Raw genomic sequence first — 57120 nt, forward strand, 5'->3', positions numbered from 1 at the left:
CCCCCCCCCCCCCCCCCCCCCCCCCCCCCCCCCCCCCCCCCCCCCCCCCCCCCCCCCCCCCGCTCCCACAAGTTTTACAGCGCGCTTTACTGCGGGGTGTTCCCTACAGTTTTTGCGGTGCGCCTTACAGCGGAGTATCCGGCTGGTTCGCCGGATGCGCCTTGATAAACGCCGGATGCTGTTCCGCCAAGGCGGCCACCCGACGAATACGTGGGTAAGCCTCCAGCGAGACCTTGAAACGCTGCGCCGCATACAGCTGTGGAATCAGGTAGACATCCGCCAGACCCGGCTCCTTGCCGAAGCAATAACCGACCTCGCCAATCAACTGCTCCACCGCCGCCAGCCCCTGGCTAACCCAGTGGGCGATCCACTCCTGCACCTGGGCGTCGTCATGCCCCCACTGGCGCAGCAGGTTGGTGGTGCCGGAGTTGTGCAGCGGATGAATATCGCAACCGATCAGCGCCGCCACCGCCCGCGCGCGGGCACGGGTCAGCAGGTCCGAGGCCAGCAGCGGCGGCTGTGGATAACGTTCTTCGAGAAACTCGATGATCGCCGGTGACTGCGTCAGCACATCGCCGGCGTCCGTACGCAAGGCCGGCACCCGGCCCTGCGGGTTCACCGTCAAGTACGCGGCCTGGCGCTGTTCACCGCCGCCCGGGGCAATAAGATTGATCGGCAGCGCGTGGTAATCCAGCCCCTTGAGGGCCAGGGCAATCCGCACGCGGTAGGACGAAGTCGAACGGTAGTAGGTGTAAAGCTCCATGGTCCTGTCCTCTCAACGCGCCGAGACAATCTTGCCCCGGCATTCGCCGAAGCCAATGGAAGCAAAACCTTCACGGCGGCAACGCGCCCGCAGGATGATTTCGTCGCCGTCCTCAAGAAACTTGCGCACTTCACCCGAGGCCAGTTCCAGCGCTTTCTTGCCACCTTCGGTGATCTCCAGCAGGCTGCCGAACTGCCCGGCTTCAGGACCGGACAAGGTGCCCGAACCGAACAGGTCGCCGGCCTGCAACTGGCAGCCGTTGACACTGTGGTGGGCAACCAGTTGCGCCACGGTCCAGTACATGTGCCGGGTGTTGCTCAGGGTCAAGCGCTGGGCCGGCAGGTTCTGCTCGCGCATGGCCTCGGTCAGCAGCAACACTTCCAGTTCGATATCAAAGGCACCGCCCTGCTGATCGCGCGCGTCGAACAGGTATGGCAACGGCTGCGGATCGCCTTGCGGACGCGCCGGCTGGGCCTGGCGGAACGGCTCCAGTGCCTCGGCCGTCACCACCCAGGGCGAGACGCTGGTGATAAAGCTCTTGGACAAAAACGGCCCCAACGGCTGGTACTCCCAGGCCTGGATATCCCGCGCCGACCAGTCGTTGAGCAGGCAGAAACCGGCGATATGCTCGGCGGCATCGCCGATGGCAATCGACTCGCCCATGGCATTGCCCGGGCCGATCCAGATGCCCAGTTCCAGTTCGTAGTCCAGGCGTGCACAGGGACCGAAGGTCGGCTCGCTCTGTCCGGCGGGCAAGGTCTGACCCTTGGGCCGCCGAACCTCGCTGCCGGACGGGCGTACGGTCGAGGCGCGGCCGTGATAACCGATGGGTACGTACTTGTAGTTGGGCAGCAACGGGTTGTCGGGACGGAACAATTTGCCGACATTCTGCGCATGCTCGATGCCGACATAAAAGTCGGTGTAGTCACCGATCCTGGCCGGCAGGTGCAACTGGCAATCGGCGGCCAGATGCAGCAGCTTGGCGCCCTGGGCTTCAATCTTGCCGCGCAGGCTGCTGCCTTCGCCAAGCAGTTCCAGCAGGCGAGCACGCAAGGCCACACGGGCTACGGCGCCGAGCGCAAAGAACGCATTCAACTGACCACCACGGGTCGCTTCGACAGCGACCTTGGCCTGGCCTTCAAACAAGCCAAGTTCCAGGGCCGCTTCCAGGTCGAAGATCTGCTCGCCAATCGCCACGCCACTGCGCGGGGTCGAGCCCTCGTAGCTGAACACCCCCAGCGGCAGGTTCTGCAACGGGAAATCGGCATGGCCGTTGGCGGACGCAACCCAGCTGCGAAGGATGGTTGGCTGAGTCATGGGTTATCTCCGATTCGGGTTGAAAGTGACGGGCACTGTGGCCCAGCAAGTATCGTAGTTGCTTTGCAGCTGCGGGCAATCCAGGGCGAAACGGCTCGGGCGCAGCACCTGGCTGGTCTCGAACATGAAGGCCATGGTGTTGTCGATCTTGCTCGGCGCCAGTTCGGCGGCAATCGCCCGGGTGCAGGTTTCACCGTCCGGACCATGGGCGCTCATGCAGCTGTGCAGCGACGCGCCGCCAGGCAGGAAACCTTCGGCCTTGGCATCGTAGGCGCCCTGGATCAGGCCCATGAACTCGTTCATCAGGTTGCGGTGGAACCACGGTGGACGGAAGGTGTTCTCGGCCACCATCCAACGCGGCGGGAAGATCACGAAGTCGAGGTTGGCCAGGCCAGGCACGCTGGTGGGTGAGGTCAACACGGTGAAGATCGACGGGTCCGGGTGATCGAAGCTGACCGTGCCAAGGGTGTTGAACCGGCGCAGGTCGTATTTGTATGGCACGTTGTTGCCATGCCAGGCGACCACGTTGAGCGGCGAATAATCAAGCTCGCAACCCCAGAGTTCACCGAGGAACTTCTGCACCAGGGTCGTCGCTTGCCGCAGGTCTTCATAGTGGGCGACCGGGGCCAGGAAGTCCCGCGGATTGGCCAGGCCATTGCTACCGATAGGGCCCAGGTCCGGCAGGCGCAGCGGCGCGCCATGGTTCTCGGCGAGGTAGCCACGGGCTTGCGGGTCAAGCAGTTCGACGCGGAATTTCAGGCCACGGGGCAAGACAGCGATTTCCAGTGGCTCGATCTCCAGCACCCCCAGCTCGGTGACGAGCCGTAGCCGGCCCTGCTCCGGAACCAGCAGCCATTCGCCGTCGGCATTGAAGAACACTCGTTCCATGGAACGATTAGCACGGTAGCCGTAAATACTGATGCCAGCCGGTGTCTGCGCCGCCGAATTGGCCGCCATGCTCACCAGGCCATCAAGCAAGTCGGTGGGCTCGCCCGGAATCTCCAGCGGGTTCCAGCGCAGGCGGTTGGGGGTGACCGCACCCAGCGGGCCACCGGCCAACTGCCGCTCCAGCTTGACGAACGCCGGGTGCCGGGCCGACGGCTGGATGCGATACATCCAGGTGCGCCGCGCTTCGCTGCGGGCCATGGTGAAAGCCGTGCCGGAGAACAGTTCGGCATACAGGCCGTAGGGTGCTTTTTGCGGGGAGTTCTGGCCGACCGGCAGCGCACCGGGCAGGGCTTCGCTGCTGAATTCGTTACCGAAGCCGGACTGATAGGCCAGCACCGTGGAATCGGGGTTCATGGAGCCTCCTGGAGGGAGTGGACCTGGGGCTGCCTCCAGATTCGGGAGGAGTGCAACACGGGTCGGTTTATTTTTATGGAGATGAAATTATGCATTACGTAACTTGATTATGCAGAACGTAATTTGATTGACAGTGCCCGTCAAGCTATAAAGACGCCCATTCGTCCCGGGATTACATTGCCTCCATGGAAAAGCCGCGCCCTACCAGCGACAGCAACGGTAAACAGAAAGTCCGCTCGGCTGAGGTCGGTACCGACATCCTCAAGGCCTTGGCCGAGCTATCGCCCAGTACTTCGCTGTCGCGCCTGGCCGAGCATGTGCAGATGCCGGCGAGCAAGGTCCACCGCTATCTACAGGCCTTGATCTCCAGTGGGTTCGCCGAGCAGAACCCAGCGACCAACCACTATGGCCTGGGTCGTGAAGCGCTGCGGGTCGGCCTCGCCGCGCTCAACAGCATGGACGTGCTGCACGTGGCGGCGATGCCGCTGGCGGAACTGCGCGACGACCTGAATGAAAGCTGTTTCCTCGCCGTGTGGGGCAACCACGGGGCGACCGTGGTGCATATCGAACCGGCCGTGCGCACGGTGACGGTGGTGACGCAGCTGGGTTCGGTGTTGCCATTGCTCAGTTCGTCCACCGGGCTGGTGTTCAACGCCTTCCTGCCGGATCGGGAAACCGTCGAGTTGCGTGAGGCGGAACTCAAGGCCGGACATCCGCATCCGCTGGCCGATGTCAGCGCGTATACCGCGACTTGTGAACAGATCCGCCAGCGCGGACTGCATTTCGTCCATGGCTTGCTGATGCCGGGGGTCGATGCCTTGTCGGCACCGGTGTTCAATGCCCTGGGCCAGGTGGCGGCAGTGCTGACGGTGGTGGGGCCGACGTCGCTGTTCCACGCCGATGAAAATGGCCCGGCGGCCAAGCGGTTGCTGGCGGCGAGCGAGGCGGTGAGTTGGCGGATGGGCTATCAGAAGACCTGAACCCTCTCGAACCTGGCGATATCCTGCAGCGAAACACCGTCCTTGTAGGAGCCGGCTTGCTGGCGATGGCGGCCGATCAGGCGATGCAAGACTCACTGGCCTCATCGCCAGCAAGCCGGCGCCTACAAGGACCGCATCAACCCGTCGTTAGCCCATCAAACCCAAAGCCTTGGCTTTGGCCACCGCCTGGGTCCGCCGCTCCACCCCGAGTTTGCTGTGAATCCGCCGCGCATGGGTTTTCACCGTGTGCAGTGAAATAAACAGCTGATCGGCGATCTGCAAATTGGAGCTGCCCAGGGCAATCAGCTTGAGCACTTCCAGTTCACGCTGGCTCAAGGGATTGTCACCGGTGGCGATCAGCACCTCCTCGAACCCCAGGCTCGCCAGCATCCCTGACTGGCGCAAACGCAACTCACGCAAGGCCTGTTGCAGGTTGCAGCGGCTGACCAGCGCCAAGCCCTCCTCCAAATGACTCTTGGCCAGCGCCGTTCGCCCTTGCAGAAACGCCACTTCCGCCAGTGCCAGGCGCAGCTCGGTTTCTATCCCCTGCATGCCGCGCCGCTGGGCCTGTTCAAGCAACAGCGCCAGCGCCTCCAGCGGCGCCTGAGCCTTGTGCAGATAGACCTGCGCCAGCACCAACAGGTATTCAAGACGTGGAATCAATTCCAGCGTCGCCGGGGGCGCCTGCACCCCATTCGCGCCGCTGTAGTGACGCAACACCCGGGTCAGCGCCTCTTCCGCCAGCTCGGGTCGCCCCTGCTGCAACCAGAAATGGCAACTGACCATCAGCAGCACCGCGCGATACACCACATCGGGGATATGCCGTTGCTGCATCAAACGTTCGGCGTCGCGCAGGCGGACAAACGCCTGGGCGTAATCGCCGTGGTTGGCATCCAGCAAGGCCAGCCCGAGAAAGCCGTACAAGGCCTGTTTATCCTGGCTGCGCAGGCACTCGTCCAGACCCGTCTGAAAATACTCGGCCGCCTGTTGATCGCGGCCCTGGCGCAGCGCGACCCGTCCCTGACGCAAGGCGATCCGCCCCAGCAGCGGCCCGGCCAGATGGCGTTTGGCCGATAACAGGGCCTGCATGTTGTCCAGCAGGCTCTCGCTGCGGTGCAGGGCACCACGCTGCTCCAGCAACTGCGCATGATCCAGCTCCAGCAGCGCCTCGAACAGCAACGAGCCTTGTGCCCGCGCCAGGCACAGGGCGTCGCGACTCAAGGCGTGAGCCTGCTCCAACTCGCCCGCGAGCAGCGCCTGCTGGGTCAGCCCCGACAAACAGAACAACCGCGCCGGCCAGGCGGCTGGCGGCAGATCCTGCAAGGACTCGAGAAAATGCCCACGCGCACATTGCGCCTGTCCCTGCAAATGCAGCAACCAGCCCTGCTGGGCCTGCCAACGCGCCACCAGTTGCCGTTGTGCCGCCGCCGATGGCTGCGGGATAAAACGGGCCATCTGCTCGATGCTGTGGGCCGCCTCGTCGAAGCGCCCGGCGAACAGCAACGCGGTGGTGATCAAGCCCACCAGATGCGGCGTGCCGAACATCAGCTCGTCTGGCTGATGCTCGTGCAGGCGCAACAGCAGCGCCACGTTCTGCTCCTGGAACAGGTAATCGAAGGTGAAGTTGTGCAACAGGCTGGCTGCCACTTCGAACTCTTCGGCGGCCAGGGCCTGCTCCACCGCCGCCTGCCAGTCACCGTGGGCGCTGAACCACTGGCAGGCGCGCCGATGCCAGGAGCGTCCAGCCGGCCAGGGTTCATCGCGCAGCAACAGGGCCAGTGGCGCGAACACCCGTAGCCATTCCGCGGAGTCTTCCCAGGGTTCGATAAAACACCCTAGCTCTTGCAGGGTGCGCATCCACTGGGCGCCCTCCCCCGCACCGAACAGGTGCTCGCAGAGGTCGGCATTGAAACGTGGCAGATGTACCAACACGCGCCAGGCTTCGGCCAGCTCCGGTGCCAGGGCATCGAACAGTTCGTGTTGCAGGTAGTCGAGCAAGGTCGCCGAACGTCGCGACCCGGCGTCGGGCGCGTTGGCGATCCAGGCCGGCGCCTCGAGCATGGCGACCCGCACCCCGGCGCACCATCCGGCGGTGTACTGGTCCATCCGGTCGAGGCACTGCGGGGTCAGGGTGATCGACGGATGACTGACCAACCGTTCGATTTCACCGCGCGCGAAGGCCAGGCTCGGGCCTTCGACTTCGTAGAGTTCACCTTCGAGCAACAGCCGCGGCCAGTTGCAGTGCGGCCGCCGCCGCACGCCCAGCCACCAGCTGAGGACCGGACTGCTGACCGCCAACAAGCGATCGAGCAGTTGATCCAGTGCCGGGTTGGGCAAACGACAGTAGTCGTCGAGAAAAATCCAGGTGGGGGTGGTCCAGCGCGCCAGCCGTGCCAACAGACTCGACTCGTCCTGGGGCTCGTCCAGCCCCAGCGCCTGGGCCAGGGCCGCGCAAAATGCGTCGGTCGTGAGGCTCGCCCCGGACAACGGCAGCCAGCACACGCCACAGCTGGGTGGGGCTTGCAGCAAGCATTCGGCGAGCAGGGCGCTCTTGCCGCTGCCGGCGGGCGCACAGAGCAAGCGGACCCGTGCCTGGGACTCGATCAACGGGGTACTCAGACGCGGACGTGGCAAATGACGGGAGGATAAACGAGGCAGGAACCCGGGACGGTCCAGACGCGGGGTCATGGCGGTCATTGCGGCGGCCTTTCTTGATTTTATCCAGTCACCCTAGCCCTGTTCGAGCCGGAGGATGAACAAATATTCAGGAAACTTATCGCTGACCATAAAAAACAGGCCCCAAGGGCCAATGAAAGGGATCTTGAAAACACCCCAAACCCTGTAGGAGCCGGCTTGCCGGCGATAGCGGCCGCAAGGGCGACGCAAGGCTCAAGGGCCTCATCGCCGGCAAGCCGGCTCCTACAGGGGGATGGCGAAGCGTTTAGCGCACCCCGCTTGCCCGCAGCGCCGCCGGCGTGTAATCCGCCGCCTTGCCGACAAAACCGAACTGGAAGCTGTGCTTCTCTTCGTTCTTCATGCCCAGGGCGATATAGCGCCCGGCAATCAGGTCATACAGCGCTTCAACGGTATAAGCCGGCACCTGGTGGTCGTAGTAGAACTGCGCATGACCTTCAGCCACCCGCCACAGTTGGCCGCGACCGTCGTAGTGATCCACCAGCGCGACCTGCCAGCTGTCCTCGTCGATGTACATATGACGCTTGGCATAGATATGCCGCTCGCTTGGCTTGACCGTGCCCTCGATTTCCCAGACCCGGTGCAGCTCGTAGCGGGTCAGGTCCTGGTTGATATGCCCGGCCTTGATCACGTCGGTGTACTTGAGGGTCGGCGAGTCCAGCTTGTAGCTGTTGTAAGGGATGTACATCTCCTTCTTGCCGATCAGTTTCCAGTCGTAGCGGTCCGGCGCGCCGGAGAACATGTCGAAGTTGTCCGAGGTACGCAGGCCGTCGGCGGCGGTGCCCGGACCGTCATAGGCGACTTGCGGGGCGCGACGCACACGGCGCTGGCCGGCGTTGTAGACCCAGGCCAGGCGCGGCTCCTTCACCTGGTCGAGGGTTTCGTGCACCAGCAATACGTTGCCCGCCAGACGCGCCGGCGCGGTGACTTCCTGCTTGAAGAAGGTCAGCACGTTGGCGCCCTTGTCCGGCGCCAGGTCGGGAATTTCCGATGGCACGGCGGCTTCTTCCTCGAAGGTGATCGGGGTGAAGGAGCCGTCGGTCTGCGGCGTGGCCTGGGTGATGGTGCGGCGCAGGTTGCCGCCGTGGTAGCGGGTGATGTGGTTCCACAGCACTTCCACGCCGTTCTTCGGAATCGGGAAGGCGTAGTAGCGGTTGCCGGTGAAGTTCGCCAGACCGTTACCGTCGTTGATTGCCGTGACATTCAGGGCGCTGCGCTTGGCCGCCTCCAGAACCGCATCCGGCAGCACCACGCTGCGGTGCGTCGGATAGACCGGGATCTTGTAGGTCTGCGGATAACGCTTGAACATCGCCAGTTGGCCTTCGGAGAGCTTGGCCTTGTACTGTTCGGCGGTGGCCGCAGTGATGATGAATAGCGGCTTTTCATTGGCGAACGGGTCGGCCAGGAAGCCTTTGCTGTCCACCGCGCCGGCGTTTTTCGGGATACCGCCGGTGTAGGCCGGGATCGAGCCGTCGGCGTTGCCGGCCTTTTCCGCGCCGATGGCAGTCAGGCTGGTACCGAGCTTGGCCGCTTCCTCCGGGGAAACCGCCGCCATTACGTTGGCTGCCAGCAGGCTCAAGGCCAGGGCGCCACATTGCAAAATCATCTTGCGCATAAAGTTGTCCTTCTCAAGCCTGGATCAGAAGTTCGCGCCGACGCTGAGCGCCACGAAGTCACGGTCAATCAGGGTGTTGTAGTTGCCACCGAAAAAGTCGGTGTAGCTGAGGCTCGCGGTGTAGGTGTTGCGGTAGTCGGCGTCCACACCGATGCTGACCGCCTTGGCGCCCTGGTTGAACAGGCCGTTGGGGCCGTATCCCTTGACGTCATGGGACCAGGACACGTTGGGCTTGAGGTTGATCCCGGCGAACACGTTGCTGTAGTCGAGGATCGCCCGGGCACGGTAGCCCCAGGAGGTCGCGGTGACGAAACCGCTGGTATCGCCCTGGTAACCATAGGCACCGTAGACCGAGTCACGCCCGTAACGCAGCTTGTCCTTGGTCTCCAGGCCGCCGACATAGGTCATCCCCGCCTCGCCCACCAACGTCAGGCGCTCGGCACCGAGGACCTGGTCGAAGAACTGCGTGAAGGTGGTTTGTACCTGGGTGATTTCCTTGCGACGGTAGCCGGAGTTGTCCGAACCAGGACTGGTCTGGATCGGCGAGGCGGCGCCACCGGCAATCGGGTTGACCAGCGCCAGGGTCAGGTCGGTGGTGTTGAGCTGCACCGGAGCGTTGGGACGATAGCTGATCTCGCCACTCCAGGCGGTGCCGGTCGGCAGGGTGGTGGAGAAGCTGGCGCCGTAGAGTCGGATGTCTTCCGGATACTCAAGGTAGTACTGACCGCGTCCCAGCATGATGCTTTGCGCCAGACCGCTACGGAAGGCGGCTGGCGCCAGCGGCAGGATACTGCCCAGCGCCGTGATGGTGCTGGCACTGGCGGTGGTGGTGCCGACGGTCGGGGTACGGCTGTGGTAGTTCATGAAATACAGGCCGTACTCGGTGTCGCTGCCCAGCCAGCGCAAGGCCATGCCCCATTGGCCGCCGTCACGGGCATCGCGGTCATCGCCACGCTGCACCACGACACCTTCCGGAGTGACCTGAAAGCCCTGGCCGAACGCCGCGGCCAGCGGTTGCAGCGGCGCAATCGCCGGACTGCCGACGGTGTAGTTGTTGTTGCAACCGTGCTGCACCACATCGTTGCCGAAGAAGGTGCCGCAGTTGTCGACGACGGTGTTTTCCCAGTTCAACTGGTAGAACCCTTCGACCGTCAGTTGGTCGGTCAGGCTCTGGGAGGCGAAGAACATGTTGACCGGGATCAGGCCTTCCTTGATCTCGGCACCTGGCCGGCGGAAGGCCGATACGTCGATGGGGTTGATGCTGTTGATCGAGTTGCCGATAAAGGTACTCTCACCCCAACTGACCACCTGCTTGCCCAGGCGCACGGTGCCCGGCAGGTCGGCGATGGAGTAGTTGTGGTAGACGAAGGCGTCGAGCAGTTGAGCGCCGGAAGAACGTGCCGCTTCATCGCGATGGTGATCGCTGATGTCCTTGAAGTCCTGGCCGCCGTCGGCTGTCGCAAAGTCGTACCAGTACTTGCCGCGGACGAAGACGCCGGTGTCACCGTATTTCAATTCCAGGTCGTGAATACCCTTGATGATCTTCGAGAAGGCTTCGCCCTTCTTGTAGTTCAGGCGTCCGTCATCACCGGTGGCGGCCTGGCCGGTACCGCCATTGGGCACCCCCACCAGGCTCTTGTCGGCATCGCGCAGGCCCCAGCTCACGCCGGCCGACAGGGATGAGTCGAATTTGCCTTCGATTTCTCCGATGTTGAACGAAACAGCCTGCGCCTGCGCACTGACGCTCATGGCAACCGCGATGGCCAGAGCCTGCGGCGTGAAGATGGCGCGCATTGTTGTTTTTGTCATGCGTCTTCCCCGGTGTGTGACAGAAGGCTTCACCCTACTCACCACCAACGGGAGCGATAAGCGCACCAAGGAGGTATTCGTGCTGTACCTCGAAAGGATGAATGCAGGCTTGCGACGCGGTTTGCAGCGGACCATCGAACCGGTGGATAGCGTGTCATAGCGCACATGGATAGAGGATTGTCCGGGATGACTCCGGTTGCCGCAAATGGAAAAGCGACTGTTACCCCAGCGGTAACGGTGATTGTCGCAAAGCGGGCTTTTTCAGCCGGGGGCAGGTCCTTATTATGCTCATCATTCATTGTTTACTGACGTTGATTTACTCCTTGATCGAACGTCTTCCCTTGGCCACTGCGTTTGCAGTGGCCTTTTTTATGCCTGCGTCATTCGCCCCCGTACAACGTCTCATCAGCGCTGACACGAGCAAAATCAAACACCGAGACCCTTCGTACACGGTTGAAAGACCCAAGCCTCTTCCCACTGATTGAGACCGGGATTCACTCTGTAGCACTCAACTACATCACGTCATGGGGAAAGGAATCGCTGATGAAACCGATCAACTACAACGCCTACCGCAGCACGCGGAGTTTCAACGACCGGGTTCGCTTGCTGGTCATGCATTACACCGCCGGCGACTTCGCCAGCGCCCTCGGGTTTCTGACCGGTCCTAATGTCAGCAGTCATTACCTGGTGCCCGATGTCACCGACCCGAGCTATCTCCAGGCTGGCTTCAAGGAACAGGAAGTGTTCAATCTGGTCGACGAACAAAAACGCGCCTGGCATGCGGGCATCAGTGCCTGGGACGGCAGGACGCAGCTCAATGACACCGCGATCGGCATCGAGATCGTCAACCTGGCGTCCGAGAGCGCGGGACAGTTTCATTTTCCGCCTTATGAGCCGCGGCAGATCGAAGTGCTCAAGCAATTATCGCTGAATATCCTCGCCCGCTATCCCGATATCGGCCCCACCCAGGTGGTCGGGCACTCGGATATCGCCTGGAATCGCAAGAGTGATCCGGGAGCCGCCTTTCCCTGGCACGACCTGTATCTGTCGGGCATCGGTGCCTGGTTCGACGAAGCAACCCGCGACCAGTACCTGCGCAAATACACGTGCGACGGCCTGCCACCTCGGGCAACGGCATTGGAGCAGTTCAAAAAGTATGGGTATGACGTGACGGGAGCGGACACGGAGAAGGGATTCAAACAACTGGTCAGGGCGTTCCAGTTGCATTTCCGGCCAAAGGATTATGCCGGCGCGCTCGATGCCGAGACCGCCGCCATCCTCGCGGCGTTGGTGGAGAAATACTTCCCAAGGGCATAAAACCGACACAGGGCCAGCCCTTATCCCGGTCATTGAAAACACCGCGTACTGTACAAGCCGGCTTGCTGGCGATGAGGCCCTTGAGCCCTGCATCGCCGGCTCGGCAGCGCCTACAGGTGCTGCCTTGTGTCAGGTAGAGCCGTTATTCAGGCTATGTACTTCTGCAGGTTCACCATCATTTCCCGTAGCGCTTCGGGTGTGTCCTTCGGATGCACGGCACCCTCGAAATCGCAGATCTGCTTCCAGCTGGCCGCCACGTCTTCCACGGAAAAACCGTTGTGCGGGTCGAAGCCGGCGCCCAGGCTGCGCTCCCAGCGGGTCTTGCCGATCCAGCCGCCACCGACTTCGAACAGACCGGAAGTTTCATCGCACTGCTCACTGCCGAGGAACACCACCAGCGGGCTGATCAGCTCCGGCTTGAGCAGCTCGAAGACCTGCGGCGGGATCAGGCCTTCGGTCATGCGCGTGCCGCCAGTCGGGGCGATGGCGTTGACCAGGATATTGTTCTTGCGGCCCTCGATGGCCAGGGTCCGGGTCAAGCCATACAGGCCGAGCTTGGCCATGCCATAGTTGGACTGACCAAAATTGCCGTAGATGCCGGACGTCGACGCGGTAAAGATCACCCGCCCGTAGTTCTGCTGGCGCAGATGTGGCCAGGCGGCGTGGGTGACTTTGTAGGCACCTTCGACATGCACCCGGTAAACCAGGTCCCAGTCGGCGTCCTCCATCTTCAGGAAGGTCTTGTCCCGCAGGATCCCGGCGTTGTTCACCACCACATCGATACGGCCAAAGGCATCCAGGGCGTTCTGCACGATCTTGTCGCCATCGGTGACCGAGTCGTGGTTGGCCACGGCGGTACCGCCGGCCTCGCGAATCTCGGCCACCACCTTGTCCGCCGCCGAGGCGTTGGCGCCCTCACCGTGGGCCGAGCCGCCGAGGTCGTTGACCACCACTTTCGCCCCATGGCGGGCGAACAGCAGTGCATGGGCACGCCCCAGGCCGCCACCGGCGCCGGTAACGATCACCACTTTATCTTCGAAGCGCACAGACTCACTCATACAGGACTCCAGCCAGGGCCGATGGAAATAGAAGCCGAGTGTCGGACACCCGGCCTTTGCTCACAATAAAGTCGGCCAGGGCTGAATAGTGTGCGATAAGGCAGCGGGATAGTCCGGCCCTGGCCGCGACTGCCCGCATTGACGCCCACTCCCCGGGCAATCCCGGACGCTGGCCTCAGAGTCTGAATCCGGGGTCCTGCTGGTCCAACTTGCGCAGCAGCGCCGGCCAGGCCAGCGCACCGCCCATGCCCTGGGCGCTACGGGTCACCGCGGCGACCATGGCCTTGGCCCCGGCGAGAATCTGCGGCTCGATGACGATCAGTGGCGCCGCGCCATTTTGCGCCAGCACCTGGATATCGCAGGCCCGTTGGAAGGTGAACATCATCAGGAAGGTATCAGCGATGGTCGAGCCGCAGGTCAGCAGGCCGTGGTTGTGCAGCATGAGAAAGTTGTTTTCGCCGAGATCGGCCTGCAACCGCGCTTTCTCCTCATGGTTGAGGGCCACCCCTTCGTAGGCGTGATAGGCCAGGCTCGACAGCACGAACAGCGATTGCTGGCTGATGGGCAGCACGCCCTGCTGCTGCGCCGAGACCGCGACACCGGCGGCGGTGTGGGTGTGCAGCACACAGGTCACGTCGTGCCGCACCTCATGAATGGCGCTGTGGATAGTGTAGCCGGTCGGGTTGATCTCATAGGGGCTGTCCAGCAACTTGTTGCCGGCCTGATCGACCTTGACCAGGCTCGACGCGCTGATCTCGTGGAACATCAGCCCGTAGGGGTTGATCAGGAAATCCTCGGTACCCGGGACCTTGGCCGAGATATGGGTGAAGATCAGGTCGTCCCAACCGTGCATCGCCACCAGGCGATAACAGGCTGCCAGGTCCACGCGGGTCTGCCATTCGGCGGCGCTGACTTGGCTCTTCACATCGGGTGCGGCGGTAACAGGGGCTGCGTTCACGGCACTGACCTCGGCGGTTTTCGGTTTTTATTCTAGTACCCGCCAGTCTAGAGCAGCCCGTTGCCGCAACGGAGTTGCCTTGCCAGCCAGCTTGATGACCCAGCGAGTCAGCCAGGGCGGCCGAAGATGAAATCAGATCATTGCCGCCAACAAGGGCGCGGCAAACAGGTTCAGCAGACCGGTCAGGACCATCACCAGGCCCGCCACCGAGCCCTCTTCACCGCCCACTTCACGGGCGCGGCTGACCCCGGCACCGTGAGCCCCGACGCCGAACAACGCACCGCGCGCCAGACTGCTGCGCAGCGGCAACCACTTGAGCAGCAGCCCGCCGAGAAACGCCCCGAAAACCCCGGTGACCATCACGAACACCGCGGTCAGCTCGGGCACGCCACCCAGGTTCTGCGCCAGCGGCATGGCAAAGGGCGTGGTGATCGAGCGCGGCACCAGCGACAAGGTCAAACTGTTATCCAGCGACAGCGCCCTGGCCAGCCAGTAAGAGCTGCCGATAGACGCCGCGCTGCCGGCCAGCATCCCCAACAGCAACGCCGGGCCATGGCGCAGCAGCATCTGCCGCTGCTGCCAGATCGGCACCGCGAAGGCCACGGTGACCGGCCCCAGGATCAACATCAACCAGTGGGTATCGCGCGAGTATTCGGCGTACGCCGTGTGCAGCGGTAGCGCCACCGCGAGCAGCACGAAGGGCACCAGGATCAGCGGCGACAGCAGGTAACGCCCCGTGCGGCCATACACCCAGCGGCTGAACACATAGGCCAGCAGGGTCAGCCCCAGCCAGAACAAGGACATCCACTCAAGCTTCACGACGGGTGCTCCAGCGACAAACGAACTCGACGGTAAAAGCGGTCGCCAGCATCACCGCCAGGGTACTGACGCCGATCACCAGCAGGATCCGCCAGCCGTCCTGGCGCACCATGGCGCCATAGTCCAGCAGGCTCATCAACGCCGGGATGAAGAACAGCAACATCTCCGCCATCAACAACCCGGCCCCCAGTTGCAGGGTGGCGGGCTTGACCCAGCCAGTGGCAAAGGCCAGCAACAGCAGCGCCAGGCCGATCACCCCGCCGGGAATCGGCCAGTGGCTCCAGGCGGCGAACAGCATGCCCAGCTGATAGAGCCCCAGTAATACGGCCAGTTCGGCCAGCAGGCGACAGGATTTTTTCAGCAATAGACGGTTCATCGGATTCAGTCCTCTCTGGAAACCAATTTTAAAGTTGTCGCTACCATCCCAAAAGCGAATTGTTAGACTAGAAGTCATTCCAATTTGGAATCAGGTCATGGAATTCAAGCAACTGCGCAGCTTTATCGAGGTGGTCCGTCAGGGCGGCTTCACCCAGGCGGCGAAAACCCTGCACATCAGCCAGTCGGCGGTCAGCAAGCAGGTTGCCCAGCTCGAACACGACCTCGCCACGCCATTGTTCGATCGCCAGGGTTCACGGGTCCTGCTGACGGCGGCCGGCGGCGTGGTGCTGCAACGGGCTGAAGAAATGCTGCGCCTACGCGACGGGTTGCTCAGCGAACTGGATGACCTGAGCCACCTGGCCCGCGGCGAACTGCGCCTGGGTCTGCCGCAACTGGGCGGTGAAACGCTGTTCGCCAGCCTCTTCGCCGAGTACCGGCGGCGCTACCCGAATATCAGCATTCACCTGCTCGAAGGCGGCAGCCTGAATATCGAGCCGGCGGTGCTGAGCGGCGAACTGGAGCTGGGCGGCAGCCTCAAGCCGAGCGACCCGGCGTTCGACTACCAGCTGTTTTGCGACGAGCCACTGGATGTGTTGCTGGCGAACGATCATCCGCTGGCCGAGGAAGGCTCGATCCGCCTGGAACAATTGGCCGATACGCCGTTTCTGTTGTACCAGCGCAGTTTCGTGCTCAATCACCGCCTGATGGAAGCTTGTCGGCAAGCCGGCTTCACCCCCAAGGAGAGTGGACGCAGCGGCCAGGCCGACTTTCTCGCCGCGCTGGTGGCCGCCGGGCAAGGCGTGGCGCTGCTGCCCAGCGTGGTTGCACGCTCGCTGATACGACCCGGCGTGGTCCGCCTGACTTTGAGCTCACCTAGCGACCTGCGCTGGGATATCGCCTTTATCTGGCGCCGCGGCGCTTACCTGTCGAAAGCCGCCCAAGCCTGGCTGGCATTGTTGCGCGAGCAGCCAGTCAGCCACCGGTACAATACCCCCGTGTAGGAGCCAGCTGGCTGGCGATTGCGATCCGATAGCCAACATCGTTGTCGCCTGAACAATAGCTATCGCCAGCAAGCTGGCTCCTACAGTGTGGTATTTCAAGACAAGATCGGCGACGCCCGCTCGCAGGCCTTAGCGCAAGACGCTGATGAACTCGGCCAGCCACGGCTCGGCATCGGTTTCCGGGGTGACGCTTTCGCTGGCATCCAGACGCAGCATTTCCTTCACCTCCCGCACGCCCAGCTCGGCAAACAACTCACGCATCTGTTCGCCGCCGCCACAGAAAGTATCGCCGTAGCTGGAATCACCCAGGCCGATCACCCCGCCCGGCAGGCCACGCCACGCCGCCGGCAACTGGTCGCGGATGGCGTTATACAGCGGTTGGAGATTGTCCGGCAGCTCACCCATGCCAGTGGTGGCGGTCACGGCCAGGAAGGCCTCCGGGGCGAAGGCCTGAACATCGGCCAGGGTCGCCCGCGGGTTGTGCCAGGCTTCAAAACCGGCCTCGCGAAGGATTTTTTCAGCGTGGCGGGCAACTTCTTCGGCGGTACCGTAGACCGAGCCGGAAAGGATGGCAACTTTCATCAATCTGATCCTGATGCTGGATAAAAACCCCAGGATACCAGCAGATGAGAGACTTTCTCACAAAACCCGCCCCTCGCCGCAAGCAAATGGAATGGATTATTCAAGACGATGTCTTAAACTTCGACAGATTCGTCAATGGACTGCGGGTGCGCTGAAGAATGATAAATCCCAAACTGTTGCAACTGGTGATTGATGCGTCGAACGACGGTATCGTCGTGGCCGAACAGGAAGGCGAAGACCATATCCTGATCTACGCCAACCCGGCGTTCGAACGCCTGACCGGCTACACCAACGAAGAGACTCTCTACCAGGATTGTCGTTTCCTGCAGTCGGGCGACCGCGACCAGCCGGCACTGGAACTGATCCGCGAAGCCCTGCACACACGCAAGCCGTGCCGTCAGATCCTGCGCAACTACCGCAAGGATGGCAGCCATTTCTGGAACGAGCTGTCGCTGTCCCCCGTGCTCAACGAAAGCGACCAACTGACCTATTTCGTCGGTGTACAGAAAGACGTGACGGCGCAGGTCAAGGCGCAACAGCGGGTAGCCCAACTGGAAGCAAAACTGGCCGAGGTTCAGGCTGAGCTGGATGCGCTCAAGGCCGCCACCGGCCAGCCGCGATAACCCAGGCAGCAATCCCCCGTCGGCCAAGGCAGACGCCTGATCGTCGATCAGGTATCGAGCCGACCGGCCAGCAATTGCTGCAAGCGCCGGCGCATCAGCCGGCCGTCATTGCCCAGGCAGCCGATGCTCGAGCCTTCCAGGCGTTCCTGCAGCAACTCCGCAACATCCCCGGCCAGCATCACCGCGCAGTCCACCGACAGCGCCAGGCGATTGAGCCGGCGTGGCAGGTCGGCCATCGGCGAACGGTTGGAATACAGCACCAGCGCCTCGGGCCGGACCCTTTCACAGACCAGGGTCAGTTCATCGAAGGGCTGGCCAACTGCCAGAACGCTGACGGAGCGGTCGCCGTCGCCCAGCAACAGGCCGGCCACCAGCAATTCGAGTTCACGACATTGATCCGGTAAAGCGGCGAGCACGATACGCTGGGAAGGCAGCCCGCGAACCAGGTGCAGGCGCTGCAGGACCCGCGCGCGCAGGAACGCATCGAGAAACAGCCACTCGCTGACCTGGCCGAACTCGTTCGTCTGTAGCAGCAGGCGCTGCCACAACGGCAGGAGGATATTCTGGAACACCACGGTCAGCGGATAACAGGAAAACACCTGCCCGTAGAGACGTTCGAGGGCTGGTTCGTCGAAAGCGCTGACCGCGGCGCGCAATTGCGTCTGCCACTCGTCCCATTCCGTCTGGGCAATCGATTGCGTGGAAATGCCGGTGGGTGTGTGGATGGACACGGCCTGGACGGCGGTTTTCGCCAGAATCTTGCCCACCTTGCTCACCGCCACACCGCGCTCGATCCAGCCCATGATGGTGCGGACTGTCTCGATATCGCTCATGGCATAGAGCCGATGCCCACTTTCGGTGCGCGTCGGTTGAATCAGACCGTAGCGTCGCTCCCACGCCCGCAGGGTGACCGGGTTGACGCCGGTCAGGCGCGAGACTTCACGAATGGGAAACAACTCCTCCTGTTTCAACGCCCGCAACAGCGGCGTGGCAGGTTCAAGTTCGGTCATGACGGGCATCTGTCACACATTTATGAATAGGATTTGACCGATATTCTAGCCCACGGGATCCAACTCTCTGCAAATCGTACGCAATACGAGTCACTTGCTTGGTGCATTTCGCGAGAATAGGGAATAATTCTTGCCTGTCCACACACGCAGCCCACCACCCCGGCGCTGCGTTGCGCATCTGCCTTACCCGGGCGGCATGCTTGTCTTACGGAGATACATGATGTCTACCTCACCCGTCACCATGATGGTTGCCCGGCGTGTCGCCGAGGGCCGCTACCAGGAGATGCTCGCCTGGTTGCATGAAGGCGAATTGCTCGCCACCGACTTCCCCGGTTACCTGGGCTCCGGCGTGCTCGCCCCGCCGTCCGGCGATAACGAATTCCAGATGATTTTCCGCTTCAACGATGCCGCGACCCTCAACGCCTGGGAGCATTCCGCCTCGCGCAAGGCCTGGTTGGCGCGTGGCGGCGACCTGTTCGCCGGGCCGCAGGAACGGCGGGTCAGCGGCATCGACGGCTGGTTCGGCGCCGTGGGCCAACGACCGCCACGTTGGAAACAGGCGGTGGCGATCTGGCTGGCGTTCTTTCCGGTGTCGCTGCTGTTCAACTTTGGCCTGGGGCCGTTGCTGGCCGAGTTAAGCCTGGGGCCGCGGGTCCTGGTCAGTACCCTGGCGCTGACACCGTTGATGGTCTACTTCTTCATTCCGCTGTCGACCCATTTGCTGGCGGGTTGGTTGCACAGTACGAAGGCCTTGGCGCTGCCGAGCGACACGGCCACCGCCAGGCGTTGAAACAACAGGGTCCTGTAGGAGCCGCCGGTCGACGCTCGATTGCCAGCGATAGCGATGCAGCATTCACCGCCGTCATCGCTGGCAAGCCAGCTACAGGTTTCGCGGTGCCAATAAGACCCCGTTCTCATTGACAGATCGGTACCGTGGCAGCGCTCGCCACGTACAACGGTTGTACAAGCCCAGTGGCTGGTATAGTTTTGACTTCAACGTCAACCGACGCCTCTCCACCGCTTGCCACGAGCCATCGATGCCACCGTCTAGTGCCCCAATCCTGATTACTGGCGCCGGCCAGCGTGTCGGCCTGCACTGCGCAGAGCGACTGCTGGCCGACGGCTACCCGGTGATCGTCAGCTATCGCAGCGAGCGTCCCGGGGTCCAGGCCCTGCGCGACCGCGGTGCCACCGCGCTGTTCGCCGATTTCTCCAGCGAAGCCGGGATCCTGGCCTTTATCGAGGTGCTGAAGCAGCACACCGACTGTCTGCGGGCGATCGTTCACAATGCCTCGGCCTGGATTAAAGAAGGCCCTGACAATGAAACCGCGGCCTTTACCCAGATGTTCAGCCTGCACATGCTGGCGCCCTATCTGATCAACCTGCATTGCGCCGAGTTGCTGGAGCGCTCGCCAATGGCCGATATCGTGCACATCAGCGACGATGTCACCCGCAAGGGCAGCAGCCAGCATATCGCCTACTGCGCCAGCAAGGCCGGCCTGGACAGCCTGACCCTGTCCTTCGCCGCCCGCTACGCGCCACGGATCAAGGTCAACGGCATCGCCCCGGCCCTGCTGATGTTCAACCCCGACGACGACGCGGCGTACCGCGCCAGGACCCTGGCCAAATCGGCCCTGGGTATCGAACCCGGAGCCGGGGTGGTCTACCAGAGCCTGCGCTACCTGCTGGACAACCCGTATGTCACCGGCACAACCTTGACCGTCAACGGCGGCCGGCACCTTAAATAAGCCGCCCCGCGAGGAACCCTTTCCATGAGTGCCACACTGCCCGAGCATTACCGCGAGATCCTTCTGGGGCTGGGCGAAAACCCCGACCGCGAGGGCCTGTTGGACACCCCGAAACGGGCCGCCAAGGCCATGCAATACCTGTGTCACGGTTATGCCCAGAGTCTCGAAGAAGTGGTCAACGGTGCGTTGTTCGCCTCCGACAACGACGAGATGATCATCGTCAAGGACATCGAGTTGTACTCGCTGTGCGAACACCACCTGCTACCCTTCATCGGCAAGGTCCACGTCGCCTACATGCCGACCGGCAAGGTCCTGGGGCTGTCGAAGATCGCCCGGATCGTCGACATGTTCGCCCGTCGCCTGCAGATCCAGGAAAACCTCACCCGGCAAATCGCCGACGCCATCGAACAAGTGACCCAGGCCGCCGGCGTGGCGGTGGTGATCGAAGCCCAGCACATGTGCATGATGATGCGCGGCGTGGAAAAACAGAATTCGACCATGAACACCTCGGTGATGCTCGGCGCCCTGCGCGACTCAAGCACCACCCGCATGGAGTTCCTGCAACTGATTGGACGGAGCAAGTAGCAATGCCACAACTTCAACCAGGCATGGCGCGCATCCGGGTCAAGGACCTGTGCCTGCGTACCTTTATCGGCATCAACGAAGACGAGATCCTCAACAAGCAGGATGTCCGGATCAACCTGACCATCCTCTATGCGGCCCAGGAAGCGGTGCGCGACAACGACATCGATCACGCCCTGAACTACCGCACCATCACCAAGGCGATCATCCAGCATGTGGAGGGCAACCGCTTTGCCCTGCTCGAGCGCCTGACCCAGGAGCTGCTCGATCTGGTGATGAGCAACGCAGCCGTACTTTATGCCGAGGTCGAGGTCGACAAGCCCCACGCGCTGCGGTTTGCCGAGTCGGTGTCGATTACGCTCGCGGCGAGCCGTTGAGCCACTGAGCCGTCTGGCATTCGCCGCGCCAGGCTCTTATCATCGCGGCCTACCTTCACCCCCACAGAGTCCATCATGACCGAGCAAGAACGCCTCGAACTCGAAGCCGCCGCCTTTCGCCGGCTGGTCGCCCACCTGGACAGCCGCAAGGATGTGCAGAACATCGACCTGATGAACCTCGCCGGGTTCTGCCGCAACTGCCTGTCCAAGTGGTACAAGGCCGAAGCCGACGAACGCCAGATCGAGGTCAGCCTCGACGACGCCCGTGAAGTGGTCTACGGCATGCCTTATGCCGAATGGAAAGCCCAATACCAGCAAGAAGCCAACGCCGAACAACAGGCGGCGTTCGCCAAAGGAAAACCCCATGAGTGATTTGAACACCCTGCGTGCCAGCCTCAACAGCGGCGCCCATGTTTTTGCCGAGACCCTGGCGTTCGTTGCCGCCGGTTACGACTACCAGCCACAAGCGTTCAACAACGGCGGCGTGGAAAACGCCGCCGGACAGAACGAAGGCTCGTGCAAGACCCTGGGTCTGGCGCTGCTGGAAGGCTTGAGCGATCAGGAAGCGTTGCTCGCCTTCGGCGAACATTACCGTTCGGTCCTGGCCACCCCCGAGGGCAGCGACCACGGCAATATCCGCGCGTTGATGAGCCACGGCCTGGCCGGCGTGAAGTTCACCCAGGCGCCGCTGACTCGCCGCTGATCCAGGGCCCGGCCAGCACATCGCGACTTTTAAGATTGACCCGGCGACTTTATTTCGTTTGCCGGGGAGCGCTGCTCACGGCTTAGATAAAAAGAAGTCTTCCTTCTTTCGAGTCAGGTCTCCATGAGCAGCGAAACCATCAGCCAGTCGATCTCCATCGTTCACCCCATCAGCCTCAGCCACGGCAAAAACGCCGAGGTCTGGGACACCGACGGCAAACGCTATATCGACTTTGTCGGCGGCATCGGCGTACTCAACCTCGGCCATTGTCACCCGCGCATCGTTGGGGCCATTCGCGAACAAGCCACCCGGCTGACCCACTACGCATTCAACGCCGCGCCGCATGCGCCCTACCTCGAACTGATGGATCGGCTGACGGCGTTTATTCCGGTGTCTTACCCGGTCAGCGGCATGCTCACCAACAGCGGCGCGGAAGCGGCGGAAAACGCCCTGAAAATAGTCCGTGGCGCCACCGGCCGCACGGCCGTGATTGCCTTTGACGGCGCCTTCCACGGCCGTACCCTCGCCACCCTCAATCTCAACGGCAAAGTCGCCCCCTACAAACAGAAAGTCGGGGTGCTGCCAGGACCGGTGTATCACCTGCCCTTCCCCAGCCAGGACAACGGCGTGAGCTGTGCCGAGGCGCTGAAGGCCATGGAGCGGCTGTTCAGCGTCGAGATCGATGTCGAGGACGTCGCCTGTTTTATCCTTGAACCGGTGCAGGGCGAAGCGGGATTTTTGGCGCTGGATCTGGAGTTCGCCCAGGCCTTGCGACGTTTCTGCGATGAGAAAAATATTCTGCTGATCGCCGATGAAATCCAGTCCGGATTCGGCCGCACCGGGCAGCGCTTTGCCTTCTCGCGACTGGGGATTGAACCAGACCTGATCCTGCTGGGTAAAAGCATTGCCGGCGGTGTGCCACTAGGAGCGGTGGTCGGACGCAAGGCGCTGCTCGACAGCCTGCCCAAAGGCGGACTGGGCGGCACCTATTCGGGTAACCCAATTGCTTGTGCCGCGGCATTGGCGACCCTGGATGAGATGACTGACGCTCACTTGCAAGCCTGGGGCGCGCAACAGGAAGAGGCGATTGTCAGCCGTCACCAGGCTTGGCGCGCCAACCAGCTGTCACCCTATCTGGGGCGCTTGACCGGTATCGGCGCCATGCGTGGCATCGAGTTGATCAACCCTGACGGCAGCCCTGCGTCGGCACAGTTGACGCAATTACTGGCCCTGGCCCGCGCGGCCGGCTTGCTGCTGATGCCCAGCGGCAAGTCGCGGCATATCATCCGGCTGCTGGCACCTTTGACCACTGAAGCGGCGGTGCTGGAGGAAGGGCTGGATATCCTTGAGGCATGCCTGGCCAGACTTGCCTGACCCTTGCATGCGGTTCACTCAAGCCGAATGCGTCCCCTGATGTGGGAGCGGTGCTTGCCCGCGAAGAGGCCCTTCAAGGCGCTGAAAAGCTTCGCGGGCAAGCACCGCTCCCACACAATCAGAACGAAGCGTTCTGCAGGTCGTCGAGGTAGCGCTCGGCGTCCAGGGCCGCCATGCAGCCGGCGCCGGCCGAGGTAATGGCTTGACGGTAAACGTGGTCAGCCACGTCGCCGGCGGCGAACACACCTTCCACGTTGGTAGCGGTGGCATTGCCTTCACGGCCGCCCTGCACCACCAGATAGCCGTCTTTCAAGGTCAACTGCCCCTCGAACAACGAAGTGTTCGGGGTATGGCCGATGGCGATGAACACGCCGTCGACTGTCAGCTCGTCGAAGCTGCCGTCGTTGTTCTTCAGGCGGGCACCGGTGACGCCCATGTTGTCGCCCAGCACTTCGTCCAGGGTGGCGTTGAGCTTAAGGACAATCTTGCCCTCGGCGACGCGAGCATGCAGCTTGTCGATCAGGATCTTCTCGGCGCGGAAGGTCTCGCGACGGTGCACCAGGGTCACCTTGCTGGCGATATTGGCCAGGTACAGTGCCTCTTCCACGGCGGTGTTACCGCCACCGACCACGGCGACTTCCTTGTTGCGATAGAAGAAACCGTCACAGGTCGCGCAAGCGGAAACGCCCTTGCCCATGAACGTCTCTTCCGACGGCAGGCCCAGATAACGGGCGCTGGCGCCAGTGGCGATGATCAGCGCATCGCAGGTGAAGGTGCCGCTGTCGCCCACCAGGGTGTAGGGCTTCTTCGCCAGGTCCACCGCGTTGATATGGTCGAAGACGATTTCGGTTTCGAAACGCTCGGCGTGCTCTTTCATCCGGTCCATCAGCGCCGGGCCGGTCAGGCCGTGCACGTCGCCGGGCCAGTTGTCGACTTCGGTGGTGGTGGTCAACTGGCCGCCGGCCTGCATGCCGGTGATCAGCAGCGGCTTGAGGTTGGCACGCGCGGCATAGACCGCGGCGCTGTAACCGGCAGGGCCGGAACCGAGAATAATCACCCGCGAATGACGTACTTCAGACATGACTCACTCCTATCGACCGCCCGTCAGCTACCGGTGCGGAGCGCCGGCGGACCGGCTGGAATAAAAAAGGACTGCGACAGCACTTGGGGAAGGCTTGTAGCACACAGTCCTGAAAAATAATGAGGTGCAGCGTATCGAGGAGGCGAAGATTAAGGAAATACGCAATAACAATCCAGCTCATAGCGGCTCTCTATCCTGAGCGCTGTTATTTTCGACGCCTTTGTTACTGCAAATGTCGGCCCTTTCACCGCCCCGGCAAAGTCGGTAAGGTCGGCGCGTTTTCCTTCTCTCGGAGCACGTTATGCCCGCACCCGTCCTGTCCGGCCCGCAATACCTGCGCGAAGGCCTGAAACTGGTCCTGAGCCCGGGCCTGCGCCTGTTCGTCCTGCTGCCGCTGGCGATCAACCTGGTGCTGTTCGTCGGTTTGATCTACCTGGCCGGCCACCAGTTCAGTGCCTGGGTCGACAGCCTGATGCCGACCCTGCCGACCTGGCTGAGTTTCCTCAACTACATCCTCTGGCCGCTGTTCGTGGTGCTGGTGCTGTTGATGGTGTTCTTCACCTTCACCCTGATCGCCAACGTGATTGCCGCGCCCTTCAACGGCTTTCTCGCGGAAAAGGTCGAAGTGGTGGTGCGCGGTACCGACAATTTCCCGGCCTTCAGCTGGGCAGAACTGCTGGCGATGATTCCGCGCACCCTGGCGCGGGAAATGCGCAAGCTCGGTTACTTCCTGCCGCGGGCCATCGGCTTGTTGATCCTGTCGTTCATCCCCGTGGTGAATATCATCGCCGCTCCGCTGTGGTTGCTGTTCGGGGTGTGGATGATGGCGATCCAGTACATCGACTACCCGGCGGACAACCACAAGCTGAGCTGGCAGGGCATGCTCGCCTGGCTGCGGCAGAAACGCTGGCAGTGCATGAGCTTTGGCGGGATCGTCTACCTGGTGCTGCTGGTGCCGGTGGTCAACCTGCTGATGATGCCTGCCGCCGTGGCCGGGGCGACCTTGTTCTGGGTCCGTGAGCGGGGTGACGAGGCCCTGGCCGGCGAACGGCGCTGAGGCCGGCGCACAGGGCGGGAGGCGGCTTGCCGCACGCCCATTCGCTAATCACGCTTGAACTGCCCCTTCCCAGCCAACTGATACACAAGGCTGGTACACATGGCACTGATAGCCCAACCGTTCCGGCACCCTGATTCGGGTATCTATTACCTTCGACGCAGGGTGCCGGATGACCTCCGACAAGTGATCGGCAAAACTGAAATTCGCCGTTCGCTGAAGACGCGAAATCACCACCAAGCCAAGGCCGCATTCGCCATCGCTTTTACGGAATCCGAACGCGTATTCAGTGATGCCCGCAATGGGCTTAGCATCGAATGGTTCCAACCAGAGACACCCCCGCCGACCTCACCTAGACTAGCGCTATCCACGTCCCCAGAACCCCTTGTAAAGCTGTCACAGCTGTTAGGCCGCTACATCCAGTCCGTATCGATGTCTGGCAGGTCTGAATACGTTCTACAGCGTCATACAGTCGATTATGGCCGTGCCGTCAATCGGTTCATCACGAAGATGGGAGACCAACCCATTACGGCGATTCAACCTTCTGACATCCATACGTTTGCGGCCGATCTCATCCAACCTAAAGACGCAGATGAAAGACCACTTGCGACCTCAACCACGCGATTGTTGCTGGCGAGGCTGTCATCGGTTCTGGCGTTCGCGGTGGATTCCGGCTTGCTCGAATCGAACCCCGTCCTCGTCTCTCGCATTCACAAGCGTCTAGGCCCAAGCAAACCCAAACGTCGCCTAAACGACAACAGGGGTTACACCTGGAATGAGCTGATCACTCTGTTTGGCCACTCTGAATTTCAGCGACTGAGGTATGCACAAGGCCGTCCGGGGAATGCCGTGTTCTGGCTACCCTTGATTGCGGCGTATACAGGTGCGCGCAGGGAGGAAATAGCTCAACTGTATGTCGGTGATTTCCACCAACACGAAAGCAGCCAATGGTTCATCAGGATCATCGATGACCGTCCAGATAAATCAGTCAAAACCGACAGTAGCCGTAGGGAAATCCCCATTCATGACGATTTGATCGTCCTGGGCTTACTGAGACTGGTGCTGGGCCGAGAACCTGACTCAAGGATTTTTCCACAACTGATCAAGGTATCTGACGGTTTTGCGGGGATCGTATCCAAAACATGGCGTCCGATCAGCCAACGCTGCGGGGTATACCGACCAGACTGCAATCCGCTTCACGGCTTTCGACACAGCTTCAAGACGCTTGCCAGGGAGCACGGGATACCCAAAGAAGTAAGCGATTGGATCACAGGTCACGCGTGCACGAATGAAGGTGATCGCTATGGAGTGAACCCTTTGTCCCGTATGGCAGAGGAAATCCAGAAGCTTCCGAGCATTGCAAAAGCGGCAGGATTGTTGGTCGAGGCCTGAACCAACCTCACCACATCGTTCACGACAGCTCACTTCTAATTTAGTTTTTAGCTCAACCTTCACATGCTGATTTTGATCAAGACGTCAGACATAACAAAATATTATTCTAATTCAAATATTACTCATTTCCCTGAATTGTCAACCTAGACCAACCGTGGCTTCCAGGCGAAAAAACCAACATTAAAACAACCAATTCCACACATGCTAAATATCTTATATTTTATCAGCGACCAGGAACGCATAACAAAAAGTTATAAGCCCAAGACTCATAATGAAAAAATATCATAAGAGAACTCATGAGAAATCAATGATTGCAAGTATAAATATATATATGTAGATAAATAAAAACACCTACAGACACACCAATCAAAACGATAAAACCTACCCTTATTCGGGCACACTGCAAATGCTGATTGACGTTTGCAATCGTGTAAAACCATCAATCAAGGTCGAGTACCGTTCCCGACTCAAAACCCGAGTGATAAACCCCAAAAGGCGACCATAATGCGCCAGATGTGGGGTATCACGCGATCAAGCTGTGCATAATGAATTTTCCGGGAAGTTGAAATCGGATAATTCAACAGCCTCTGCGCCAACCTAGGGCATATAAATTAACGGACTTCAACAGGATAATGGCTCTGTGAAACAGGTACAACCATTAACAGACTGGATTTTCGCCATACTGGAACCAGTCTGCTCCGCAGTTACCCGAGAACAGACTTTAATCGCCGATCGAATTGCCCCGGCGGGCTAACCCATTACATCGGGAATAGCTGTCTAGTATGGATTCGCTCCGGGACGGTCTTCAAACCATTCTTGACTTTCTCCTTGACAGGAGAATTTCGTCCAAACATTCTTCAAAATCTGAATAAATCTAAAACATCATTAAAGCAAACGATAAGATATCGCCGAAGGCGATACCCCGTAGGGGTGATGCAAAACCCTCAAGGAATATTAAGTGCATCTCATAACAAACAACCAAAAGCCAAAAACCATGACTACGATATATCCTACCATGATCATCTATTCCTTTACCGGCGGAATGATCTTGTTTAATGCTCTACATTACTTCTCGTTAATTTAACTAAAAACTTATTCACTGCTAGCCAGGCAAACCAACTCACCAAATGATAGAAACTCAAAACCCACCCAACCAAACTCTGGAATTTGACATGGAACAAAATATAGAACATGAAATGCGCCATCAAAGATACGAACTACAACATCAAATAGAGCAAGAGCTTAAGCAACTGAAATCACAACAACAAAAACTCGAATCTAAAATGGAAGCACTACTTGATGAGTTGGAAGACCGCAAAGCCGAAGTCAAGTTTGAACAGCAGGAAATTCAAAAGCTAGAGATCAAGTATCAGATTCAGGAAGACGAAATTGAGCAACTTAAAGAGCACATAAAAAACCTAAACAAGCTAATACATGGAGAAGCGTCTGCGCTAGATGAGGTTATACGACAACAACATCTGTATGGCCGCCAAATTACCAGATCGCCTTACCCCCACTCTAATTTTTCTTTCTGCATCTAATGTTCCATGTGAATTTTATCCACCACACCTACCCCAGAAATCAGTTTTAGCACTATCAAGAAATCATGGAACGAGGCCGGATAGTCTCCCTACTATTACCCCACGACATAAATCTATACCACCCTACTTCATGGGTAAAGCCCTATTTTGACCCCCAGCGTGATTAAAGCCAAGCCAAAATTGAAAGCATATATCAAACACCGCAGCAATAAGTTTCCTTACAATGAATGCGTCAAAAAGTTACTCACCAAACAAACTTGCAATTACGGCGAACGACTAAACGACACGAACAATCGGGCCAGCTATACCTGCAAGAGCCGAGCACAGCTGGATTCCCCCCCTTTGCGATAGACGCAACCTACCCTTATCCATTAAACTAGATTTTTGGATACAGTGAGAATATGGAAGTGGACCATTCAATTGTAGACTGCTGTTGGAAACGCTATTCACGCTCTTTATTTTTGGGGATTTGCTTACTACAGTCGGTCAGCTATGCGAATGCTTCGCAAGATCTAACCGCAATTAAATCTGTGGCGGAACAGGGCAATGCCACTGCCCAGACCAACCTCGGAGATAGCTACTACAACGGCGAAGGGGTCACACAGGATTACCAACAAGCAAACCTCTGGTACCGCAAAGCCGCTGAACAGGGTTACGCCGATGCCCAGAACAAGCTCGCATTCAGCTACTTCAAAGGCGATGGGGTCTCACAGGATTTCAAACAAGCTGTTTCTTGGTACCGCAAAGCCGCTGAACAGGGCTATGCTAAAGCCCAGACCAACCTCGGGGCCAGCTACTTCTACGGTCAAGGGGTCACCCAGGATCTCCAACAGGCGAACGACTGGTATCGCAAAGCCGCCGAACAGGGTCATGCCCCTGCCCAATTCAGTCTAGGTAACAGCTACTTTAAAGGGGATGGGGCCCCGAGGGATTTCCAGCAAGCAGCTTTCTGGTACCGCAAAGCCGCTGAACAGGGATACGCAAAGGACCAGATTGTCCTAGCTATGAAGCAGATAGCGGCGATAGAACGTGCAGAGTCCGATGCGAAATTAAAAATACTAGAAAACACCAATGCTCAGGCACAGTCAAAGGTAATGGAAATTGCCAACGATGCGAAGTATTCGGGGGGGCTATCAGAAGCGCTACAAAATAACAAAGATAAGGGGGTGGACTGGTTCAAAAACAAGATTTTCAAACTGGACAAGACCTCTGCTATCACCGCATGTGATCCAGGCATATGCTACATTTTTGCATTTAATGGACTCTCGTCCATTGGGGTAACCCAAGAAAACCAAGACTTCAACGGTCGACAACTGCAAGGGCAATTTGTTCGTGTTATTGGCACGGACCGACTCGGAAATATCGTGGTCACCAGATTAACCTCAAATAATAAACCCGCGCAAAAACCACGCCCATCTACACATGAGAAACCACAGCAACAACCGAACCTACCTGGTCCAGCGCTTGCAACTTATGATGAAATAGTTGATAGCATTGATGGTCTGATCATAGCGCGAGCCGCTGAAGGCTGGGCTCGCCCAAAGTCGACGCGAGAAGGTATGACCGTCGTACTACAGATAGAAATGTTGCAGAATGGCACGATTAAGTCAGTCAGTGTCGCCAAGTCCAGTGGCGATACTCCATTCGATAACTCGGCGGTGACGGCAGTCAAAGATATTGGCAGCTTGCCAGAAATGCAGTATCTCAAGCCGAACGATTTCCAACCCTACCGTTCATTCAAGATGACATTCAGACCCGAGGATCTAGGCTTGTGATCAACGGCACTTGACGTACGCTTGGGGGGCTTCGAGGAATGATCATTCGTGCAAGGTTGGGAGTCACCATAACCTAATAATACTGACAAGCCCTAAGCAGCTTTCCGCCGGGGCTTGAACTATCAGTAGCTCTACTTCTAACCAAATTTAGAAAAAACAAGAACTGCCGCAATCGTCGTAAGCAGTGACGCGAACGACCATTTCAGAGCAGAAAGAAAAACAGGCCTGCTAGCGGCCCCAAACTTGAACCCCAGCACCCAGCGCTGCCATTTATGGGTACTGTAAATCAGAATCGGGGCTAAAATAGCAGCCAAAACCCAGAATAGGATACCCGGTTCCTGATTAGATTTGGTGCCAGCCAATGCGAACCGTACATAGCCCGCCATAATTACGGTAATCATCATCGTGATTTTGTTCATAACGTATCCCCCACAGGCAAAAAAATAGATACAATCCCAGATGCGTTCACAACGTCACTATTATGTAACCAATTCCTGTGAGACCTAACGGCGCGGATGGCATAAAAATGGTCAAATTGATCCACAAGACACCATGACATCAGTGGATCTATCATCGGGTTGCCAAACTACGGCGCCGGTCAAATCAGTGGGAATTCGATACACTAATTTCGTACGGTAGGTTATTAATGGATTTAGAGCTTCAGACAGAACACCAAATCCGTCTCCAGCGACCATTTCAAATTTGTCGAACTTGTAAGTCTGTCCATTCTTGCTAATTATTACAGCGCCAGGCGATGGATACCTGCTAGTTGTCGAAGTGTTCTTAAAGCTAGCATCGAGAATCAGGAATTTTGAACCAGCCCACGATTTAGGATCTAAGACGGGGTTCAGAGTTCCGATCTTCCTACGTGCTACACAACCGTTCGCAGCCACCCGAAGTCCACCTACATCCGCCGAATTGCTTCTAGGGTGTAAAAGCTGCTTTTGATAGGCCACAACATCATGATTCGGGTTGTCGTCGGCTAATGCATTGATTGAAATGCACATCAACCCGCACAACAGCAGTTGTTTAGAGACCTTGACTGTCCTGACGCCCACCAGATGGGCCGGTTGTAGGCTCAATGACGATAGAAGCATTCCGATGTGCGATCTCATTTCATAATCCTTTGGTGTTTTCAGCTACGTGCGCCTGAATCCGGATGCATCAGACGCCAAAAAATATCATCAGATGATATTTTTAGCAAAATTATTATCCTTGCATGTCCTTCAGGACGATCGGTTCAAGTGTGAGCATCCAGCTTTTGATTTGGATCGCTCATGACGCGGGATGCATTAACCGATTTCGGTCAACGGATCAGGGCCCTACGAAAAGCACAGGGCCTAACCCAAGCACAGCTTGCAGAGTCCTTGGGCTATGAGCCGATGACGATAAGTAGATTTGAACGTGGTGAATACGGCCCAGGATTTGACGCCATGCATGACTTGGCGCGGGCGCTGGGCGTTCCACTCGTGTCACTTCTTCAATCTGAATCGAAGGAGCCGTTGAGCGTTGGGGAGCTCAGGCATCAACTGTGTGACATCGTTTACGACACCACAGACCCCAAGGTGTTGATGGACATGATCAGAGTAGTTCGCAAGGTCCGTGGCGATTAGCGTCGTTAGCTCAGCATTGCACCTCGCTGTCCATCTGCGACGACCTCAAACGCTGTGCCACGATGTCAAGGCACTGTTGACGTAACTCATCCCGGTCAACAGCATAATGTGCCTTGCGATGTGCATCCGCCGACAAGGCTATGACGTTTTCGGCCGTATCTGGACCGCCCTCAGAGAGTGGAACAATGTGATGGGTTTCAAGATAAACACTGCCATTCGCCATTTGGAATCCCGGCAAAGACGTCAATTCACATAGACCTTTTGACCTTGCCAGAACGAGTGCTCGGACCTTCGGGTCACGATACCTCTGCTCCCCTTGGTAGGTGTATGCAGCAGGTCGAGACTCTGCGCGAAACTGGTCCGCAACGATTTTTACGTCAGTTTCACTAGTTTCACCCACGTTACCGACCGACTCTGCTGAGTCCCATACAGTAACTACATTCTGCTGATCGTCATTCCCACGAACTAGAACGAAGGCGCCAGTGTCATCGTCAAAGCTTTCTACTCGCCAAGACTCTTCGTCCAAATAACGGCCAACAGCACGATCATTGCCAGGATCAATACCGTCTGGTTCTCGGACAGGTCCCGACACGATTGCCACCCGCACAGGCATCGAGTTCATATGGGCAAGGTGAACCGTTGAGCTGAAATGCTCTGCACGATTGATGCGTGGGTCTTTGATCGTTCGGTTTCTGTTTTTTGGGTCTTTCTCAAGCTGCCGAATAAGCTTGTCAGCATAGGCTCTTAGATTTCCAGCAAAACAAACGCGCCCTTGACTGTCGACGTCCATTTCTTCGAACCAAACACACAGCAGCAATATGCTTCTATCTACACTTCGGAAAGACCACTCATAGCAGTACCCTCCATTTGATTGTGGCGAGGCGACTGGCTGACCATCTGTTTTCCTGAAGCCCCACGCCTGGACATCGATACCTGCTTCTTGTACACAATCGATGATCTTCCATTTGCACGTCGGTCTTAACTCATTTACTGAAGCGGCCAATTTTCACCTCGTCGTGATAGCAGGTCAGCGTAATGAATTGAACAGCGCATGCGCGGACAACGGAAGACGATCAATTTGTCCCGACTCAAGAATTCGAACCGTCATGCGCGCCTCGGTACCCTCAACCAAACCGTAGAAAATATAGTAATGACTACGTTCAAAAACCTTCCACCCTCGTTTTTCAAATATACGAGGATCGCAGTGGCCACTTAGCTGATGTGCATTGGATTGAAAATTGAAGAAGACGCGATGGGTACCGTGACGGATTGATGTGGGTTGACCAAAAAAAAGAAAACTCTTTCCAATGTATCGGCTGGGTTTTTTTTCAACCTTTTCAGTCCAAACGATCAGATCGCGAAGCCTCGTTGCATCCTGATTGTCAAATTGCACTGATATGTCGAGTGATTTTTGTGCAAGAAGCACGAGCCTTCGTACAGTGTGGAATTCCCCCGCATTTAGTAACACACCATTTGCATCAAAAACAATTTCGACCCCACGTCCATTTCCGGCGGTACCTCCCTGAACCAAGCGCTTTTGTCCGGAAACTTGTTCAAGCGGATCCTCTTCGGGTTGCTCGTCATCATCCAAGCTCTTCCAGCCAGCAAACGTTACGAGGTTTACTGCTTTTTTTTCTTTACTAACACCATCAGCACCGCCACTTCCAGCGGGTTTACGATGTATACATGCTACCTCGTCGAACCCCTTAATGTGAGCATAAAATGCATCCACATTGTCTATCCGCTTGGCTAGCTTGCGTGGTTTACGGTTGCACATAACTCCGCAATCTGGGCAGTAAATTTCACCGTAATGTTCGTCATCTTGGTACTTTTCCGGTGGTATTCGGACCGCATTCACTAACAAGATTGGATCAATCCAGGTTGGTTGATCCTCTAGTGGAAAATGCACAACTGATGGAATCGATACCTGGGCCATACATTCCTTTGCTGAGTCGGTAGTGTTGGTTAGATCGTATACCCAATTCTGTTGCCACGGGTAGCAAAATGCTACTAGCACTCGATCACAAATTCTAAAACTTCCAAATCGATGAACCTGTAGGGCTCATAAAACGACCGTTAAACGATACCGCCCAGACGCAAGGTATCAGGAATCATAAAAATAGCATTATGACATTTGTGATACCACTGCATAATGACACCACGTTAAGCGATACCACGGAGCCTCGCCATGTCCCGCACCTTCCTGTACTGCCGCGTCAGTACATCAACCCAATTCACTGAGAACCAAATACAAGAAGTGAAGGCCGCTGGCTTTGATGTTCAGGCTAGCCGGGTGATTGAGGAAGTCGTCTCGGGCAGCATCGCTGCGAAGGAACGGTCAGGCTTTCAGAAGCTGCTTGAACGTATGGAATCATCTGACGTACTGATCGTGACCAAGCTGGACCGTCTTGGCCGAAACTCCATGGACGTACGTCAGACTGTCGAACACTTGGCAGCTACCGGCATTCGTGTTCACTGTCTAGCCCTAGGTGGTGTAGACCTCACCAGTGCAGCAGGCAAGATGACGATGCAGGTGCTGGGGGCAGTGGCTGAATTTGAACGTGACTTGCTTATCGAACGCACTCAACAAGGGCTGAAGCGGGCCAAAGCTGAAGGCAAGAAGCTGGGCAGGCCCGATGCGACAGGCACGACAGCATCAGTGCAACACCTCAAGGCAAAAGATATGACACAGGCACAGACAGCAGCAGAGCTAAAGATTGGTATTGCTACGGTCAAACGTCATTGGAACAAAGCCTGACCTGAATAGAGTTGCTACCAGCTCGTCAAAGAGCGGGATTTGTAGTAACTGCCTCCTGCACACCCCTCACCCCGATCATTCAGTCATGAGTCTCTACGACTACAAATATCCGGCACGGCGGGGCCAGAGTCTTTGGTCAATTTCAGCCGTTCGTAACAGGCAACATTCGACCAGAAGAAGCTAGTGGTGACTGACCAAAAATAATACCATAAACTATTTGGCAGTAGATTTTCAACCGATAGGTAGCACAAGCCCTCTGCGAGGGCCGACTTTAAGTTGGAAATAGTCCTTTCGTATGGGCGAATGCCGAAATCTCATCTTTCTAGCTTTTTACCATCTAAAAATTACCTAATTCAAGAACTATCGTCTGAGCGCCATCAACTTCTTCAGCACGGCCAAGTTTTAACATCTGTAGTCTCTCAATCAAAAAATTTCTGTCTTCAGTCGACGCTGACGAAAAAACCGTTTCCGCCGGAATAATGTGACCACCTAAAAGCCGCGACAGATAGAATTTCTCTTTATGCTCATCGGCATTGAGGCGAAAGATAAGCGATCCCTGTTTGAATAATGATACGAGCATAGAAACCTCTCCGAGTCCTTCATACTCAAACCACAATGCGAAATGACCATCACAGAATAAATTGGTCAGCCTTTGGCTATATACAACATGATAAGCAAAGAATAAATTTCTCATTTCCTTGTCGGAAAGATGAGTATCGTTCACTGCAACCAACCGAGAATAGTGAATGGTCGCTTTTATGAAGTTAAAAACATCACCGCTTTTTTTGGCAGTATCCGCGATTTCTTTGTAAGTGCTCTGCGCCTCTGTGTCTATGCCGAACATTCGTTGAATGCGCATGGAAATATTATTGGCTGCAACAAAGTAGCGTTTATTGTTGCTCTTGCTTCTCAGGTCGAGCAGTTTTTTCTTTTTATTACCTTTCCCAGCTAGGCAGGTTAAAATTGTCTGCGCTTGGAAATATGTCGCCTCTTGCTCTCGATACAGAAGAGCCATTTTTGCTGCGGCTACTGCCTCAGCAGGATCTCCTCTTTCATCGTGACTAAGCGCAATATCAACATAGATCTTAGACTCAAATTCTATAGTTAGGATTTTGGCAGACAGTAGATCAGTCATGACATCAATAGAACGATCAAATTCACGCACCATACGTAAGCTTTTGCCGTACGAAAAAAGGATCTCCTTAACAAAGTGGTCGTCACGATTGCTTTGAAGGCTTGAATAAATGACATGACATAGCGATACCACATACCTATACTGGTGAGCCAAAAACAGCTTTCTAGAATAGTAGCTTAGAAGACATAAGCTATCCTGTATATCGCGAGGGTTGTTAATTTCAATCGCATCATTATACACTCTCCTCAATAGCGTATTCGCATTGCGAATAGCATATGCCGAGTAATTCGAGCTTTCCAAATTGAAATTGCTGTTTAGTTTTGGCTTGCCAAGCTTCCAGTCACTACCAAAATAAAGAGTCAGCGCCTTCGAGGTGAGACTTTTATATTCTTCCTTGTCCAGCCTTGATCTAATGTAATCTTGAACTATCGTCTTTGCAATAATCACCTTAGGCAATTCTGCGGGCTCGTTGCGAAATATAAAAAAACGAACGCCCTCTGCTAGTCCAAGTTTAACCAAGGGTCCTCCCATTCGAGGGTAGAACATTCTATCTCTGTCGAAATACTTCAAATTTGATATATCTTCACCATAAGGAAATATTGAAAGGCACTTCAGTAAGTCATAGTAGAAGTGCTCTGGTGAGGATTGCAAGTGTTCTATTTGAAGCTTCAAAACCTCCGGAGTATCTTCTGTATCTATATTGTGCAGAGCGGCGTCAGAGTTTTCGCCTGCTATGTCAGAGAGTCTCATGTACTCAAGTCGTTCTAACAACCTGTTAACGGCTCGCGGTGACCCTCTCGTGATTAGGTAGATTTCCCCACCAGCAAGGTCAGCTTCAGTAACCCTGTAGCCCAAAGGGTGCGCTAGAACGTAGCGACTACAATCTACTTCATCCATGACTTTCAATATCACGGGATCTAAGCCAGCGTTTGCAACATCATGGGTAGTTTTAAGGACCACAGTGACCTTGGGGCATTGCTTAACCAGCAACTCGGCGACGTTTCTCACCTCACTAAACATGCTCAGACCGCTTGAATATTTATGATTTTGAATATCATCAAATATTAAGGCTGCTTCTTCATCCTGCGAAACAAGCTGAGCCAGGTTTGTTACAGATAGGCCCAAATCGCTCCGCATTGCATCTATAAATGAAGAGGGTCCAGTGTAGTTATAACAGCTAATGCGATATATGATTCTGGGAAGGATGTTTAAGTTCTGGGCATAAGATAGAAAAACATCTCCATCAGTATCCCAAGGCGCCACGATCCAGATGAGCCTATCTGTCAATGCAATTCTTTTGAACTGCGCCATATCTATCATGGAATGACTTAGTGCCATGTGCGATTGGTACAGAGGAAGTTTGTGCCGTCTCTCTAAAAAAGCTCCAGCTTTAGAATCATCAAGAAAAATAGTTGGAGTGGGTAGCGCCTCGTGGTTGGAATTGCCTACATTGCTTTTTTTTTTGAGCTAAACTGTAGCTCTCTAAGTTTGATTTCGCTTGTGGCACAATCGCCACCATCTGGAAGCTCAGCTATATCCACGTTAACGCGCCAGCCGCCACCGGAGATACGAGATGCTTTGCGCGGCCAGAGAGTTATAATTTCCTTCTCAGCATCAATCTTTGCAAGCAAGAATCCATGTCTGCGGGACTCTTCACCGTCTTTAACATCCTCTGAACCAAAAAGAGAGGCAGCTTGGAACTCTCGCTTAACTTGGCTTCCACCAAAACCATAAGTTCGTCCATTCAATTCGTGCACATGCCCAAACAGATGCGCGTCGAACCGGCCTAGAGGATTAACCTCGTTATTAAAATCCTTTAACGCCTCTGTGTTGAACCATTCCTTTGGGTGATGCGTAACGAGAAGATTAATGTTGTTAGCGAAAGACCACTTTACGATGTCTCCTGCTACGGCTTTGTTGACCTGTTCGGCACAGAACTCTAATCGGCCAAAAAATTTACCTGACTCTAATTGTGACCACGCACTGTTAAGACCAACAATACCGACACGAAGACCATTTATATCAAAGGAGCCAGAGCTATCTCCTGGAAATATACCTTTATTAGCCTGGATAAGAGGGATATCACTATCCATCAGCTTGAGAATGAAGTTTTCATAATTTGCAAATGCCTCCATCATTTCTATACGAGAGTTGCTTTCATTGTTGTATAGAAGTGATTCTCTGACCTTAGCGCGTTTGCGCCAGCTATCCACGGCAGTTACAACCGATGAGTCCTCGGAAGGACGCGTCAAGTCATGGTTTCCTGGGACAATAAATAGTTTTGGATTTAACTCCAGCTTGCCAAATAACTCCCAGAGTTCCATGAGGTCATTAAAGACACTTTCAAATTCTGTCTTTTTTGCCCTTTGTGTCAGGTCACCGGAAAAAATCACAAGATCAATAGCGCCGTGGGTGCTACAGTGACGCTCTAGGTCTTTAAAAATTTCAGACCTTATTTGTGACCAAAGATGAGCAGAGTCGCTCATTCCCGCGTGCAAATCGCTTAAATGAAGCCAGCTGAATGTGGCGCGACTTTCCATGACAACCCACCTCTCATAGAGCTAAAGAGCTCTAATCCGCTTATCGATGCTTGACTAAGTCAGCCTACAGGATTTCTTGGGCCGCAATATACACCAATAAACACAATGTAGACAGCCATGCTACCTTGCTTAAACGCTTCAAGCTGCGCGAGTACGATGGTAGCAAGAGGGTGAATTGAGCCACCTCCGGTTTCGTCGGCAGTGAGTGACCGCTTTTGGCCGAATCTGTTGAAAACATCGACCCGACCTGACTACCTGTGCATCGAGCAGCGAGAACGCCATTTTTTACGCTGCTACGTCAATTCTAAGTCCTGAATCGTCTGCGTAAACACGGACTTCAATCTCAGACGTGTACTTTTCTGTTGTGAAAGCCCAAGTTGAATTTTTCAACAGAATCGACCGAAAGCCGCCTGTGACGACTGTCCGCTATGGGGCGTTCTCTGCCAGTCATGGCCGCGTAACGCGCTGGTCAAATCCGATAAATTTATCTGGTCAGGTCGAATGTAAATGGGTGGGTAAGCCTGTGCAAATGCCCATCAAGAATCTAATCAAGGGGAGATCATGACGGACCCAACAACGTTTGAAACGCGCGAAAGTTGAGTAAAGAAATTGGGCGTTCCGATCACGGAGAAAACCACTGTAAGGGTTGAAGGGTTGAAGGCGCAAGGATACTACAGATCCTTGATTGTATCAGAATTAGGGATTGGTATCACGACTGTGAAATGCCACTGGGGGTAAGGATTCAGGACGGTTCCATACAATCACCGGTAGCTACTAGTGGGTACATCTAGCTGATTCCGTTGTATGGAGGGATGGAGATCCGAACACACTAGATTTTTATTTTGCGTAATTGAGTATCGTCTTGGTCTCCCAATTGAATTGCAGCTGATCAGCCAATTAACTACCGTTTGAATCTGGTTTTCGATTGAGCCCATACCACTGTATATCATCGTACTGGACTGGAATGATGCCTTTATCGAAATCATCAGAAATATGTTTCTCTACAAGTCTTTGTAGATTTTCGTATTCTATTTTGCTGATCGACTCGATATTGTTTGCTGATATTTTTTCGTCTGGGTACTTAGATTTTAGGTTGAGCAGGATCGGGGTATCAATTGCCCCATGTAAATATGGGGTGATTTTTGAAGCTATGTCGAGATTTGGGAGCGAGGAGTAATATACGTAAACCTTAACGACAATATCAAATACCTTCGCCGCATGCCCATATGATGCGCACATACTCGGCTTAATTTTTTTGTTTTTAAGATTTTTTTCAGCTGTTCGTATTGTATTTACAAACCAAGCGCAGAAATCTGAATGGAGCATCTCAAAATCTTGCTGAACATGAATGCTTTCAATTTTTGCAAACACTTGCTCTAGCTTTTTTGCTATTTTTGGTTTTGAATTTTTTTCAAACACTCGTGTCATAGCAGTGAATGTTATAGCCATGTCGATGATGTTTGAGCGTTTGGTTTGCTCGGTTTGGGAAAGTGTGGTCATTCTATTTTTCTATTTGTAGTGAGAGTGCTCTACGATATCGAAATCAAAGGCTTTTAACAAGCCAGTTAAGGAGAGGGGGTCACCTCTCTCTAAATTTAACAAACAACTAAATTTGATATTGAATGGGGGTGGATCGTTTTTTGGGATCTATACCCTCCCATTCATGAACGACCGCATTGGTTCGATTTCAGCCGATCCACACTATGGCTTGTGCAGCTCAAGCCACATGTAAAGCGGCGTTGGAACAAATAGTTAGCCTGTCGATGTCGTTGCCATAATCTACAGATTCAGAGCGAAAGGAACGTCGCCAACGGGCGCGCATTGATCGATCCTTATCCTAACTAGCAAGAACCAAAGAAGACGCACTGTGAGTTGACCCTACTAACCAGCAGGGTCAAAATATTGGAAATATCATATCGCCTCGGCAACGGCATCTGCCACGCCCGCTTCAATCGCGTCTTTTGCCAAACTATCATAATATCGCTTTGTAAGCTCAGATTGAAGAAAGTCATCATTCAATAGCTTTAAAAATAAACCCTGAGATTTTTTCGTACGCAAACTGAATCGTTCGCCATCAGCTGTAAACTTGAATCGCCCACGCAATGCTGGGTGCGTACTCGCAAAACTAATAACGTCTGCATTCGGTATCAAATTTAGAACAGGCGAAGAGCTTGCAGCCCTTACCAGCTTTCTCGAAAACGAAATATCATCCAATCTATCAGAAAACACCTGTACGTTTTCAACCAAGTCTGCCTTCCTGATATTTTCAATACCTTGAGTAGCTATATTTTTGATGGCATCATGAAACCCAAAAAACCTTTCCAACGCCTTCAAATCAAGAATATAATATTGACCACCTATTTTAAAAAATTCAAACTTCGCATTGATCTTCAATACATCTTCGTCGAGCTTTTTGAATCTATTGCTACCCCGAGCACGCATCAAGTTGAAGCCTGTATCTTTACGCAGCAACGCAACAGGATATTGATATTTATACAACGCCATCTGATGCTCTACATTACCGAGCAAAATCAATATCCCCTCAAGATTATTAAGCCTATCTTCCGCGAAAGAAAACTCGTCAAAGTTATCAGCCGCAATGATGCTTCTCAGGTGTTGTAGCTCATCAGGGACATCAGGCAGGTCATAGTGATAAACCGTTTCCCTACGATCATCGGCGCTCGAAAGCTCGATTAGGGAAAGGTCATCATTCAGAAGAATTCTGTTCGTTATCGCCTCAACAAACATATTAGTTAATTCAGCCTGCGGAACCTCATCAATATCCGCTTTTTTTATCTGCATGCCATTGTCGGAATCTAAAAGAAAATAGATTTCAGCCCCACATTTATCGGCGATAACCGCCGATATCTGCGTTTTCAACTCATCTATAGTCATTACGCTTTCCTTACGAAGTAGACTTTATCATCCAGGCCTAAGCGACTTATTTGGTCCCCTTCGGCCAAGCGCTCTTTTGAAATAACTACTATGCCTTCCAACAACCGCACGCGCGTCTGCAAATTTATTTTATACACCCTAAAACCGAGGACCGCCAAAGTCGGATTGGCGTAAAACTTATCAGTTTTGACGTATATAACGCCAATGACAAACAACAAAACACCCAGGGCGAGCAAGTACCTTACGTTTGTCAAATTAAAACAAATTAATGGAATAATGTAGGTTGTTAGAAACGTAAGATGTTCATAATTCACATCTTCGATCTTAACCACTCTTGCCGCAATGCTTTTACTTCCAGCGATACGGTAGTCGAACCGAAAGTAGTACACCGTACCAAAAAGTAAAAACGCGAACGCAATAACAGAAACCACATTTCGTTCAAGTAGAGATAAAAAGCCTATGAACTTACAATCATCACCATAACAAAACGGAATATCAATTGTGACAATTATAATCAGCAGAAATAAAAACCATAGCGAAAGTATGTATAACTCAAATTTCTCACTACTTTCATTTATCCGCATTGAGTCATGATCCCTTCGCTCAAGCTAGCTTATGATAAGCCGTTTTCTTCACCGTATTCCATTACGCGGTAGATGTCTATAGGCCACCACAAGGCAATCCGCCATGAATACATGGCAGATTGTACTGATCTTAAAATAGGTGACTTAGCAATTGAGCGAGGGCGGAGGCATTAGCTGCATGTAGAAGCTGCTATTCACCTTCCGCTTTGATGAATTGAGTAGAAAGGCTTGGGGTTCGCTCGCGAAGGTAGGTTGCCGCGTCTTCAGCGATGTCCTTCGCCTTCTCGGGCCTTTCGGCCAAACTCAATGCCCATGATCGGCCTGGATGCAATACGTCCCAGCGAGGGCGCATGCCAGCATGCCGCCCCTTACCTGGATTGTGGTTACCGAAACCATCAATCAGAGAATTCCAGACAGGGGTAAATCGAGCAATAATCAGCGACTCCCCCAACGGAATCCAAATGTCGTCCACGACCAAAAAACGGCAGTGGAAATCTTCGATATTCAGGTTCTCGGCAGACCGAATGCTGTCAGCGTGTTCCTTTAACCGCTTTTGAAGAACCTTTCCCGGAGAGGAACCTAAATCACCCCCCATTCGAGCACCAGCAGGAACAGCTTTGCCTACATAAATCGGCAACATGAACTGTCCACTTTGATTCAACGACGCTAAGCGCGCATATGCAGGAAAGTCACCGGTGTAGTAAATCGCATACACCCCTGCCCCATCGAAAGCCGGTATCGCGTCGAGCGGATGAACTTCCTTCGACAGCAACGCTTCGGCAACGCTTGCACCTAGATTTTTCTTGTCCAGCGGATTGAATGGAATGACATTGCCCGTCATGCGACGTTTACCACCTTCTTGACGGTTTTCTGAATGCGGATGATCTCAGCGATTGCCAATTTTTCCGCGACACTCGAAGCCACCTGCTGCGCGAGTAGGACGGGCACCGCGTTACCAAGCTGCCGCATCGTTTCGGACCAACTTCCATGGAATCGGAAACCATCGGGGAAGGTTTGAATGCGAGCGCTTTCGCGAATCGTGAAATAACGAACGTCGCCATTTTCCTTGACCAGCATGTTCTCCCCGCCTGGGACACCATGATCCCCGGCTTTCAGGGTTTTGGCTGGTAAATCCAATGGGCTACCGGTGTGACCAGGGTATGAACGAGCGCCGCCTTGGAACGTATGGTTAGGTACTTTCAACGCGGCCTTGGTCTCTGGATCAGGAAGATCAGCAATAGCGTCACGCACCGTCCTCCATGGCAATTTATCAATGGGAAGAAGACCGCTTCTCAGCTTACAAACACGTGACCAAAGCTTGGCTGGGACTTCTGGCATTTTGAGACCATGCCGAGCCCAGTACTCGCCGGTAACCCATTGCGAGTGCAGCAAGGCATCGTAGCTATGGGTTTCCTCTGGAAAGGACCATTCAACGCCGAGATCGTCCCTAAAACCAACAATGAAGACCCGTTCCCGCTTCTGTGGCACACCATAATCTGCGGCGTTCACGAGGGTTGGAACCACGTTGTAGGTATGCCCTTTGCCTTTGCGCTTACCGGACGTTCGCTCTGCTTGCAGGCGCATCAAATGATCATGCCACCCTTCGTCTTTTCGACGTGGCAGCTCTGGGAACTCAAGCTGAAGCAAAATGTACTGGTAGTAATTTGCAAATGCAGCCCGCGTCAGCCCCTTGACGTTCTCCACGATGAACGCTTTTGGTTTCAACGTACGGATAATTTCAACGGTCGCGGGAAACATGTCACGACGATCATCGTACGCCCCATGCTTGCCACCGATGGAGAATGGTTGGCACGGTGGACCACCAGCGAGCAGCTCAATACCTTCCGGAATGCTGCTCCAGTCGAAACCACGCACATCACCTTCGTGCAGATTCCAGTGCTGCACCAGAGGGTAACCACGCTTCTTATTTTCGCGAACGGTATCACACGCCCATTTATCCCACTCGACGACCGCCAGATGTGAAAACCCCGCTATTTCACACCCCATGGCAAGGCCACCAGCCCCCGCGAATAGCTCAACGGATTTCATTGCGTGTTCCCCCGTTCAAGAAAGCCATTCAGCCTTTTCTCTAATAAATTCAAATCTTTAAGCTCACATTCCCAAATCACAAAAGCGTCCCACCCCTGTGACTTTAGCTGAAGCAGCGTGCGTGCATCGCGTTCTCTGTTGCCTTCCAATTTTGGAATCCAGAAGTCCGGCCGCGATTTGGGCAATCTTGCAAACCGACAGCCCTCGTGTCGATGCCAAAAGCATCCATGAACGAAAATGACTTTCTTCTTGCTCTTGAAGATGATGTCCGGGCTGCCTGGAAGGCTACGGTCGTGAAGTCGATAGCGATACCCCATCGAAAAAAGTAACCGACGTACCGCCATTTCCGGCTTGGTGCCCTTTGACCTCACCTTAGCCATACGAAGGCTTCGATCAGAGGGGGTCAGAGTATCCACGAATCTTACCAGCCACACGCAATTCATTCATTACCAAAAGCTCCGAACAGTGATCCAGCTGGGTCTATCAAAGCCCTATGACGACAGCTTTTCAAGACCTCCATATCACTGATACATTTCCCTCTCACTCCCTTGGGAAAGGGCTGTGAACGACGTGGCTTTCAGACGATGCGTGCCCATTTCGCAGTACATCGACTACCCGGCGGACAACCACAAGCTGAGCTGGCAGGGCATGCTCGCCTGGCTGCGGCAGAAACGCTGGCAGTGCATGAGCTTTGGCGGGATCGTCTACCTGGTGCTGCTGGTGCCGGTGGTCAACATCGTGATGATGCCTGCCGCCGTGGCCGGGGCGACCTTGTTCTGGGTTCGTGAGCGCGGTGAAGAAGCCGTGGCCAGCGAGAAGTGCTGAGGCAGCGCAAACCTTTTAGAGACCGTTCGCTAATCACGCTTGAACTGCCCTTTCCCAGCCCACTGATACACAAGGCTGGTACACATGGCACTGATAGCACAACCGTTCCGGCACCCTGTTGCAACGGTCTACCGAGTCAAGCGGGAGGTCTAGGTAGTAGGCCTCCTACACTGGGGGGGAAGGAATCACGCACGCCCTAAGTGATATCATCTGGCCTTCATCCTAAAATTTATCAATTTGATACCGCCCTTTGAGTCCTTGCATCGAGGCAACGCCAATGGTGGGATCGTAAAGTAAGTCGGCTAAACCGGATACACCGCCAATACCGGTGATGTGCAGGTGCGCTGGCAGTTCTGATCCGTTAAATTGAGTTCACCGGATAACGCCCATTTTTCAGTCATGAACGATGGGCGTTTATCTTTCGGTCGGCAGCGGATGTGTACGAAAATCCTTTGCACAACAGTCTCCACTCCCGAATTGGAAGAGCCCGTATGAACGGCACACCGACAGCGTCCGGAAGCACGCAATTGACGCTCTCCGAAGCCATGACCCTGGCCCATCAACACTGGAACGCGGGTCAGGCACAAAAGGCCGAGCAGCTGTGTCAGCGCATCTTGGCGCAATGGCCACAACAGGCCGACGCGCTGCATTTACTCGGGCTGATTGCCCACGCTTTTGGTCGGCTGGAGTTGGCAGTCACCTACATGCGTCAGGCCTGCCTGACGTTGAGCGCACCGGCGATTTACTTCAGTAACCTTGCCGAAATGTGCCGACAACAAGGCCTGCTGGTGGAGGCCGAACAGGCCGGTCGACAGGCCGTTGCGCTGGATCCCGCGCTGGTGGATGCCTGGAGCAACCTGGGGATCATCCTGCAGGAAAGCGGCAAACTGGACGACAGCCTAGAGTGTTTAAAACGCGTCGTAACCCTGCGACCGGAGTCTGCACAGGCGCACAACAATCTGGCCAACACCTATCGCCGCCTGGATCGACCGGACCGTGCCGAGTGGCATTACAAACAGGCGTTGACCCTCGACCCGAATTACGCCGAGGTATACAGCAACCTGTCTTTCTTGCTGAGTTCACAAGGGCATTTCGACGATGCGGTGGCGGCCGGACGACGGGCCATCGAACTCAACCCCCGGCTGATCGATGCGTACCTGAATATCGCCGAAGCCGAAACGCAACGCTTGAATCATGGCGAGGCGTTGCGCTGGCTGGATGCACTGAACACGTTTGCTCCCCAGCATGTCGGTGGCCTCACGGCACGAGCCCTCGTTTTGAAAAATGACGAGACCCAGCGGTGCGCACGGCAAGCGCCGGCATTGGCGCCCAACGACACCCGTGTCCACAACGCCATAGGCAATGCGCTTCAGGCTACCGATCAGCACGATGAGCCCCTGGAGCATTTCAATCAGGCGCTGGTATTGCCTGGCCCGGTGACCGAAGAGGCGATGATCGCGCGAGCCGTACTGCTTCTGGAAAGTGGTCGCGAGGAAGAGGCCACTGTAGCCTTCGAACAGGCTTTGACCGCGTTTCCGGGGTCGATCCGGGGCCCGCTTGCCCTCTGGCATCTGCTGGGTCGGGCCATTCGCCTGCAAGGCCGTATCGTCGAAACCCTGTCGATCCAGGAAATGATCGTGCAAGCGCAGCCGGCCAACATGGCGGCTCGTTTCGATCTGGCCGAAACCCTCCTGCTGCTCGGTAACTTCACTCGGGGCTGGCAGGAATACCGTTTTCGCTACGAACAACAGCACACCCAGGCGCTGGCCCGGCGAGTGCAGCGACCGCGCTGGCAGGGCCAACCGATCCCTGGCAAGACCCTGCTGATCCACGATGAGCAGGGCTTCGGCGATACCTTTCAGTTCATCCGCATGGTGGCCTGGGCCCGCAATCGCTGCGGCGCGCGAGTGGTCTTCCAGGTCAATCCGGAAAGCCTCGGACTGGCCCGGCGTTACCTGGGCAGCGAGGACGTCATTGCCTATAACGAGTTGCCACCGGACTTCGATTTTCATTGCGAACTGATGAGTCTGCCACTGGCCATGAACCTGCAACCGAGCGATCTGCCAGGCAGCGTGGCGTACCTGAGTGCGGATCCGAGCCACGTGGAAAAATGGCGCGCCCGGCTGGCGAACTTGCCACGGCCACTGGTCGGGCTGGTCTGGGCCGGTCGTCCGACCCACTGTAACGATCTCCGGCGCTCAATCGCCCTGAGCGATCTGGCACCTTTGGCCCAGCCGGGCGTCACCTTCCTGGCCTTGCAGAAAGGTCCGGCCAGCGCCCAGGCCGCCACGCCACCCGAGGGCATGTCCCTGGTGTCGCTGAGTGATGAAATTCTCGATTTCGAAGACACCGCGGCCCTGATGATGCTGATCGACCTGACGATCTCCGTGGACTCGGCGCCGATCCATCTGGCGGGCGCGCTAGGGCGCCCGGGCTGGGTCATGTTACCGTTCGTGCCTTGTTGGCGCTGGTTGCTGGAGCGGGACGATTCGCCCTGGTACCCGAGCCTGCGGCTGTTCCGCCAGCCGGGGCCGGATCAATGGCAACCGATGCTCGAATGCATGGCCCAGGACCTTCGCCAACTATCAGTCCAACCCCAATGAGCACTTAGGGGCGGTGGCTGCCGGCAATCCTCACAGGTTGCGCCGATCCAAATCAGCACGCCGAGCCCCCCCGCGCACAGGCAATTTGCCGCGTGATCAGGTCGATACCGATAGCTTTGTACTGACCAGCTTTTATCGGATAACCCGTCCAGACCTGCCGTTGACCGTCTATATCGAGGGCGACGGCATGGCCTGGCGCTGCGGGTGCCGGTGGTCAACATCGTGATGATGCCGGGGCGACCTTGTTCTGGGTCCGTGAGCGCGGCGAAGAAGCCGTGGCCAGCGAGAAGCGCTGAGGCATTCACGCCACCTCGTCACAAATCCATCATCAAACAGCCACAGTGTCGCAACCGCCCGGAGCGACACTGTAAACATGACGACAGCTCTGCATATCACCCTGATCACCGAAACCTTCCCACCGGAAATCAATGGCGTGGCCAATACCCTTGGCCGCTTGTGCGACGGATTGCGCGCCCGCGGGCATCAGATCGAGCTGGTCCGCCCGCGCCAGAGCTGCGACCAGGCCCGTCCCAGCGACACCGAACTGCTGCTCTGCCGTGGCTGGCCGCTGCCCGGCTATCCCGGCCTGCAATGGGGGCAGTCGTCGATGCACAAGTTGCTGCGGCGCTGGAAAAGCCAACGCCCGGACGTGCTGTATATCGCCACTGAAGGCCCCCTCGGCTTGTCGGCCCTGCGCGCGGCCAGGCGTTTGGGCATTTCCGTGGTCAGCGGTTTCCACACCAACTTCCAGCAGTATTCCCATCAATACGGCATGGGTTTGCTGACGCGCGTACTGACCCACTACCTGCGCTGGTTCCACAACCGCTCCAAGCTGACCCTGGTGCCCAGCGTCAGCCAGCGCATGGAGCTGGAGCGGCGGCATTTCGAGCGTCTGGAACTGCTCTCCCGTGGCGTCGACAGCCAGTTGTTCCATCCGGCCAAGCGTTTGAGTGCCCTGCGCGACAGCTGGGGGCTGGCGGACGGTGATATCGCGTTGCTGTATGTCGGACGGCTGGCGACCGAGAAAAACCTCGGTTTGCTCAAGCGAACCTGCGAGCGTCTGCGGGAGACTTATCCACAGCGGCGGATGAAGTTGGTCGTGGTCGGCGATGGTCCACAACGCTGCGTGCTGGAAAAGGAATTGCCCGAGGCGATTTTCTGCGGCACACAGCGGGGCGAGGCCTTGGCCTGCCACTATGCGTCGGCGGATCTGTTCCTGTTTCCGAGCCTTACCGAAACCTTCGGCAATGTGGTGCTCGAGGCACTGGCGTCAGGGTTGGGGGTGGTGGCTTACGATGAGGCCGCGGCGGCCCAGCATATCCGCCATGGTTACAACGGCGTGCTGGCCATGCCTGGCGACGAGGAGGCGTTCTGCGATGCCGCCTGCTGGTTGCTGGAAGGTCGGGAGACCTTGCGCAATGTGCGCCTCAACGCCCGCCAGCATGCCAGCCGGCAGGGCTGGGGGGCGATTGTCGAGCAGTTCGAGAAGCAGTTGCGCGAAGCCTGCGACGCTCCGCCTGTGGATAAACATGTTTCGGCCATGCCGGCGGATGTCGTCGCGACAACCGCCCTCCTGAAAACACCACCAAACCTGTAACTGGCTTGCCGGCGATGGCGGCCGCACAGCCACCATCATCGGCGCGGCCGCTTACACCAGGCTCATCAACGCCTCACGGCTGAACGGCAGGATGTCCTGCTCGCGCCCGTCGCGTACCTTCACCGCCCAATCCGGGTCCACCAGCAGGGCACGGCCCACGGCGACCAGGTCGAACTCGTCGTTGTTCAGACGCTCCAGCAGTTTTTCCAGGCTCGCCGGCTGAGCCACTTTGTCGGTGTTGACCATGAACTGCAGGAACTCGCCATCCAGGCCGACGCTACCCACGGTGATGGTCGGCTTGCCGGTCAGCTGACGGGTCCAGCCCGCCAGGTTCAGCTCGGAACCGTCGAACTCCGGCTCCCAGAAACGCCGCGTGGAGCAGTGGAAAATATCCACGCCGGCGTCGGACAACGGTTTGAGGAATTCGCCCAGGGCCTCCGGCGTTTGCACCAGACGGGCACTGTAGTCCTGCTGCTTCCATTGCGAAAAACGGAAGATGATCGGGAAGTCCGGCCCCACTGCCGCGCGCACGGCCTGGATCAGCTCGATGGCAAAACGTGAACGCTTGGCCAGGCTGCCAGCGTATTCGTCAGTCCGCTGGTTGGTGCCTTCCCAGAAGAATTGGTCGATCAGGTAGCCGTGGGCGCCATGGATCTCGACACCGTCCATGCCGATGCTTTGGGCATCACGGGCGGCCTGGGCAAATGCCGCGATCACCGCGTCGATGTCCTGCTGGGTCATTCCGTGCACCACGACCTGACCGTCCTTGAGCTTCTCGCACGGGCCATAACCCGGCACGCTGGCGTCTGGCTCAGTGCCCAGGCGCCGCACATTACCCACGTGCCAGAGCTGCGGAACGATCTTGCCACCTTCGGCGTGTACCGCGTCGACAACCTTTTTCCAGCCGGCCAGGGCCGCTTCGCCGTAGAACTGCGGCACGTTCGGATAACCATTGGATGCCAGGTGACCGACGGTGGTGCCTTCGCTGATGATCAGGCCGACACCCGCCGCCGCACGCTTGCGGTAATACTCGATGACTTTCGAATTGGGTACGCCGCCCGGGGAAAACGAACGGGTCATCGGCGCCATGACGACACGGGTCGGCAACTCCAGCGCGCCAAGATGGAAAGGTCGGAACAAGGCTTTAACGGGCATGGGAGCACTCCACGGCGCAGGGGGAATTTATGATCAGGATAATATTCCGCCGTGAACACGCCGCCCAGCACTATTGATCTGAGTGATTAAGCTTTAGAAGTGCCAGGAAAGGTATGGCTGTGGGAGCGGAGCTTGTCGGGACGCCGCACCGCCGCGAAGAACGATAACGCGGTGTAACTGAAAAACCGCGCTGCCTCATTCGCGGGCAAGCTCCGCTCCCTCAGGAAGGAGTAGAGCCAACCCATCTGAACAGCAGCATCAAGCCAGGGCTTTTTCGATCGCATGGATCACCGCCGGATCATCCGGAGCGGTACGCGGCGAGAAACGTGCCAGCACGCGACCATCCTTGCCCATCAGGAACTTCTCGAAATTCCAGGTGATATCGCCAGGGAACTCCGCGCCCTCGCCCGCCAGCAGACGGTACAGCTGGTGCCGGTCATGACCGTTGACCTCCAGCTTGCTGCTCAACGGAAAGCTCACGCCATAGTTCAGACTACAGAACGCCTGGATCTGCTCCTCGGAGTCCGGCTCCTGCCCGGCAAACTGGTTGCACGGCAGACCCAGCACGCTGAAGCCCTGAGCCTTGTATTGCTGATAGAGGTGCTCAAGGGCGGCATATTGGGGCGTCAAGCCGCACTTGGAAGCCACGTTGACCACCAGCACTACATGCCCTTTGAAAGGCGCCAGCGGCAGTTCCTGACCATCCAGCGCTTTTAGTGTCAGATCGTGAAAAGCACTCATGACGAACTCCCGTTTTTCCCGGACTTATACGCAAACATTGTTGCCCGACAGCCTGACAGGTTTCCAGTTAAAAACCGCAGCGGACTAAAAAGGCGCCCGTGGGCGCCTTCCAACTACCAGAGCTTAGCAGCAGAAATCAGTGGTGATGGCCGCCTTCGCCATGGACGTGACCATGGGCAACTTCTTCCTGGCTGGCGTCACGGATTTCGATGATCTTGACCTGGAAAGTCAGGCGCTGGCCAGCCAACGGGTGATTGCCATCAACGGTGACATCGTCGCCGTCCAGATCGCGGATGGTGACGATCTGCATCTGGCCGTCCGGAGCGGAAGCGTGAAACTGCATGCCCACTTCCAGCTCGTCGACACCTTCGAACATGCTGCGGCTCAGGGTGCTGACCAGTTCAGCGGAATATTCGCCGTAGGCGTCTTCCGGCTCGACGACCACCTTCAGCTCGTCGCCGACCTTCTTGCCTTCCAGGGCCTTTTCCAGACCTGGGATAATATTGCCGGCACCGTGCAGGTAAACCAGCGGGGCGCCGCCGGCAGAGCTGTCGATGACCTCACCAGCATCGTTGGTAAGGGTATAGTCGATGGAGACAGCCTTGTTGGCAGCGATCGTCATATGAGCGAGACCTTTTGCATAGGAATAAAGAGCGGACAAGTCTAAACAAGGATTCGTCCGAAAGCGAACGGAACCCGGACAGACGGCCCAAGGCCACGCCTGTCACTATTATCGGCTTTCATCAGGACGAGGACGGGCATTGGGTCGCCGAGCTTTCTTGCGGCCATACCCAGCACCTGCGCCATCAACCGCCCTGGCAGTCGCGTGCCTGGGTGCTCGACCCGCGGCAACGGGCGGAAAAAATCGCTCAAGGCTTTGAATGTGGTTGGTGCGCTCAAGGCTCGGTTAACGATAACCTTGGCGACTGAACTTCGCAGACAGCCAGTCATAGGCCGTCGCACTTGCGCTCCCTAAAGAGAATACGCATGCAAACTTTTTTTATCGCGCCCACCGATTTTGGTGTGGGTCTGACCTCGATCAGCCTCGGGCTGGTACGTACCCTGGAACGCGCCGGCCTGAAAGTCGGCTTTTTCAAACCCATTGCCCAGCCCCATCCCGGCGACCTGGGCCCGGAGCGCTCCACTGAACTGGTGGCCCGCACCCATGGCCTGAAACCGCCACAGCCGCTGGGCCTGGCCCATGTCGAGCGGATGCTCGGCGACGGCCAGCTCGATGAGCTGCTGGAAGAAATCATCACCCTCTACCAGCAGGCCGCCGTCGGCAAGGACGTGCTGGTGGTCGAAGGCATGGTCCCGACCCGCAGCGCCAGCTACGCCGCGCGGGTCAACCAGCACCTGGCCAAGAGCCTGGATGCCGAGGTGATCCTGGTCTCGGCGGCGGAAAACGAAGTGCTCAGCGAACTCTCCGGACGGGTGGAACTGCAGGCCCAACTATTCGGCGGCCCCAAGGACCCGAAAGTACTCGGCGTGATCCTCAACAAGGTCCGCACCGACGAGAGCATGGCCGATTTCTCCGCCCGCCTGAAGGAGCATTCGCCACTGCTGCGCAGTGGCGATTTCCGCCTGCTGGGCTGCATCCCGTTCCAGCCCGACCTCAATGCCCCGCGCACCCGCGACGTCGCCGAACTGCTCGGCGCGCAAGTGCTCAACGCCGGTGACTACGAGCAACGGCGCATGAACAACATCATCATTTGCGCCCGTACCGTGCGCAACACCATCGACCTGCTCAAGCCCGGCGTGCTGGTGGTGACTCCCGGCGACCGCGACGACATCATCCTCGCCGTAAGCATCGCGGCGATGAACGGCGTGCCCCTGGCCGGCCTGTTGCTGACCAGCGACACCCTGCCCGATCCGCGCATCATGGAGCTGTGTCGTGGAGCGATGGCGGCGGGCCTGCCGGTGTTGTCGGTGAGCACCGGCTCCTACGACACCGCCAACCAGCTCAATGGCCTGAACAAGGAAATCCCCATCGATGACCGCGAGCGCGCGGAGATTATCACCGACTTCGTCGCCGGGCACCTCGACGCCGACTGGTTGCACCAACGTTGCGGCACCCCACGGGAAATGCGCCTGACCCCGGCGGTGTTCCGTTATCAATTGATCCAGCGCGCCCAGGAAGCCAACAAGCGCATCGTCCTGCCCGAAGGCAGCGAACCGCTGACCGTGCAGGCGGCCGCCATCTGCCAGGCCCGCGGCATCGCCCGCTGCGTGTTGCTGGCCAAGCCGGCGGAAGTCGAAGCGGTGGCCCGCGCCCATGGCTTCGAATTGCCGCCTGGGCTGGAGATCCTTGACCCGGACCTGATTCGCGGACGCTACGCCGAACCCATGGTGGCCCTGCGCAAGAGCAAGAGCCTGAACACACCGATGGCCGAGCAGCAACTGGAAGACACCGTGGTGATCGGCACCATGATGCTGGCACTGGACGAAGTCGACGGGCTGGTCTCCGGGGTCATCCACTCCACCGCCAACACCATCCGCCCGGCCCTGCAACTGATCAAGACCGCGCCGGGTTGCACCCTGGTGTCGTCGGTGTTCTTCATGCTGTTCCCGGACCAGGTGCTGGTCTATGGCGACTGTGTGATGAACCCCCATCCGTCGGCGGCGGAGCTGGCCGAAATCGCCTTGCAAAGCGCCGACTCGGCCCAGGCCTTCGGCATCACCCCACGGGTGGCGATGATCAGCTATTCCAGCGGCGAATCGGCCAGTGGCGAGGAAGTGGAGAAAGTCCGCGAAGCCACTCTGCTCGCCCATGAGTCGCAAAGCACCTTGCTGATCGACGGCCCGCTGCAGTACGACGCCGCGGCCAACGAAGCCGTGGCCCGGCAACTGGCGCCCAACAGCCAGGTGGCGGGACGCGCCACGGTGTTCGTGTTCCCCGACCTGAACACCGGCAACACCACCCACAAGGCGGTGCAACGCAGCGCCGACTGCGTCAGCCTGGGGCCGATGCTGCAGGGCCTGCGCAAGCCGGTCAACGATCTGCCGCGTGGCGCCCAGGTGGACGATATCGTCTACACCATCGCCCTCACCGCGATCCAAGCCGCCAACCGACCTGTGGATATCTAGATGCTCGACTTTATGCCTGCGTCCCTGCGCGGCGTGATCGCCTCGCTGCTGTTGACGTTGAATACCCTGCTGCTGTGCTCGTTCCTGTTCTGCGTGGCCCTCCTCAAGGCCCTGCCCTTTGCCCTGACCCAGCGTTTCACCGGCTGGTTGATGAACCATACCCATGAAGCCTGGGTCAGCAACAACAAGGCCTGGATGCAACTGGTCCGCCGGACCCGCTGGCACCTCAGCGGCCTGGAGGGTCTGGACTACCAGCATTCCTACCTGGTCACCAGCAACCACCAGAGCTGGGTCGACATCATGGTCTTGCAATACGTGCTCAACCGGAAGATCCAGCCGCTGAAGTTCTTTCTCAAGCAGGAGCTGATCTGGGTCCCGGTGATCGGCCTGGCCTGGTGGGCCCTGGGTTTCCCCTTTATGAAGCGCTATTCCAAGGCGTATCTGGAGAAGCACCCGGAAAAGAAAGGCAAGGACCTGGAAACCACCCGCAAGACCTGCGCGAAGTTTCGTGACAACCCTGTGGGTATCTTCAACTTTGCTGAAGGCACGCGCTTTACCAAGGGCAAGCATGCGCAGCAGCAGTCACCCTTTCGTTATCTGCTCAAACCCAAGGCCGGTGGTATCGCCTTTGTGCTGGATGCCATGGGCGAGCAGTTGGAGTCCATCGTCAACGTGACCATCCACTATCCAGGTGGCAAACCGGGCTATTGGGATCTGCTGTGTGGCAACGTGCGCGACGTGGTGGTGCACTTCCAGGAACTGAAGATCCCGCCGCAGTTTGTCGGCAGGAACTATGACCAAGACGGCGAATACCGCCTGGCGTTCCAGGGCTGGATCAACCAGCTGTGGGAGGACAAGGACGCCTTGCTGGCGCAGATGCATCGCGAGTATCCCGTCAAGTCTTGAGGCGTCTGCAAGGGCCTCTTCGCGGGCAAGCTCCGCTCCCACAGGTTTTCGGTCGTGCACAGATCTTGAGCACGACCCGGACATTGTGGGAGCGGAGCTTGTCGGGGCGCCGAACCGCCGCGAAAGCGATCTCCAGAACGCAAAAAACCCGCAGCCGATCACTCGACTGCGGGTTTTTTAATGCATCGGATCCTTAGATCGCGCCGCGCTGGCGCAACAGCTCCAGGACTTTCTTCACGCTGTCTTCCAACGACAAAGCCTGCGTATCCACCATCAGGTCGGCATTCAACGGCACGTCGTAGGGAAACGACTCGCCTGGAATATTATCGCCACCGGCCGCATACAAGCCCTGGGGATCACGCGCCTGACAAGCCTGCGGCGAAGCCTGGACGTACACCGTCAACATACGCTCGGCGCCAATCAGTGCCTTGGCCTGCTCACGACCTTCGGCATCCGGCGCAACGAACGCGGCCAGGGTCAGCAGGCCAGCCTCGTTGAACTGACGCGCCACGTGGGCGGCACGCCGCCAGTTCTCGGTGCGCCCGGCGCGATCCTGCAGCAAGCCCTTGTTCAGGTCATGACGCAGGTTCTGGCCATCCAGCACGAACACCGCACGACCCAGGTCGAACAATTTGCGCTCCACGGCGTAAGCCAGGGTGCTCTTGCCCGCGCCCGACAGGCCGGTGAACAGCACCGTCGCCGGTTGCTGGCCAAAACGCTGGGCACGCTCCTCGGTGGCGACATGGGCCAGCTTGCCGTGATGGGTGGTGCTGCCATGGGCCAATGGCTGGGCGACAATCATGCCGGCGCCCACGGTGCCATTGGTCAGGCGGTCGATGATGATGAACGAGCCGGTGGTGCGGTTGCTGTCGTAACCGTCCAGGGCAATCGGTGCATCCAGGGCGATCCTGACCTTGCCGATTTCGTTCAACTGCAAGGCGCTGGCCGGACCTTCTTCCAACGTGTTCACATCGACCTTGTTGACGATGCTGGCAATCGAACCCGGCACGTAGCTGGTGGCGCGCTTGATGTCGTATTTCTTGCCCGGCAACATCGGCTCTTCAGCCATCCAGACCAGCATGGCCTCGAAGCTGTCGGTCACTGGCGGGACATTGTCGGCATGCACCAACAGGTCGCCACGGGAGATATCGATCTCGTCTTCCATGGTCAGGGTCACCGCCTGACCGGGACCGGCGTGCTCCAACTCGCCATCGAAAGTGACGATGGACTTGACCCGGCTGCTCTTGCCCGAGGGCAGCACCACCACGTCGTCGCCCTTCTTCACGATGCCGCTCGCCAGGGTGCCGGCGAAGCCACGGAAGTTCAGGTTCGGCCGGTTGACGTACTGCACCGGGAAACGCAGGTCGGTGAAGTTACGGTCGCCCGCCACTTCCACTGTTTCGAGGATTTCCATCAGCGACTGACCGGTGTACCAGGGCGAACGCTCGCTCTTGTTCACCACGTTGTCGCCCTTCAAGGCCGACATCGGCACAAAGTGCATGCTGGTCGGCTTCAGCTTCAAGCCTTCGGCGAACTTCAGGTAGTCGGCCTTGATCGACTCGAACACGCCCTGGTCGAAGTCCTTGAGGTCCATCTTGTTGATGGCGACGACGATGTGCTTGATCCCCAGCAAGGAGGCGATAAAGCTGTGGCGACGGGTCTGGGTCTGCACGCCATAGCGGGCGTCCACCAGGATGATCGCCAGGTCACAGGTCGACGCACCAGTGGCCATGTTGCGGGTGTACTGCTCATGGCCGGGGGTGTCGGCGATGATGAACTTGCGCTTGGCGGTGGAGAAATAGCGGTAGGCGACATCGATGGTGATGCCCTGCTCGCGCTCGGCCTGCAGGCCGTCGACCAGCAACGCCAGGTCGATATCGTCACCGGTGGTGCCGACTTTCTTCGAATCGCGGGTGATGGCTTCCAGATGGTCTTCGTAGATCATCTTGGAGTCGTGCAGCAGGCGCCCGATCAGGGTGCTCTTGCCGTCGTCGACGTTACCGCAGGTCAGAAAGCGCAGCAGTTCCTTGCGCTCGTGCTGGCCCAGGTAGGCGAGGATGTCCTCGCTGATCAAATCAGATTGATGCGACATGCTTAGACCCTACTTAGAAATAGCCCTGACGTTTTTTATCTTCCATTGAGCCTGCGCCATCGTGATCGATGACCCGGCCCTGACGCTCGGAAGTACGCGTCAGGAGCATTTCCTGAATGATGTCCGTGAGGGTTTCAGCCTCGGACTCCACCGCGCCCGTCAACGGGTAGCAGCCAAGGGTACGGAAACGCACCTTCTTCTTGACGATGCGCGCCTTGTCCTCGTCGGACAGGTGCTCGAGGATCCGCTCGTCGTCGATCATGATCAGCGTGCCGTTCTTCTCGATGACATCGCGCTCGGCGGCGAAATACAGCGGCACGATCGGGATGCCTTCGAGGTAGATGTACTGCCAGATGTCCAGCTCGGTCCAGTTCGACAAGGGGAAGACGCGGATCGACTCACCCTTGTTGACCTTGCCGTTGTAGACGTTCCACAGCTCCGGACGCTGATTCTTCGGGTCCCAACGGTGCTTGCTGTCGCGGAAGGAGTAGACGCGCTCCTTGGCCCGCGACTTCTCTTCGTCACGCCGGGCGCCACCGAAGGCCGCATCGAAGCCGTACTTGTCCAGGGCCTGCTTGAGGCCCTCGGTCTTCATGATGTCGGTGTGCTTGGCACTGCCGTGGGTGAAGGGGTTGATGCCCTGCGCCACACCCTCTGGGTTCACGTGGGTGATCAGGTCCAGGCCCA

At 57.0% G+C, this 57120-nt stretch carries 51 protein-coding genes and 3 pseudogenes (1 of these 54 only partly in view); 24 read left to right on the forward strand and 30 right to left on the reverse strand.

Translation table 11 applies throughout. The annotated features are described in order from the left end of the window. Positions 1-124: 124 nt before the first annotated feature. The 3 genes from maiA to hmgA are packed head-to-tail and all read right to left on the reverse strand — an operon-like array spanning position 125 to position 3382. Positions 125-763 (reverse strand): maleylacetoacetate isomerase, encoded by a 639-nt coding sequence (gene maiA, locus AC07T0_RS10230; RefSeq protein ID WP_495001065.1) that lies wholly within the window; start codon positions 761-763, stop codon positions 125-127. 12 nt (positions 764-775) lie between these two features. Continuing rightward, complete coding sequence (gene fahA / locus AC07T0_RS10235) at positions 776-2080, reverse strand: fumarylacetoacetase (protein WP_495001066.1); 1305 nt, start codon at positions 2078-2080, stop codon at positions 776-778. Between the two features lie 3 nt (positions 2081-2083). Then, complete coding sequence (gene hmgA / locus AC07T0_RS10240) at positions 2084-3382, reverse strand: homogentisate 1,2-dioxygenase (RefSeq protein WP_495001067.1); 1299 nt, start codon at positions 3380-3382, stop codon at positions 2084-2086. A gap of 185 nt (positions 3383-3567) precedes the next feature. Between hmgA and AC07T0_RS10245 the strand changes: the two genes are divergently transcribed. Further along, entirely contained in the window at positions 3568-4362 is a 795-nt protein-coding gene (locus AC07T0_RS10245) for an IclR family transcriptional regulator (protein ID WP_495001068.1), read from the forward strand. A 147-nt stretch (positions 4363-4509) separates the two neighbouring features. On the opposite strand, the gene AC07T0_RS10250 is transcribed toward AC07T0_RS10245, so the two are convergent. The 3 genes from AC07T0_RS10250 to AC07T0_RS10260 all read right to left on the reverse strand — a co-directional run bounded on the left by AC07T0_RS10250 (position 4510) and on the right by AC07T0_RS10260 (position 10480). Further along, on the reverse strand, positions 4510-7059 hold the full coding sequence (locus tag AC07T0_RS10250; protein WP_495001069.1) for a LuxR C-terminal-related transcriptional regulator: 2550 nt from the start codon (positions 7057-7059) through the stop codon (positions 4510-4512). A 244-nt stretch (positions 7060-7303) separates the two neighbouring features. Continuing rightward, positions 7304-8671, reverse strand: coding sequence for a DUF1329 domain-containing protein (locus AC07T0_RS10255; RefSeq protein ID WP_495001070.1), 1368 nt, complete (start codon positions 8669-8671; stop codon positions 7304-7306). 24 nt (positions 8672-8695) lie between these two features. After that, entirely contained in the window at positions 8696-10480 is a 1785-nt protein-coding gene (locus AC07T0_RS10260) for a DUF1302 domain-containing protein (protein ID WP_495001071.1), read from the reverse strand. Positions 10481-11023: 543 nt separating this feature from the next. Between AC07T0_RS10260 and AC07T0_RS10265 the strand changes: the two genes are divergently transcribed. Beyond that, positions 11024-11797 carry an N-acetylmuramoyl-L-alanine amidase gene (locus AC07T0_RS10265; RefSeq protein ID WP_495001072.1) on the forward strand — a complete coding sequence of 258 codons (774 nt, stop codon included), beginning with the start codon at positions 11024-11026 and terminating at the stop codon, positions 11795-11797. Positions 11798-11943: 146 nt separating this feature from the next. On the opposite strand, the gene AC07T0_RS10270 is transcribed toward AC07T0_RS10265, so the two are convergent. From AC07T0_RS10270 to AC07T0_RS10285, 4 genes are all read right to left on the reverse strand, one after another. Further along, positions 11944-12855, reverse strand: a complete 912-nt coding sequence (locus tag AC07T0_RS10270) for an SDR family oxidoreductase (protein ID WP_495001073.1) — start codon at positions 12853-12855, stop codon at positions 11944-11946. A gap of 175 nt (positions 12856-13030) precedes the next feature. Then, positions 13031-13813: a class II aldolase/adducin family protein gene (locus tag AC07T0_RS10275; protein ID WP_495001074.1), complete on the reverse strand. Its 783-nt coding sequence runs from the start codon at positions 13811-13813 to the stop codon at positions 13031-13033. Positions 13814-13945: 132 nt separating this feature from the next. Continuing rightward, positions 13946-14632: an LrgB family protein gene (locus AC07T0_RS10280; RefSeq protein ID WP_495001075.1), complete on the reverse strand. Its 687-nt coding sequence runs from the start codon at positions 14630-14632 to the stop codon at positions 13946-13948. Beyond that, positions 14622-15008, reverse strand: a complete 387-nt coding sequence (locus AC07T0_RS10285; protein ID WP_495001076.1) for a CidA/LrgA family protein — start codon at positions 15006-15008, stop codon at positions 14622-14624. Before AC07T0_RS10285 ends, AC07T0_RS10280 begins: the two co-directional genes overlap by 11 nt. 97 nt (positions 15009-15105) lie before the next feature. Here AC07T0_RS10285 and AC07T0_RS10290 point away from each other — a divergent pair, with 97 nt between their 5' ends. Next, a complete protein-coding gene (locus tag AC07T0_RS10290) occupies positions 15106-16011 on the forward strand; it encodes a LysR family transcriptional regulator (RefSeq protein ID WP_495001077.1) in 906 nt (301 codons plus the stop codon). 129 nt (positions 16012-16140) lie between these two features. Here AC07T0_RS10290 and AC07T0_RS10295 read toward each other — a convergent pair whose 3' ends face one another. Next, positions 16141-16593, reverse strand: a complete 453-nt coding sequence (locus tag AC07T0_RS10295) for a flavodoxin (RefSeq protein WP_495001078.1) — start codon at positions 16591-16593, stop codon at positions 16141-16143. A gap of 158 nt (positions 16594-16751) precedes the next feature. Here AC07T0_RS10295 and AC07T0_RS10300 point away from each other — a divergent pair, with 158 nt between their 5' ends. Next, positions 16752-17216 (forward strand): PAS domain-containing protein, encoded by a 465-nt coding sequence (locus AC07T0_RS10300; RefSeq protein ID WP_495001079.1) that lies wholly within the window; start codon positions 16752-16754, stop codon positions 17214-17216. A gap of 47 nt (positions 17217-17263) precedes the next feature. Here AC07T0_RS10300 and AC07T0_RS10305 read toward each other — a convergent pair whose 3' ends face one another. Beyond that, positions 17264-18235, reverse strand: a complete 972-nt coding sequence (locus AC07T0_RS10305; RefSeq protein ID WP_495001080.1) for a MerR family transcriptional regulator — start codon at positions 18233-18235, stop codon at positions 17264-17266. A gap of 211 nt (positions 18236-18446) precedes the next feature. On the opposite strand from AC07T0_RS10305, the gene AC07T0_RS10310 reads away from it, so the two are divergent. From AC07T0_RS10310 to AC07T0_RS10340, 7 genes are all read left to right on the forward strand, one after another. After that, the gene (locus tag AC07T0_RS10310; protein WP_495001081.1) at positions 18447-19016 is read left to right on the forward strand and encodes an antibiotic biosynthesis monooxygenase; all 570 of its coding nucleotides are present in this window, start codon (positions 18447-18449) and stop codon (positions 19014-19016) included. 247 nt (positions 19017-19263) lie between these two features. Further along, positions 19264-19974 (forward strand): dihydromonapterin reductase, encoded by a 711-nt coding sequence (folM, locus tag AC07T0_RS10315; protein ID WP_495001082.1) that lies wholly within the window; start codon positions 19264-19266, stop codon positions 19972-19974. Between the two features lie 24 nt (positions 19975-19998). Further along, positions 19999-20559, forward strand: coding sequence for a GTP cyclohydrolase I FolE (gene folE, locus AC07T0_RS10320; protein WP_495001083.1), 561 nt, complete (start codon positions 19999-20001; stop codon positions 20557-20559). A gap of 2 nt (positions 20560-20561) precedes the next feature. Next, positions 20562-20933 carry a dihydroneopterin triphosphate 2'-epimerase gene (gene folX, locus AC07T0_RS10325; RefSeq protein ID WP_495001084.1) on the forward strand — a complete coding sequence of 124 codons (372 nt, stop codon included), beginning with the start codon at positions 20562-20564 and terminating at the stop codon, positions 20931-20933. 75 nt (positions 20934-21008) lie between these two features. Then, positions 21009-21305: a DUF1244 domain-containing protein gene (locus tag AC07T0_RS10330; protein ID WP_495001085.1), complete on the forward strand. Its 297-nt coding sequence runs from the start codon at positions 21009-21011 to the stop codon at positions 21303-21305. Further along, positions 21298-21636 (forward strand): HopJ type III effector protein, encoded by a 339-nt coding sequence (locus tag AC07T0_RS10335; protein ID WP_495001086.1) that lies wholly within the window; start codon positions 21298-21300, stop codon positions 21634-21636. Before AC07T0_RS10330 ends, AC07T0_RS10335 begins: the two co-directional genes overlap by 8 nt. A gap of 123 nt (positions 21637-21759) precedes the next feature. Then, positions 21760-23010, forward strand: a complete 1251-nt coding sequence (locus tag AC07T0_RS10340; RefSeq protein WP_495001087.1) for a 2-aminoadipate transaminase — start codon at positions 21760-21762, stop codon at positions 23008-23010. Between the two features lie 118 nt (positions 23011-23128). Here AC07T0_RS10340 and trxB read toward each other — a convergent pair whose 3' ends face one another. Beyond that, positions 23129-24091: a thioredoxin-disulfide reductase gene (trxB, locus tag AC07T0_RS10345; RefSeq protein ID WP_495001088.1), complete on the reverse strand. Its 963-nt coding sequence runs from the start codon at positions 24089-24091 to the stop codon at positions 23129-23131. A gap of 301 nt (positions 24092-24392) precedes the next feature. On the opposite strand from trxB, the gene cysZ reads away from it, so the two are divergent. The 4 genes from cysZ to AC07T0_RS10365 all read left to right on the forward strand — a co-directional run bounded on the left by cysZ (position 24393) and on the right by AC07T0_RS10365 (position 29853). Then, a complete protein-coding gene (cysZ, locus tag AC07T0_RS10350; protein WP_495001089.1) occupies positions 24393-25148 on the forward strand; it encodes a sulfate transporter CysZ in 756 nt (251 codons plus the stop codon). Between the two features lie 99 nt (positions 25149-25247). Next, on the forward strand, positions 25248-26537 hold the full coding sequence (locus AC07T0_RS10355) for a DUF6538 domain-containing protein (RefSeq protein WP_495001090.1): 1290 nt from the start codon (positions 25248-25250) through the stop codon (positions 26535-26537). A 1172-nt stretch (positions 26538-27709) separates the two neighbouring features. Then, the gene (locus tag AC07T0_RS10360; protein ID WP_495001091.1) at positions 27710-28078 is read left to right on the forward strand and encodes a hypothetical protein; all 369 of its coding nucleotides are present in this window, start codon (positions 27710-27712) and stop codon (positions 28076-28078) included. 401 nt (positions 28079-28479) lie between these two features. Further along, positions 28480-29853, forward strand: a complete 1374-nt coding sequence (locus AC07T0_RS10365; RefSeq protein ID WP_495001092.1) for a TonB family protein — start codon at positions 28480-28482, stop codon at positions 29851-29853. A gap of 137 nt (positions 29854-29990) precedes the next feature. Here AC07T0_RS10365 and AC07T0_RS10370 read toward each other — a convergent pair whose 3' ends face one another. Beyond that, entirely contained in the window at positions 29991-30272 is a 282-nt protein-coding gene (locus AC07T0_RS10370; RefSeq protein WP_495001093.1) for a hypothetical protein, read from the reverse strand. 111 nt (positions 30273-30383) lie between these two features. After that, positions 30384-30968, reverse strand: a complete 585-nt coding sequence (locus AC07T0_RS10375; protein ID WP_495001094.1) for a hypothetical protein — start codon at positions 30966-30968, stop codon at positions 30384-30386. Between the two features lie 162 nt (positions 30969-31130). On the opposite strand from AC07T0_RS10375, the gene AC07T0_RS10380 reads away from it, so the two are divergent. After that, on the forward strand, positions 31131-31466 hold the full coding sequence (locus AC07T0_RS10380) for a helix-turn-helix domain-containing protein (protein ID WP_495001095.1): 336 nt from the start codon (positions 31131-31133) through the stop codon (positions 31464-31466). 10 nt (positions 31467-31476) lie between these two features. Here the strand turns inward: AC07T0_RS10380 and AC07T0_RS10385 are convergent, their stop codons facing one another. Continuing rightward, on the reverse strand, positions 31477-32469 hold the full coding sequence (locus AC07T0_RS10385) for an HNH endonuclease (protein ID WP_495001096.1): 993 nt from the start codon (positions 32467-32469) through the stop codon (positions 31477-31479). Between the two features lie 24 nt (positions 32470-32493). Further along, positions 32494-33402, reverse strand: coding sequence for a hypothetical protein (locus tag AC07T0_RS10390; protein ID WP_495001097.1), 909 nt, complete (start codon positions 33400-33402; stop codon positions 32494-32496). Positions 33403-33654: 252 nt separating this feature from the next. Between AC07T0_RS10390 and AC07T0_RS10395 the strand changes: the two genes are divergently transcribed. After that, complete coding sequence (locus AC07T0_RS10395; protein WP_495001098.1) at positions 33655-34224, forward strand: recombinase family protein; 570 nt, start codon at positions 33655-33657, stop codon at positions 34222-34224. Between the two features lie 337 nt (positions 34225-34561). Here AC07T0_RS10395 and AC07T0_RS10400 read toward each other — a convergent pair whose 3' ends face one another. The 8 genes from AC07T0_RS10400 to AC07T0_RS10435 form a co-directional block, all read right to left on the reverse strand. After that, the gene (locus tag AC07T0_RS10400; protein WP_495001099.1) at positions 34562-36670 is read right to left on the reverse strand and encodes a hypothetical protein; all 2109 of its coding nucleotides are present in this window, start codon (positions 36668-36670) and stop codon (positions 34562-34564) included. A gap of 134 nt (positions 36671-36804) precedes the next feature. Next, complete coding sequence (locus AC07T0_RS10405; protein ID WP_495001100.1) at positions 36805-37899, reverse strand: metallophosphoesterase family protein; 1095 nt, start codon at positions 37897-37899, stop codon at positions 36805-36807. Positions 37900-38796: 897 nt separating this feature from the next. Further along, on the reverse strand, positions 38797-39399 hold the full coding sequence (locus AC07T0_RS10410) for a hypothetical protein (RefSeq protein WP_495001101.1): 603 nt from the start codon (positions 39397-39399) through the stop codon (positions 38797-38799). Positions 39400-39810: 411 nt separating this feature from the next. Beyond that, positions 39811-40794: an anti-phage protein KwaB gene (gene kwaB, locus AC07T0_RS10415; protein ID WP_495001102.1), complete on the reverse strand. Its 984-nt coding sequence runs from the start codon at positions 40792-40794 to the stop codon at positions 39811-39813. Beyond that, the gene (gene kwaA / locus AC07T0_RS10420; protein ID WP_495001103.1) at positions 40794-41378 is read right to left on the reverse strand and encodes an anti-phage protein KwaA; all 585 of its coding nucleotides are present in this window, start codon (positions 41376-41378) and stop codon (positions 40794-40796) included. The genes kwaB and kwaA overlap by 1 nt, the downstream gene beginning before the upstream one ends. Before the next feature lie 190 nt (positions 41379-41568). Further along, on the reverse strand, positions 41569-42219 hold the full coding sequence (locus AC07T0_RS10425; protein WP_177101109.1) for an Eco29kI family restriction endonuclease: 651 nt from the start codon (positions 42217-42219) through the stop codon (positions 41569-41571). Continuing rightward, the gene (locus AC07T0_RS10430) at positions 42216-43427 is read right to left on the reverse strand and encodes a DNA cytosine methyltransferase (RefSeq protein ID WP_495001104.1); all 1212 of its coding nucleotides are present in this window, start codon (positions 43425-43427) and stop codon (positions 42216-42218) included. Before AC07T0_RS10430 ends, AC07T0_RS10425 begins: the two co-directional genes overlap by 4 nt. After that, the gene (locus tag AC07T0_RS10435) at positions 43424-43843 is read right to left on the reverse strand and encodes a very short patch repair endonuclease (protein ID WP_495001105.1); all 420 of its coding nucleotides are present in this window, start codon (positions 43841-43843) and stop codon (positions 43424-43426) included. Before AC07T0_RS10435 ends, AC07T0_RS10430 begins: the two co-directional genes overlap by 4 nt. A gap of 184 nt (positions 43844-44027) precedes the next feature. Here AC07T0_RS10435 and AC07T0_RS10440 point away from each other — a divergent pair. The 4 genes and pseudogenes from AC07T0_RS10440 to AC07T0_RS10455 all read left to right on the forward strand — a co-directional run. Next, a pseudogene (locus AC07T0_RS10440) lies at positions 44028-44252 on the forward strand (EI24 domain-containing protein); the annotation flags it as partial. A 491-nt stretch (positions 44253-44743) separates the two neighbouring features. After that, positions 44744-46855, forward strand: coding sequence for a tetratricopeptide repeat protein (locus AC07T0_RS10445; protein ID WP_495001106.1), 2112 nt, complete (start codon positions 44744-44746; stop codon positions 46853-46855). A 192-nt stretch (positions 46856-47047) separates the two neighbouring features. After that, a pseudogene (locus tag AC07T0_RS10450) lies at positions 47048-47151 on the forward strand (sulfate transporter CysZ); the annotation flags it as partial. Between the two features lie 77 nt (positions 47152-47228). Then, positions 47229-48452, forward strand: a complete 1224-nt coding sequence (locus AC07T0_RS10455; protein ID WP_495001107.1) for a glycosyltransferase family 4 protein — start codon at positions 47229-47231, stop codon at positions 48450-48452. 51 nt (positions 48453-48503) lie between these two features. On the opposite strand, the gene AC07T0_RS10460 is transcribed toward AC07T0_RS10455, so the two are convergent. The 3 genes from AC07T0_RS10460 to AC07T0_RS10470 all read right to left on the reverse strand — a co-directional run bounded on the left by AC07T0_RS10460 (position 48504) and on the right by AC07T0_RS10470 (position 50970). Further along, positions 48504-49607 (reverse strand): NADH:flavin oxidoreductase, encoded by a 1104-nt coding sequence (locus tag AC07T0_RS10460; RefSeq protein ID WP_495001108.1) that lies wholly within the window; start codon positions 49605-49607, stop codon positions 48504-48506. 258 nt (positions 49608-49865) lie between these two features. Next, positions 49866-50348: a glutathione peroxidase gene (locus AC07T0_RS10465; protein ID WP_495001109.1), complete on the reverse strand. Its 483-nt coding sequence runs from the start codon at positions 50346-50348 to the stop codon at positions 49866-49868. A 136-nt stretch (positions 50349-50484) separates the two neighbouring features. Further along, positions 50485-50970 carry an FKBP-type peptidyl-prolyl cis-trans isomerase gene (locus AC07T0_RS10470; RefSeq protein ID WP_495001110.1) on the reverse strand — a complete coding sequence of 162 codons (486 nt, stop codon included), beginning with the start codon at positions 50968-50970 and terminating at the stop codon, positions 50485-50487. Positions 50971-50975: 5 nt separating this feature from the next. On the opposite strand from AC07T0_RS10470, the pseudogene AC07T0_RS10475 reads away from it, so the two are divergent. The 3 genes and pseudogenes from AC07T0_RS10475 to yihG all read left to right on the forward strand — a co-directional run. Further along, a pseudogene (locus AC07T0_RS10475) lies at positions 50976-51278 on the forward strand (DUF3565 domain-containing protein); the annotation flags it as partial. A gap of 57 nt (positions 51279-51335) precedes the next feature. Then, positions 51336-53435 (forward strand): phosphate acetyltransferase, encoded by a 2100-nt coding sequence (gene pta, locus AC07T0_RS10480; protein WP_495001111.1) that lies wholly within the window; start codon positions 51336-51338, stop codon positions 53433-53435. Continuing rightward, the gene (gene yihG, locus AC07T0_RS10485) at positions 53436-54341 is read left to right on the forward strand and encodes a 1-acylglycerol-3-phosphate O-acyltransferase, YihG family (RefSeq protein ID WP_495001112.1); all 906 of its coding nucleotides are present in this window, start codon (positions 53436-53438) and stop codon (positions 54339-54341) included. Between the two features lie 193 nt (positions 54342-54534). On the opposite strand, the gene cysN is transcribed toward yihG, so the two are convergent. Further along, positions 54535-56433 carry a sulfate adenylyltransferase subunit CysN gene (cysN, locus tag AC07T0_RS10490; protein ID WP_495001113.1) on the reverse strand — a complete coding sequence of 633 codons (1899 nt, stop codon included), beginning with the start codon at positions 56431-56433 and terminating at the stop codon, positions 54535-54537. Between the two features lie 13 nt (positions 56434-56446). Then, positions 56447-57120 carry the 3' portion of a sulfate adenylyltransferase subunit CysD gene (gene cysD / locus AC07T0_RS10495; RefSeq protein ID WP_248794828.1) on the reverse strand. Its footprint extends 244 nt past the window's final position, so only the last 674 of its 918 coding nucleotides appear in the window; its start codon lies beyond the right edge, outside the window — the gene reads right to left on this strand; the stop codon is at positions 56447-56449.

It is taken from the genome of Pseudomonas sp. GW821-FHT04D07 (assembly GCF_059420225.1).

What these genes read in the sequence shown, in the direction of transcription:
- trxB (WP_495001088.1), bottom strand. Translation starts at nt 24,091, where the DNA reads ATGTCTGAAGTACGTCATTCGCGGGTGATTATTCTCGGTTCCGGCCCT.
- AC07T0_RS10335 (WP_495001086.1), top strand. Translation starts at nt 21,298, where the DNA reads ATGAGTGATTTGAACACCCTGCGTGCCAGCCTCAACAGCGGCGCCCAT.
- AC07T0_RS10245 (WP_495001068.1), top strand. Translation starts at nt 3,568, where the DNA reads ATGGAAAAGCCGCGCCCTACCAGCGACAGCAACGGTAAACAGAAAGTC.
- yihG (WP_495001112.1), top strand. Translation starts at nt 53,436, where the DNA reads ATGCTCGACTTTATGCCTGCGTCCCTGCGCGGCGTGATCGCCTCGCTG.
- AC07T0_RS10295 (WP_495001078.1), bottom strand. Translation starts at nt 16,593, where the DNA reads ATGAAAGTTGCCATCCTTTCCGGCTCGGTCTACGGTACCGCCGAAGAA.
- AC07T0_RS10455 (WP_495001107.1), top strand. Translation starts at nt 47,229, where the DNA reads ATGACGACAGCTCTGCATATCACCCTGATCACCGAAACCTTCCCACCG.
- AC07T0_RS10375 (WP_495001094.1), bottom strand. Translation starts at nt 30,968, where the DNA reads ATGAGATCGCACATCGGAATGCTTCTATCGTCATTGAGCCTACAACCG.
- AC07T0_RS10395 (WP_495001098.1), top strand. Translation starts at nt 33,655, where the DNA reads ATGTCCCGCACCTTCCTGTACTGCCGCGTCAGTACATCAACCCAATTC.
- AC07T0_RS10400 (WP_495001099.1), bottom strand. Translation starts at nt 36,670, where the DNA reads ATGGCGCAGTTCAAAAGAATTGCATTGACAGATAGGCTCATCTGGATC.
- AC07T0_RS10430 (WP_495001104.1), bottom strand. Translation starts at nt 43,427, where the DNA reads ATGAAATCCGTTGAGCTATTCGCGGGGGCTGGTGGCCTTGCCATGGGG.
- folE (WP_495001083.1), top strand. Translation starts at nt 19,999, where the DNA reads ATGAGTGCCACACTGCCCGAGCATTACCGCGAGATCCTTCTGGGGCTG.
- AC07T0_RS10260 (WP_495001071.1), bottom strand. Translation starts at nt 10,480, where the DNA reads ATGACAAAAACAACAATGCGCGCCATCTTCACGCCGCAGGCTCTGGCC.
- AC07T0_RS10305 (WP_495001080.1), bottom strand. Translation starts at nt 18,235, where the DNA reads ATGCCCGTCATGACCGAACTTGAACCTGCCACGCCGCTGTTGCGGGCG.
- AC07T0_RS10270 (WP_495001073.1), bottom strand. Translation starts at nt 12,855, where the DNA reads ATGAGTGAGTCTGTGCGCTTCGAAGATAAAGTGGTGATCGTTACCGGC.
- AC07T0_RS10365 (WP_495001092.1), top strand. Translation starts at nt 28,480, where the DNA reads ATGGAAGTGGACCATTCAATTGTAGACTGCTGTTGGAAACGCTATTCA.
- AC07T0_RS10465 (WP_495001109.1), bottom strand. Translation starts at nt 50,348, where the DNA reads ATGAGTGCTTTTCACGATCTGACACTAAAAGCGCTGGATGGTCAGGAA.
- pta (WP_495001111.1), top strand. Translation starts at nt 51,336, where the DNA reads ATGCAAACTTTTTTTATCGCGCCCACCGATTTTGGTGTGGGTCTGACC.
- hmgA (WP_495001067.1), bottom strand. Translation starts at nt 3,382, where the DNA reads ATGAACCCCGATTCCACGGTGCTGGCCTATCAGTCCGGCTTCGGTAAC.
- AC07T0_RS10410 (WP_495001101.1), bottom strand. Translation starts at nt 39,399, where the DNA reads ATGACCACACTTTCCCAAACCGAGCAAACCAAACGCTCAAACATCATC.
- kwaA (WP_495001103.1), bottom strand. Translation starts at nt 41,378, where the DNA reads ATGCGGATAAATGAAAGTAGTGAGAAATTTGAGTTATACATACTTTCG.
- AC07T0_RS10360 (WP_495001091.1), top strand. Translation starts at nt 27,710, where the DNA reads ATGGAACAAAATATAGAACATGAAATGCGCCATCAAAGATACGAACTA.
- cysZ (WP_495001089.1), top strand. Translation starts at nt 24,393, where the DNA reads ATGCCCGCACCCGTCCTGTCCGGCCCGCAATACCTGCGCGAAGGCCTG.
- AC07T0_RS10265 (WP_495001072.1), top strand. Translation starts at nt 11,024, where the DNA reads ATGAAACCGATCAACTACAACGCCTACCGCAGCACGCGGAGTTTCAAC.
- AC07T0_RS10340 (WP_495001087.1), top strand. Translation starts at nt 21,760, where the DNA reads ATGAGCAGCGAAACCATCAGCCAGTCGATCTCCATCGTTCACCCCATC.
- fahA (WP_495001066.1), bottom strand. Translation starts at nt 2,080, where the DNA reads ATGACTCAGCCAACCATCCTTCGCAGCTGGGTTGCGTCCGCCAACGGC.
- AC07T0_RS10390 (WP_495001097.1), bottom strand. Translation starts at nt 33,402, where the DNA reads ATGGCCCAGGTATCGATTCCATCAGTTGTGCATTTTCCACTAGAGGAT.
- AC07T0_RS10330 (WP_495001085.1), top strand. Translation starts at nt 21,009, where the DNA reads ATGACCGAGCAAGAACGCCTCGAACTCGAAGCCGCCGCCTTTCGCCGG.
- AC07T0_RS10255 (WP_495001070.1), bottom strand. Translation starts at nt 8,671, where the DNA reads ATGCGCAAGATGATTTTGCAATGTGGCGCCCTGGCCTTGAGCCTGCTG.
- AC07T0_RS10445 (WP_495001106.1), top strand. Translation starts at nt 44,744, where the DNA reads ATGAACGGCACACCGACAGCGTCCGGAAGCACGCAATTGACGCTCTCC.
- AC07T0_RS10380 (WP_495001095.1), top strand. Translation starts at nt 31,131, where the DNA reads ATGACGCGGGATGCATTAACCGATTTCGGTCAACGGATCAGGGCCCTA.
- maiA (WP_495001065.1), bottom strand. Translation starts at nt 763, where the DNA reads ATGGAGCTTTACACCTACTACCGTTCGACTTCGTCCTACCGCGTGCGG.
- AC07T0_RS10300 (WP_495001079.1), top strand. Translation starts at nt 16,752, where the DNA reads ATGATAAATCCCAAACTGTTGCAACTGGTGATTGATGCGTCGAACGAC.
- folX (WP_495001084.1), top strand. Translation starts at nt 20,562, where the DNA reads ATGCCACAACTTCAACCAGGCATGGCGCGCATCCGGGTCAAGGACCTG.
- kwaB (WP_495001102.1), bottom strand. Translation starts at nt 40,794, where the DNA reads ATGACTATAGATGAGTTGAAAACGCAGATATCGGCGGTTATCGCCGAT.
- cysN (WP_495001113.1), bottom strand. Translation starts at nt 56,433, where the DNA reads ATGTCGCATCAATCTGATTTGATCAGCGAGGACATCCTCGCCTACCTG.
- AC07T0_RS10460 (WP_495001108.1), bottom strand. Translation starts at nt 49,607, where the DNA reads ATGCCCGTTAAAGCCTTGTTCCGACCTTTCCATCTTGGCGCGCTGGAG.
- folM (WP_495001082.1), top strand. Translation starts at nt 19,264, where the DNA reads ATGCCACCGTCTAGTGCCCCAATCCTGATTACTGGCGCCGGCCAGCGT.
- AC07T0_RS10470 (WP_495001110.1), bottom strand. Translation starts at nt 50,970, where the DNA reads ATGACGATCGCTGCCAACAAGGCTGTCTCCATCGACTATACCCTTACC.
- AC07T0_RS10285 (WP_495001076.1), bottom strand. Translation starts at nt 15,008, where the DNA reads ATGAACCGTCTATTGCTGAAAAAATCCTGTCGCCTGCTGGCCGAACTG.
- AC07T0_RS10405 (WP_495001100.1), bottom strand. Translation starts at nt 37,899, where the DNA reads ATGGAAAGTCGCGCCACATTCAGCTGGCTTCATTTAAGCGATTTGCAC.
- AC07T0_RS10425 (WP_177101109.1), bottom strand. Translation starts at nt 42,219, where the DNA reads ATGACGGGCAATGTCATTCCATTCAATCCGCTGGACAAGAAAAATCTA.
- AC07T0_RS10355 (WP_495001090.1), top strand. Translation starts at nt 25,248, where the DNA reads ATGGCACTGATAGCCCAACCGTTCCGGCACCCTGATTCGGGTATCTAT.
- AC07T0_RS10310 (WP_495001081.1), top strand. Translation starts at nt 18,447, where the DNA reads ATGTCTACCTCACCCGTCACCATGATGGTTGCCCGGCGTGTCGCCGAG.
- AC07T0_RS10370 (WP_495001093.1), bottom strand. Translation starts at nt 30,272, where the DNA reads ATGAACAAAATCACGATGATGATTACCGTAATTATGGCGGGCTATGTA.
- AC07T0_RS10250 (WP_495001069.1), bottom strand. Translation starts at nt 7,059, where the DNA reads ATGACCGCCATGACCCCGCGTCTGGACCGTCCCGGGTTCCTGCCTCGT.
- AC07T0_RS10290 (WP_495001077.1), top strand. Translation starts at nt 15,106, where the DNA reads ATGGAATTCAAGCAACTGCGCAGCTTTATCGAGGTGGTCCGTCAGGGC.